Source organism: Roseovarius sp. SK2 (assembly GCF_028807495.1).
Lineage (GTDB): Bacteria > Pseudomonadota > Alphaproteobacteria > Rhodobacterales > Rhodobacteraceae > Roseovarius > Roseovarius confluentis.
Window position 1 is genome coordinate 42,501 of record NZ_JARAMK010000008.1, and the last position, 57,671, is coordinate 100,171.

The 57,671-nt window shown below is 62.4% G+C and carries 48 protein-coding genes, 1 tRNA gene, 2 rRNA genes and 2 pseudogenes (2 of these 53 cut by a window edge); 38 read left to right on the forward strand and 15 right to left on the reverse strand.

The window, feature by feature from the left end:
• The 16 genes and pseudogenes from PVV74_RS15095 to cysG all read left to right on the forward strand — a co-directional run.
• A 23S ribosomal RNA gene (locus PVV74_RS15095) occupies positions 1-1,934 on the forward strand; it begins 1,512 nt to the left of the window's first position.
• Between the two features lie 89 nt (positions 1,935-2,023).
• Positions 2,024-2,138: ribosomal RNA gene (gene rrf, locus PVV74_RS15100) — 5S ribosomal RNA — on the forward strand.
• A 162-nt stretch (positions 2,139-2,300) separates the two neighbouring features.
• Complete coding sequence (locus PVV74_RS15105; protein ID WP_274593777.1) at positions 2,301-3,728, forward strand: DUF2252 domain-containing protein; 1,428 nt, start codon at positions 2,301-2,303, stop codon at positions 3,726-3,728.
• 91 nt (positions 3,729-3,819) lie between these two features.
• Positions 3,820-3,896 (forward strand) — tRNA-Met (locus tag PVV74_RS15110).
• A 316-nt stretch (positions 3,897-4,212) separates the two neighbouring features.
• Positions 4,213-4,518 (forward strand): annotated as a pseudogene (locus tag PVV74_RS15115) (IS3 family transposase); the annotation flags it as partial.
• Between the two features lie 265 nt (positions 4,519-4,783).
• A complete protein-coding gene (locus tag PVV74_RS15120) occupies positions 4,784-5,368 on the forward strand; it encodes an ANTAR domain-containing response regulator (RefSeq protein ID WP_103763837.1) in 585 nt (194 codons plus the stop codon).
• Positions 5,365-6,534: an ABC transporter substrate-binding protein gene (locus tag PVV74_RS15125; protein ID WP_274593778.1), complete on the forward strand. Its 1,170-nt coding sequence runs from the start codon at positions 5,365-5,367 to the stop codon at positions 6,532-6,534. Before PVV74_RS15120 ends, PVV74_RS15125 begins: the two co-directional genes overlap by 4 nt.
• Before the next feature lie 266 nt (positions 6,535-6,800).
• Complete coding sequence (locus PVV74_RS15130; RefSeq protein WP_274593779.1) at positions 6,801-8,168, forward strand: CmpA/NrtA family ABC transporter substrate-binding protein; 1,368 nt, start codon at positions 6,801-6,803, stop codon at positions 8,166-8,168.
• A 108-nt stretch (positions 8,169-8,276) separates the two neighbouring features.
• Entirely contained in the window at positions 8,277-9,353 is a 1,077-nt protein-coding gene (locus PVV74_RS15135; protein ID WP_274593780.1) for an ABC transporter permease, read from the forward strand.
• Between the two features lie 43 nt (positions 9,354-9,396).
• Positions 9,397-11,073 carry an ABC transporter ATP-binding protein gene (locus PVV74_RS15140; protein WP_274593781.1) on the forward strand — a complete coding sequence of 559 codons (1,677 nt, stop codon included), beginning with the start codon at positions 9,397-9,399 and terminating at the stop codon, positions 11,071-11,073.
• 26 nt (positions 11,074-11,099) lie between these two features.
• On the forward strand, positions 11,100-12,044 hold the full coding sequence (locus tag PVV74_RS15145) for a GAF domain-containing protein (protein WP_274593782.1): 945 nt from the start codon (positions 11,100-11,102) through the stop codon (positions 12,042-12,044).
• 13 nt (positions 12,045-12,057) lie between these two features.
• Positions 12,058-14,496, forward strand: a complete 2,439-nt coding sequence (nirB, locus tag PVV74_RS15150; protein WP_274593783.1) for a nitrite reductase large subunit NirB — start codon at positions 12,058-12,060, stop codon at positions 14,494-14,496.
• On the forward strand, positions 14,493-14,822 hold the full coding sequence (gene nirD, locus PVV74_RS15155) for a nitrite reductase small subunit NirD (protein WP_274593784.1): 330 nt from the start codon (positions 14,493-14,495) through the stop codon (positions 14,820-14,822). The genes nirB and nirD overlap by 4 nt, the downstream gene beginning before the upstream one ends.
• Positions 14,822-17,452: a nitrate reductase gene (locus PVV74_RS15160; RefSeq protein WP_274593785.1), complete on the forward strand. Its 2,631-nt coding sequence runs from the start codon at positions 14,822-14,824 to the stop codon at positions 17,450-17,452. The genes nirD and PVV74_RS15160 overlap by 1 nt, the downstream gene beginning before the upstream one ends.
• Positions 17,449-18,399 (forward strand): glycosyl transferase family protein, encoded by a 951-nt coding sequence (locus PVV74_RS15165; RefSeq protein ID WP_274593786.1) that lies wholly within the window; start codon positions 17,449-17,451, stop codon positions 18,397-18,399. Before PVV74_RS15160 ends, PVV74_RS15165 begins: the two co-directional genes overlap by 4 nt.
• Positions 18,400-18,411: 12 nt before the next feature.
• The gene (gene cysG, locus PVV74_RS15170; protein ID WP_274593787.1) at positions 18,412-19,857 is read left to right on the forward strand and encodes a siroheme synthase CysG; all 1,446 of its coding nucleotides are present in this window, start codon (positions 18,412-18,414) and stop codon (positions 19,855-19,857) included.
• 171 nt (positions 19,858-20,028) lie between these two features.
• On the opposite strand, the gene PVV74_RS15175 is transcribed toward cysG, so the two are convergent.
• Entirely contained in the window at positions 20,029-20,862 is an 834-nt protein-coding gene (locus tag PVV74_RS15175; protein WP_274593788.1) for a helix-turn-helix domain-containing protein, read from the reverse strand.
• Between the two features lie 543 nt (positions 20,863-21,405).
• On the opposite strand from PVV74_RS15175, the gene PVV74_RS15180 reads away from it, so the two are divergent.
• The 9 genes from PVV74_RS15180 (at position 21,406) to PVV74_RS15220 (ending at position 29,969) form a co-directional block, all read left to right on the forward strand.
• Complete coding sequence (locus tag PVV74_RS15180) at positions 21,406-21,579, forward strand: Flp family type IVb pilin (protein WP_274593789.1); 174 nt, start codon at positions 21,406-21,408, stop codon at positions 21,577-21,579.
• A 129-nt stretch (positions 21,580-21,708) separates the two neighbouring features.
• A complete protein-coding gene (gene cpaB / locus PVV74_RS15185) occupies positions 21,709-22,689 on the forward strand; it encodes a Flp pilus assembly protein CpaB (RefSeq protein ID WP_274593790.1) in 981 nt (326 codons plus the stop codon).
• A 10-nt stretch (positions 22,690-22,699) separates the two neighbouring features.
• Positions 22,700-24,235 carry a pilus assembly protein TadG-related protein gene (locus PVV74_RS15190; protein WP_103763826.1) on the forward strand — a complete coding sequence of 512 codons (1,536 nt, stop codon included), beginning with the start codon at positions 22,700-22,702 and terminating at the stop codon, positions 24,233-24,235.
• Positions 24,236-24,249: 14 nt separating this feature from the next.
• The gene (locus PVV74_RS15195; protein WP_245890500.1) at positions 24,250-24,747 is read left to right on the forward strand and encodes a TadE/TadG family type IV pilus assembly protein; all 498 of its coding nucleotides are present in this window, start codon (positions 24,250-24,252) and stop codon (positions 24,745-24,747) included.
• Positions 24,744-25,391, forward strand: coding sequence for a TadE/TadG family type IV pilus assembly protein (locus PVV74_RS15200; RefSeq protein WP_274593791.1), 648 nt, complete (start codon positions 24,744-24,746; stop codon positions 25,389-25,391). Before PVV74_RS15195 ends, PVV74_RS15200 begins: the two co-directional genes overlap by 4 nt.
• Positions 25,388-26,605, forward strand: coding sequence for an AAA family ATPase (locus tag PVV74_RS15205; RefSeq protein WP_274593792.1), 1,218 nt, complete (start codon positions 25,388-25,390; stop codon positions 26,603-26,605). Before PVV74_RS15200 ends, PVV74_RS15205 begins: the two co-directional genes overlap by 4 nt.
• A gap of 11 nt (positions 26,606-26,616) precedes the next feature.
• Entirely contained in the window at positions 26,617-27,996 is a 1,380-nt protein-coding gene (locus PVV74_RS15210) for a CpaF family protein (protein ID WP_274593793.1), read from the forward strand.
• A gap of 2 nt (positions 27,997-27,998) precedes the next feature.
• Positions 27,999-28,967, forward strand: a complete 969-nt coding sequence (locus PVV74_RS15215; RefSeq protein ID WP_274593794.1) for a type II secretion system F family protein — start codon at positions 27,999-28,001, stop codon at positions 28,965-28,967.
• A gap of 15 nt (positions 28,968-28,982) precedes the next feature.
• Positions 28,983-29,969, forward strand: coding sequence for a type II secretion system F family protein (locus tag PVV74_RS15220; protein ID WP_103763822.1), 987 nt, complete (start codon positions 28,983-28,985; stop codon positions 29,967-29,969).
• 77 nt (positions 29,970-30,046) lie between these two features.
• On the opposite strand, the gene PVV74_RS15225 is transcribed toward PVV74_RS15220, so the two are convergent.
• From PVV74_RS15225 to PVV74_RS15235, 3 genes are all read right to left on the reverse strand, one after another.
• On the reverse strand, positions 30,047-31,108 hold the full coding sequence (locus PVV74_RS15225) for an extracellular solute-binding protein (RefSeq protein WP_274593795.1): 1,062 nt from the start codon (positions 31,106-31,108) through the stop codon (positions 30,047-30,049).
• Complete coding sequence (locus PVV74_RS15230) at positions 31,095-32,828, reverse strand: chloride channel protein (protein ID WP_274593796.1); 1,734 nt, start codon at positions 32,826-32,828, stop codon at positions 31,095-31,097. The genes PVV74_RS15225 and PVV74_RS15230 overlap by 14 nt, the downstream gene beginning before the upstream one ends.
• A gap of 199 nt (positions 32,829-33,027) precedes the next feature.
• On the reverse strand, positions 33,028-33,381 hold the full coding sequence (locus PVV74_RS15235; protein WP_274593797.1) for an NAD(P)H-dependent oxidoreductase: 354 nt from the start codon (positions 33,379-33,381) through the stop codon (positions 33,028-33,030).
• Positions 33,382-33,476: 95 nt separating this feature from the next.
• On the opposite strand from PVV74_RS15235, the gene PVV74_RS15240 reads away from it, so the two are divergent.
• On the forward strand, positions 33,477-34,373 hold the full coding sequence (locus tag PVV74_RS15240) for a LysR family transcriptional regulator (protein ID WP_274593798.1): 897 nt from the start codon (positions 33,477-33,479) through the stop codon (positions 34,371-34,373).
• Between the two features lie 26 nt (positions 34,374-34,399).
• On the opposite strand, the gene PVV74_RS15245 is transcribed toward PVV74_RS15240, so the two are convergent.
• A complete protein-coding gene (locus tag PVV74_RS15245) occupies positions 34,400-35,263 on the reverse strand; it encodes a flavin reductase family protein (RefSeq protein WP_425061940.1) in 864 nt (287 codons plus the stop codon).
• A gap of 45 nt (positions 35,264-35,308) precedes the next feature.
• A complete protein-coding gene (locus PVV74_RS15250) occupies positions 35,309-35,758 on the reverse strand; it encodes an aromatic ring-hydroxylating oxygenase subunit alpha (RefSeq protein WP_425061791.1) in 450 nt (149 codons plus the stop codon).
• Positions 35,759-35,894: 136 nt separating this feature from the next.
• Between PVV74_RS15250 and PVV74_RS15255 the strand changes: the two genes are divergently transcribed.
• Complete coding sequence (locus tag PVV74_RS15255; RefSeq protein WP_274593799.1) at positions 35,895-37,838, forward strand: TonB-dependent receptor domain-containing protein; 1,944 nt, start codon at positions 35,895-35,897, stop codon at positions 37,836-37,838.
• Between the two features lie 381 nt (positions 37,839-38,219).
• Here the strand turns inward: PVV74_RS15255 and PVV74_RS15260 are convergent, their stop codons facing one another.
• A complete protein-coding gene (locus PVV74_RS15260; protein ID WP_274593800.1) occupies positions 38,220-38,507 on the reverse strand; it encodes a DUF2218 domain-containing protein in 288 nt (95 codons plus the stop codon).
• A 125-nt stretch (positions 38,508-38,632) separates the two neighbouring features.
• Between PVV74_RS15260 and PVV74_RS15265 the strand changes: the two genes are divergently transcribed.
• The 5 genes from PVV74_RS15265 (at position 38,633) to PVV74_RS15285 (ending at position 44,279) form a co-directional block, all read left to right on the forward strand.
• Positions 38,633-39,520: a siderophore ABC transporter substrate-binding protein gene (locus tag PVV74_RS15265; RefSeq protein ID WP_274593801.1), complete on the forward strand. Its 888-nt coding sequence runs from the start codon at positions 38,633-38,635 to the stop codon at positions 39,518-39,520.
• Between the two features lie 24 nt (positions 39,521-39,544).
• On the forward strand, positions 39,545-40,477 hold the full coding sequence (locus tag PVV74_RS15270; RefSeq protein WP_274593904.1) for an ABC transporter permease: 933 nt from the start codon (positions 39,545-39,547) through the stop codon (positions 40,475-40,477).
• Complete coding sequence (locus PVV74_RS15275) at positions 40,467-41,411, forward strand: iron chelate uptake ABC transporter family permease subunit (protein WP_274593802.1); 945 nt, start codon at positions 40,467-40,469, stop codon at positions 41,409-41,411. The genes PVV74_RS15270 and PVV74_RS15275 overlap by 11 nt, the downstream gene beginning before the upstream one ends.
• Complete coding sequence (locus tag PVV74_RS15280) at positions 41,408-42,160, forward strand: iron ABC transporter ATP-binding protein (protein WP_274593803.1); 753 nt, start codon at positions 41,408-41,410, stop codon at positions 42,158-42,160. Before PVV74_RS15275 ends, PVV74_RS15280 begins: the two co-directional genes overlap by 4 nt.
• 163 nt (positions 42,161-42,323) lie before the next feature.
• Complete coding sequence (locus PVV74_RS15285; RefSeq protein WP_274593804.1) at positions 42,324-44,279, forward strand: TonB-dependent receptor domain-containing protein; 1,956 nt, start codon at positions 42,324-42,326, stop codon at positions 44,277-44,279.
• 215 nt (positions 44,280-44,494) lie between these two features.
• Here the strand turns inward: PVV74_RS15285 and PVV74_RS15290 are convergent, their stop codons facing one another.
• From PVV74_RS15290 to PVV74_RS15310, 5 genes are all read right to left on the reverse strand, one after another.
• Complete coding sequence (locus PVV74_RS15290) at positions 44,495-45,550, reverse strand: siderophore-interacting protein (protein WP_274593805.1); 1,056 nt, start codon at positions 45,548-45,550, stop codon at positions 44,495-44,497.
• Positions 45,547-46,767, reverse strand: a complete 1,221-nt coding sequence (locus PVV74_RS15295; protein ID WP_274593806.1) for an MFS transporter — start codon at positions 46,765-46,767, stop codon at positions 45,547-45,549. Before PVV74_RS15295 ends, PVV74_RS15290 begins: the two co-directional genes overlap by 4 nt.
• A gap of 3 nt (positions 46,768-46,770) precedes the next feature.
• The gene (locus tag PVV74_RS15300) at positions 46,771-48,864 is read right to left on the reverse strand and encodes a TonB-dependent siderophore receptor (protein ID WP_274593807.1); all 2,094 of its coding nucleotides are present in this window, start codon (positions 48,862-48,864) and stop codon (positions 46,771-46,773) included.
• A gap of 263 nt (positions 48,865-49,127) precedes the next feature.
• A complete protein-coding gene (locus PVV74_RS15305; protein WP_274593808.1) occupies positions 49,128-49,841 on the reverse strand; it encodes an anti-sigma factor family protein in 714 nt (237 codons plus the stop codon).
• Positions 49,838-50,362 (reverse strand): RNA polymerase sigma factor, encoded by a 525-nt coding sequence (locus PVV74_RS15310; RefSeq protein ID WP_103763807.1) that lies wholly within the window; start codon positions 50,360-50,362, stop codon positions 49,838-49,840. The genes PVV74_RS15305 and PVV74_RS15310 overlap by 4 nt, the downstream gene beginning before the upstream one ends.
• Before the next feature lie 181 nt (positions 50,363-50,543).
• On the opposite strand from PVV74_RS15310, the gene PVV74_RS15315 reads away from it, so the two are divergent.
• From PVV74_RS15315 to PVV74_RS15330, 4 genes and pseudogenes are all read left to right on the forward strand, one after another.
• Positions 50,544-51,884 carry a S8 family serine peptidase gene (locus PVV74_RS15315; protein WP_274593809.1) on the forward strand — a complete coding sequence of 447 codons (1,341 nt, stop codon included), beginning with the start codon at positions 50,544-50,546 and terminating at the stop codon, positions 51,882-51,884.
• 71 nt (positions 51,885-51,955) lie between these two features.
• Entirely contained in the window at positions 51,956-52,300 is a 345-nt protein-coding gene (locus tag PVV74_RS15320) for a hypothetical protein (RefSeq protein ID WP_274593810.1), read from the forward strand.
• A gap of 132 nt (positions 52,301-52,432) precedes the next feature.
• Entirely contained in the window at positions 52,433-53,575 is a 1,143-nt protein-coding gene (locus PVV74_RS15325; RefSeq protein ID WP_274593811.1) for a PqqD family protein, read from the forward strand.
• A gap of 14 nt (positions 53,576-53,589) precedes the next feature.
• Positions 53,590-53,703 (forward strand): annotated as a pseudogene (locus PVV74_RS15330) (IS3 family transposase); the annotation flags it as partial.
• Positions 53,704-53,799: 96 nt separating this feature from the next.
• On the opposite strand, the gene PVV74_RS15335 reads toward PVV74_RS15330, so the two are convergent.
• The 3 genes from PVV74_RS15335 to PVV74_RS15345 form a co-directional block, all read right to left on the reverse strand.
• Positions 53,800-54,936 (reverse strand): ABC transporter substrate-binding protein, encoded by a 1,137-nt coding sequence (locus PVV74_RS15335; RefSeq protein WP_274593812.1) that lies wholly within the window; start codon positions 54,934-54,936, stop codon positions 53,800-53,802.
• Between the two features lie 22 nt (positions 54,937-54,958).
• Positions 54,959-55,195: an Lrp/AsnC ligand binding domain-containing protein gene (locus tag PVV74_RS15340; protein ID WP_103763804.1), complete on the reverse strand. Its 237-nt coding sequence runs from the start codon at positions 55,193-55,195 to the stop codon at positions 54,959-54,961.
• A gap of 85 nt (positions 55,196-55,280) precedes the next feature.
• Positions 55,281-55,706 (reverse strand): tellurite resistance TerB family protein, encoded by a 426-nt coding sequence (locus tag PVV74_RS15345; protein WP_103763803.1) that lies wholly within the window; start codon positions 55,704-55,706, stop codon positions 55,281-55,283.
• A 113-nt stretch (positions 55,707-55,819) separates the two neighbouring features.
• Here PVV74_RS15345 and PVV74_RS15350 point away from each other — a divergent pair, with 113 nt between their 5' ends.
• The gene (locus tag PVV74_RS15350) at positions 55,820-57,394 is read left to right on the forward strand and encodes a lysine--tRNA ligase (protein WP_274593813.1); all 1,575 of its coding nucleotides are present in this window, start codon (positions 55,820-55,822) and stop codon (positions 57,392-57,394) included.
• 61 nt (positions 57,395-57,455) lie between these two features.
• A protein-coding gene (locus PVV74_RS15355; RefSeq protein ID WP_274593814.1) for a c-type cytochrome crosses the window boundary here: on the forward strand, positions 57,456-57,671 show its 5' portion. The gene runs 183 nt beyond the window's last position; 216 of the gene's 399 nt are visible here — the first part of the coding sequence; it begins with the start codon at positions 57,456-57,458; the stop codon falls past the right edge of the window.

Here is a 57,671-nt window from a genome sequence, read left to right on the forward strand (position 1 = left end):
GTAATGGGGCCCCACAGGCTTACTGATCCTAACCAAACTCCGAATACCGAGGAGTACTAGATGGCAGACACACTGCGGGTGCTAACGCCCGTAGTGGAGAGGGAAACAACCCTGACCTCCGGCTAAGGCCCCCAATTCATGGCTAAGTGGGAAAGCAGGTGAGACGACCAAAACAACCAGGAGGTTGGCTTAGAAGCAGCCATCCTTTAAAGATAGCGTAACAGCTCACTGGTCTAAATAAGTTGTCTTGCGGCGAAGATGTAACGGGGCTCAAGCCATGAGCCGAAGCCGAGGAGTGCGTATGCACTGGTAGCAGAGCGTAGTGTGACATAGTTCCACTCCTCTTCAGCACCTTCCGAGGTGCTTTGGAGGATAGGAGCTTTCGATGAAGCGGGCGCGTGAGCGATCCCGTGGAGAGATCACTAGTGAGAATGATGACATGAGTAGCGACAAAGAGTGTGAGAGACACTCTCGCCGAAAGTCCAAGGGTTCCTGCTTAAAGCTAATCTGAGCAGGGTAAGCCGACCCCTAAGGCGAGGCCGAAAGGCGTAGTCGATGGGAATCAGGTTAATATTCCTGAGCCAGATGGAAGTGACGGATTGCGAAGGTTGTTCATCCTTATCGGATTGAATGGGCAGCTTAGCAGTCCCTGGAAATAGCTCCATCATAAGATCGTACCCTAAACCAACACAGGTGGACTGGTAGAGAATACCAAGGCGCTTGAGAGAACGATGTTGAAGGAACTCGGCAAAATACCTCCGTAAGTTCGCGAGAAGGAGGCCCGGGTTTCAGGCAACTGAAGTCCGGGGGCACAAACCAGGGGGTGGCGACTGTTTACTAAAAACACAGGGCTCTGCGAAGTCGCAAGACGACGTATAGGGTCTGACGCCTGCCCGGTGCCTGAAGGTTAAAAGGAGATGTGAGAGCGTCGAATTGAAGCCCAGGTAAACGGCGGCCGTAACTATAACGGTCCTAAGGTAGCGAAATTCCTTGTCGGGTAAGTTCCGACCTGCACGAATGGCGTAACGACTTCCCCGCTGTCTCCAACATCGACTCAGCGAAATTGAATTGCCTGTCAAGATGCAGGCTTCCCGCGGTTAGACGGAAAGACCCCGTGCACCTTTACTACAGCTTCGCACTGGCATCAGGACTGCATTGTGCAGGATAGGTGGTAGGCTTTGAAACCATGACGCTAGTCGTGGTGGAGCCATCCTTGAGATACCACCCTATGCATTCTTGATGTCTAACCGCGGCCCGTTATCCGGGTCCGGGACCCTGCGTGGCGGGTAGTTTGACTGGGGCGGTCGCCTCCTAAAGCGTAACGGAGGCGCGCGAAGGTTGGCTCAGAGCGGTCGGAAATCGCTCGTTGAGTGCAATGGCATAAGCCAGCCTGACTGCGAGACTGACAAGTCGAGCAGAGTCGAAAGACGGCCATAGTGATCCGGTGGTCCCAAGTGGGAGGGCCATCGCTCAACGGATAAAAGGTACGCCGGGGATAACAGGCTGATACTGCCCAAGAGTCCATATCGACGGCAGTGTTTGGCACCTCGATGTCGGCTCATCTCATCCTGGGGCTGGAGCAGGTCCCAAGGGTACGGCTGTTCGCCGTTTAAAGAGGTACGTGAGCTGGGTTTAGAACGTCGTGAGACAGTTCGGTCCCTATCTGCCGTGGGTGTAGGATACTTGAGAGGAGTTGCCCCTAGTACGAGAGGACCGGGGTGAACGTTCCACTGGTGGACCAGTTGTCGTGCCAACGGCAGTGCTGGGTAGCTATGAACGGACAGGATAACCGCTGAAGGCATCTAAGCGGGAAGCCCCCCTCAAAACAAGGTATCCCTGAGGACCGTGGTAGACCACCACGTCGATAGGCCGGAGATGTAAGCGCAGCAATGCGTTCAGTTGACCGGTACTAATTGTCCGATAGGCTTGATTTGATCCAGTAAAAGCCAGATTGGCTTATGCGGATCCAGAAGCCGTACACTTAAACAAGTGTGCTGACTTGGAATTCAAGGATCTTTCTCGGTTTGGTGGTCATAGCACGAGCAAAACACCCGGTCCCATCCCGAACCCGGCCGTTAAGTGCCGTAGCGCCAATGGTACTGCGTCTCAAGACGTGGGAGAGTAGGTCACCGCCAAACCTAGTAAGATCCTTGGAGTTGTATCTCTCTTTCGATTTTCCCTAAAATTTTCCGATTGATCTGCAAGTTGCAGCGCCTGTTCTAGGCATGCGCGCGACCTTTCTGCCCCGGGGAACTTTCGTTCCAACCGTTCCGTTGGCTTTTGAAGGCGAAAGGAACGCGATGTCCAAGACGAACTCCGGAAAATCCAAGACCGTGAAGGCCCCCGATCCGCCCGAGAAGTCTATCGAGGACCGCTATGAGCGGCGGTCAAAGGCCTTTGCCCGGCTAAGCGCGGGCATTGCCGCGGGCAAGTATCTTGTCCCGCCCAAGTTTCTGGAAGGCCAGGCGCGTCGGCTGCACGTGCGGACGACAATCCGTGAGGATCATTCCGCGCGGATCTCGGAGAGCTCGAAGGAAGCGCAGGACAAGTTCGACAAGCTGTCGGACGGCCTGTTTCATTTTTTCCGCGGTACTGCGCTTCTGTTCTATCGCGATATGGCTGGCGAGGATGGCCACATGCCCACGGTGATGGCGCTGGGGGACGTGCATCCCGAAAATTTCGGTGTCATGCCCGACCGGAACGGGGCGCCGATTTTCGGTGTGAACGATTTTGACGAGACGACCTATGCGCCGTTCAGCTGGGACATAAAGCGAGGCGCCGTGGGGTTCTGGATCGCAGCGTTGGAGGAAGGCGATCTCAAGCCGAAAAAAGCGCGCAAGATCGTCCGCAAATTCGTCCAGGGCTACGCTCTGGCCATGCAGCGCTACGCCAACAGATCGACCGAAAGCAACGACGCCTACCGGATCGACAATTCGCCAAAGGTCATCCAGCGGCTGTTCGAGCAGGCGTGGGAACAGCGCAAGGATTGGTTGTGGGATGACTACCTGACGCCGAACGGCCGCGGCTTTCGGTCGGATGACGAGTTGCAGCCGCTGTCGACCGAGGTCGACAAGTTCCAGACGGCGATCAACGACCTGGCCAAGTCCAACGGCATCGACGCGCCGGACCGGGCCGGGGAGTTGAACGTCAAGGACGTCTGCGTGCGGCACGGTCAGGGCACGGCCTCGCTGGGTTTGCCACGGTACTACGTATTGATCGAAGGGCCGTCGCAGGATGCGACCGACGACCTTATCATCGAGTTCAAGGCCGCGCGCCGATCCGCACTGGACGGGTTGACGCCGCCGAACGCGTTTTATGCCGGAAAGCAGGCCGAGCGGATCAAGCATGGGCAGCGTGTGCAACTCGCGCATGGCGATATCTTTTACGGCGCTGTCGAGATTGACGGCAAAAGCTTCATGAGCCGCGAGCGGGCGCCGTTTCGCGATGACATCGACCTGGATGACCTGAGCTTCAAGTCGTGGAAGCGTTACGCGAAGGTCTGTGGCGCCGCGCTGGCGCAGGCGCATGCGTTGTCGGACGACTTGGGGCGAATCGATTACGACGTCGAGCCGTCGATCATGGAGGCTATCTCTCCCTTGGAATTGTTCGTCGATGACATCGTCCGATTCACCGAAGAAGCGGTCCAGCGGCTGGAGCGCGACCACGGGTTTTTCCGCGAGGACCACAAGCATGGGGCATTTGACAGTCTCGATGTCGTGTTCCGGTGAACCATTCCGTCGGTCTTGTTAAAAAAATGTAATAAATGCCGACGCGGCCCCTTGCGAAGGTCTTGGCGCAGGAGTAGATACCCGGCATTGGCGCGGGGTGGAGCAGCCCGGTAGCTCGTCAGGCTCATAACCTGAAGGTCGTAGGTTCAAATCCTACCCCCGCAACCATTGAAATCTGACTAAGAACAGAAAAAGCGCCCTTTGGGGCGCTTTTTCTGTTTGGGCTATCAGCAGTGACAATCTTGGCAAGGTCACCATGGATTGTCACCGCGAGCCCGTCTCGGGCGTTATCGTCCGGACGGACACGAATCTCGGAGAAAAGTTGGCGGAGCAATTCCTTCGCGATGACAACCTCCTTTGGCCCGACTAAGAGGTTATCCAGCTGGCCCACCACTGTTCCGTAGACCATGTCGAGGTCTACCGCCTCCAGCGAAGAAGGCGTCTTAGGGCACGAACCGCGCGCCGTGATCGCCGCTTCGATCTGTCGAGCCAGGGCTCCCAGTTCAACAGCCGGGAGTGGCAGACGTTTCTGCACCAGGATAACCTTGAACCCAGCATGAGTAGACGAGGCAACTGCCACGACAACGCAGTGGCCGAAAGCTTCTTCCAATTGCTAAAGCGAGAGCGGATCAGGCGTCGGACCTACCCGACCCGCGACGCCGCCAGGCAGGACGTGTTCGAATACATTGAGCTGTTCTACAACCCGAAGCGCAAACATACGAACAAGGGCATGCCGTCGCCCGTTGACTATGAGATCAGACAGCAGAAACTGAACAAGGCAGCTGTCTAGGAAACTAGCGGCACCTCAAAGGTCGGCAATCCGCCCAGACTGTCGGATCGTCGAAAGCGACCCAAATCTGACCGTATGTAGATTTAGTTTGCCGCAAAGCAGCTACTTCAGAGCGGACATTGATGCGCACGCAGCATTTGGACGAAACCCGCTGTTGCTCAAAATTTCAACGCAAGTACCTTAACGACACTTCAAAGCGAACCGGGTCGCCGGAAAAGGAACTTGTTCTCTTGAGTGCTGCGCTACGCAGTTGCAGTAAAGACCCATGCAGGCCCGTCTCACCATTGTGGTAGTGGAAGAAGATCGCGACCGGGCGACCGGGATCGTCGATGCGCTTGAGCAAACCGGCGATTGCGATGTCTACGTGATCGGAAACTACTCGAGCCTTGCACGCAAGATTGCCGAGCATTCGCCGGATATGGTCCTGATCGACATCGACAACCCGACTCGCGACATGATGGAAGAACTGACTTTGGCCTCGGGTCCGCTGGATCGGCCCGTGGCGATGTTCGTCTCGGGAGCGGCAGGTGGGTTGGCGCGGGAGGCGATCGAGGCTGGCGTGTCGGCCTATGTCGTCGACGGGTTGGCGCCTGAACGTATCAAGCCAGTGATCGACACCGCAATTGCCCGTTTCAGCATTGTGCGCCAGATGCGAAATGAGCTGGCGGAAACTCGACGGGCGCTGGAAGAGCGCAAGGTGATTGATCGCGCCAAGGGCCTTTTGATGAAGGCCAAGGGGATTGACGAGGACGCAGCCTATGCATTGCTGCGCAAAACCGCGATGGATCAGGGGCGCAAGGTGGCCGACGTCGCAGAGGCGCTTGTTACCGCTGCGGGATTGCTGGGATGAGGCGCGTTACCATTCCAGTCGCCTACATGCCGCTGGTGGACGCCGCGCCGCTGATCATCGCCCATGAGCTTGGCTTTGCAGAGGCCGAGGCGATCGGGCTGGACCTGGTGCCCGCGCCGTCGTGGTCGTCATTGCGCGACATGCTGGGGTTTGGCCGGGTCGACGCGGCGCACATGCTGTCTGCTGTGCCTGTGGCCATGAGCATGGGACTTGGTGGTATGGGGGCCGCGCTTTCGGCGGTTTGCGTCCTGTCGGTCAACGGCAACGTGATCGGCGTGGGGCGTCCGCTCGAAGCCAAGCTGCGCGCCACCGACTTCGCCTTCGACTTCACGGATGCACGCGCGGCGGCCTCGGCATTGAAAGCGGTACATGCCGACAAGTTGGTCTTCGGCGTGCCCTTTCCCTTTTCCATGCATGTGGAACTGCTGCGTTACTGGGCGGAACGGACAGAGTTGGGCCTCGACAATATCGAGATCCGCACCGTACCGCCGCCGCTGATGGCCGAGGCGTTGGAAGCGGGAGACATTGATGCTTTCTGCGTAGGGGAGCCCTGGGGATCGGTCGCTGTGGACAGGGGCGTGGGCGCGCTGTTGCTGCCTGGGCGCGCGATCTGGCAGGGGGCGCCGGAAAAGGTGCTGGCCACGCGCACCGACTGGGCCGAGACCGAGCCGGACCTGCTTGGCCGTCTGATACGCGCCGTGTGGCAGGCGAGCCGCTGGCTGGCCAAGCCGGACAGCCGGATCACCGCCGCCCAGATCCTGTCTCGGGAGGAATACCTCGACCTGCCGCTGGAGCTGATTGACCGAGCCCTGTCGGGCCGGATGATCCTGTCGCGCAGGGGCGAACAACGCGACTGCGACGGTTTCCTGCGCTTTCAGGGGGCCGCCGCGACGTTTCCCTGGCGCAGCCAGTCGAAATGGCTGGCCCATCGCCTTGCCGCCGCGCACGGAACGGAATCGGACCTGGAGACGGCGGCTATGGTCTTTCGCTCCGATCTCTATCGTCAGCACATGGCGCAGACCGATGCGGATCTGCCCGGCGCGTCGGCCAAGGTGGAGGGGGCGATTCTGCATCCGACGGCGGTGGCGTCCTCTCGCGGGCAGTTGAATCTGCTCCCGGACCGTTTTTTTGATGGCGCGGTTTTCGACCCGGACGATCCGTGGTGATCACTTTTTAATCAACCGTCCACGTGTTGCGCCCTTTTAAGTCGGATTACCGGGATTTTTCTGGCTTGCAGCTCTCGGACGCGCCAAAAAGAGGTCGTCGATCCGCAACGGGGTGGATCGGACAGAATTCTTCCCAATGACAGGGACAGTCTGAGCAAGGTCGCTCGCTTTTCACCGACGCATGTCGGGGGATGGTGAACGGCCTTTTTTGCGTTTCCAGCCCGGCCACATCTCAAGCCAGCCCGGGCGCATCGACAGGACGAATGATGAAAAAGCTTCTCTGCGGCCTCGCCGCCACGACCGCACTCGCCAGCCCGGCCATGGCCGAACTTCTGGACCTGGAAAAGGACGAACTGACCTTCGGCTTCATCAAGCTGACAGACATGGCCCCGCTGGCCGTGGCCTATGAACAGGGATATTTCCTGGACGAAGGGCTCTTTGTCACGCTCGAGGCGCAGGCGAACTGGAAGGTCCTGCTGGACGGCGTGATCGACGGGCAGCTTGACGGCGCGCACATGCTGGCCGGTCAGCCGCTGGCGGCCACGATCGGTTTCGGCACCGAGGCGCATATCATCACGCCGTTCTCGATGGATCTGAACGGCAACGCGATCACGGTTTCGAACGAGGTCTGGGACCAGATGCTGCCGCATATTCCGAAGATGGAGGACGGCCGCCCGCAGCATCCGATCTCGGCCGAGGCGCTGGCGCCGGTGGTCGAGGATTACAAGGCGCAGGGCAAGCCCTTCAACATGGGCATGGTCTTTCCGGTCTCGACCCACAATTACGAGCTGCGCTACTGGTTGGCCGCCGGCGGGCTGCATCCGGGCTATTACAGCCAGGAGAACATCTCCGGGCAGATCAACGCCGATGTCCTGTTGTCGGTGACCCCGCCGCCGCAGATGCCCGCCACGCTGGAGGCCGGTACGATCTATGGCTACTGCGTGGGCGAGCCGTGGAACCAGCAGGCGGTGTTCAAAGGCATCGGCGTACCGGTGATCACCGACTACCAGCTTTGGAAGAACAATCCCGAGAAGGTATTCGGTATCACCGCCGAGTTCGCAGAGGAAAACCCCAACACGACTTTGGCGGTGACCAAGGCGCTGATCCGCGCCGCGATATGGCTGGATGAAAACGACAACGCCAATCGCCCCGAAGCGGTCGAGATCCTGAGCCGTCCAGAGTACGTGGGCGCGGATGCCGAAGTGATTGCCAACTCGATGACCGGCTTTTTCGAGTTCGAGAAGGGCGACAAGCGCGACATCCCCGATTTCAACGTCTTCTTCCGGTATAACGCGACCTATCCGTTCTATTCGGATGCCATCTGGTACCTGACCCAGATGCGCCGCTGGGGCCAGATCGCCGAGCCCAAGCCCGACAGCTGGTACGACGAGGTCGCCAAGTCGGTCTACAAGCCCGAGATCTATCTCGAAGCCGCCCGCCTGCTGGTCGACGAGGGGCTGGCCGATGAGGCGGATTTTCCCTGGGACAGCGACGGCTACAAGGCCCTGACCCCGGCCGAGGACATCATCGACGGCATCACCTATGACGGCAAGTCGCCCAACGCCTACCTCGACAGCCTGCCCATCGGCCTGAAGGGCGAGCAGATCGTCGTTGGCACCGAGGTCGAAGGCTGACGCCGCGCGCCGGAGGCCCCGGATCCAGGTCCGAGGCAGGGCGCACCCAGACATCGCGCCCCGGACGAGGATCCGGGGCCTCCTCCCGACACGAAGGACGCGAGACAGATGACCACCGTCGATCCGAATTTCACCGAAAGCGCAGACCGCGAAGCGCGCCGAGCGCGGCTCTTCACCCGCATCAACACTGCGGACAAATGGTTTCAGGTCCTTGGCCTGAGCTGGGCCACGCCGATCCTCAAGGCCGCGGCGGGCGACAACCCGAGGGCGCAGGCCAAGGAAATCTGGCGGCTTCTTGCCGTGCCGCTGTTGGCCATCGCTGCGTTCCTGTTCCTTTGGGCCGCGCTTGCGCCGAAGGTCGAAACCTCGCTCGGTGCCGTGCCCGGCCCGGCTCAGGTTTGGGACGAGGCTGTCAACCTGCATGACGATGCGGTGGCCAAGGCCGAGAAGCGGGCCGAGTTCCAGGTCAAGGTCGATCAGCTCAACGAGCGTCTGATCGCCAGCGGGCGGGAACCCAAGGAACGTGCCTATACCGGTGCACCGAGCTACTACCAGCAGATCTGGACCTCGATCCAGACGGTATTCTTCGGCTTCCTTCTGGCGACGCTTGTGGCCGTGCCGCTGGGCATCCTTGCGGGGTTGTCACCGACCGCCAACGCGGGCCTAAACCCGTTGATACAGATCTTCAAGCCGGTCTCGCCACTGGCGTGGCTGCCTATCGTCACGATGATCGTTTCCGCGCTGGCGGCGACCGACGAGGGGCTTTTTCCCAAGAGCTTCATCATTTCCGCGGTCACCGTGACGCTCTGTTCGCTCTGGCCCACGCTGATCAACACGGCGCTTGGCGTGGCCTCGATCGACAAGGACCTGGTGAACGTCTCGAAAGTGCTGAAGATGAACACCTGGACCAAGATCACCAAACTGGTTCTGCCTTCGGCCTTGCCGCTGATCTTCACTGGTCTGCGTCTGTCGCTGGGCGTGGGCTGGATGGTTCTGATCGCCGCCGAGATGCTGGCGCAGAACCCCGGCCTGGGCAAATTCGTCTGGGACGAATTCCAGAATGGGTCTTCGTCGAGCCTCGCCCGGATCATGGTCGCTGTTCTGACCATCGGCATCATCGGCTTCCTGCTGGATCGTGTGATGTACGCGCTTCAATCCCTCTTCACCTTCACGAACAACCGGTGACCCGCGCTCGAGCAGCGAAGCGGTAGCGCAAAAGGAAAATGTCATGAGCATTCTCAAACTCGACCACGTCAGCCAAAGTTTCGGCACCGGTCTGCACGCTTCCCACGTGCTGAAGAATATCGACCTGGAGGTGCAGGAGGGCGAATTCCTCGTGCTGCTGGGCTTTTCCGGTACGGGCAAGACCACGCTGATCAACCTGATGGCGGGGCTGGAACACCCGACGAAGGGCAGCGTCAGCTTCAAGGGCGCGCCCGTCACCGGGCCCGGCCCCGAGCGGGGCGTGATCTTCCAGAGCTATTCGCTGATGCCGTGGTTGACCGTGAACGGCAATGTGGGCCTTGCGGTGGACACGGTGTTTCCCGGTTTGTCCCGCGCGGAGAAGGCGGAGAAGGTGGCGCATTACGTCGAGATGGTCGGCCTCGGCCATGCCGCGACGCGCCGCCCGGCGGAATTGTCGGGTGGGATGCGCCAGCGGGTCAACGTCGCCCGCGCGCTTGCGATGAACCCCGAGATGTTGCTGCTGGATGAGCCGCTTTCGGCGCTCGACGCGCTGACACGCGCCAATCTTGCCGACGAGATCGAGCGGATCTGGCAGACGGACCAAAAGACCTGCGTGCTGATCACGAATGACGTGGACGAGGCGATCATCCTCGCCGACCGGATCATCGCGCTCAATCCCGACGGCACGCTGGGCGAGGAGTTCACGGTGAACATCCCGCGCCCGCGCGACCGGATGGAGATGAACACGGACGACACGTTCAAGCGCCTGCGCGCCGAGGTGACCAAGTACCTGATGGATGTCGGGATCGAGGCCAAGGTCGAGGGCACGCGCAACCTGCCTGACGTGACCCCGATCCATGGCCTGCCCTCTGCCGTAAAGGACGCCCAGAAAGGTCTGATCGACGAGCGGTTCCTGGATTTCAGCCAGTTGCACAAGGTCTACCCCACGCCCAAGGGGCCGCTGACCGTGGTCGAGGATTTCGACCTGAAGATCGACCGGGGCGAGTTCATCTCTCTGATCGGACATTCGGGCTGTGGCAAGTCGACGGTTCTGACCATGGCGGCGGGTCTCAACGCCATCTCGAAGGGCGCAATCAAGCTTGACGGGCGCCACGTCGAGGGGGCCGATCCCGAGCGTGCGGTGGTCTTTCAGTCGCCGAACCTCTTCCCGTGGCTCTCGGCACGGGAGAACTGCGCCATCGGTGTCGACAAGGTATATCCCCGTGCCAGCCAGTCGGAACGTCAGGACGTTGTGGAATACTACCTCGAACGCGTCGGGCTGGCCGATGCGATGGACAAGCCCGCCTGCGACATGTCGAACGGGATGCAGCAGCGGGTCGGCATCGCCCGCGCCTTTGCACTGTCGCCCAAGCTCCTGCTGCTCGATGAACCCTTCGGGATGCTCGACAGCCTGACACGCTGGGAATTGCAGGAAGTGCTGATGGAGGTGTGGTCGCGCACCAAGGTCACGGCGATCTGCGTCACCCATGACGTGGACGAGGCGATCCTGCTGGCCGACCGCGTGGTGATGATGACCAACGGTCCGCAGGCCACCATCGGTCGGATCACATCGGTCGATCTGCCACGCCCGCGCAGCCGCAAGGCGCTGCTCGCGCACCCGGATTACTACCGCTACCGCCAGCAGGTGCTCGACTTCCTCGAGGAATACGAGCACGGCGCAAAACCCAAAACCGGCGCATCGCGCAAGGCTGCAGCATGACCGCGCCCGTCACGGAGACACCCGCCATGGATACCATAGCGCAAGCTGCCACCGATACTTTCATCCAGGTCTGCGAAGTCTGGGTGCCCGAGGGCGATCGTCTCGTGCTGGCAGGCGGCAATTACAACGGGCTCGCCGCGTTCGAGGAAACCTCGCGCAAGACCAGCTTCGCCAAGAGCGAGGGCCTGCCCGGCAAGGCCTGGAACGAGGCGCGGCCGGTTGTGCTCAAGGGATTCGACGGGTCATATTTCCAGCGTATCGAGGCGGCGAAGGAGGCCGGCCTGACCAGCGCAGTCGCCGTGCCCGTCTTCGCCGGCGCCACGCTGAAGGCCGTACTGGTCGTTCTGTGCGGTGACGACGAGGCGCGCGTCGGCGCCATCGAGGTCTGGACCGAGGACCGCAACGGGATGCTGATGCTCGATGATGGATATTTCGGAGCCGCTGAGGAGTTCGAGTTCGTCTCGCAGCACACGCATTTTCCCAAGGGGCAGGGCCTGCCGGGGGCGGTCTGGGCGGCACAGGCGCCGATCCTGATGCGCGACCTTGGTTCTGGCTACAAGTTCATCCGCGCCTCGGCCGCGGGAAAGGCGGGGCTGACCACGGGGCTTGGGCTTCCGGTGGCGACTCCGGGAAAGCATCCCTGCGTGCTGACGCTTCTTTCCGCGCGCGGCACGCCGATCGCGCGCCGTTTCGAGATCTGGAATGTGCGCGCCTCGCGGGATCCGCGCGCCTTCCTGGCTGACGGTATCTGCGAACGCGAAGGGCCGCTCTGGCGTGATGACGGCGACGGCACGCGAGACGAGGCGCCAACCGCCACCGCGTGGAAAGGCGTTGTGGGCCAAGTGCTCGGCTCGGGGCTGCCGGTCGTGGCGCAAGGCGGCTCCGGCCTCCCGGCGGATTACACCAGTTTCGTCGGCCTGCCGGTCTATCGCGGCGAGGCGCTCACCCACATCGTCGCCTGGTACAACTGAGAGGAACCAAGCCATGACACGCAAGAAACTCGTGGTGATCGGCGCAGGGATGGCCTCGGGCCGCGCGCTCGAACACCTCTTCGACGCCGATCCCGACGGCTGGGACGTGACGCTTTTCAACGCCGAGCCACGCGGCAACTACAACCGCATCATGCTGTCACCGGTCCTGTCGGGTGAGAAATCCTACGAGGAGATCGTTACCCACGATGAGACCTGGTACGCCGATCATGGCGTGACATACCGCTTCGGCGAAAAGGTGACCGAAGTCGACCGGATCGCCAGGACCGTGACCGGTGAGAACGGCACGGTGGACTATGACAAGCTGTTGATCGCCACCGGGTCGAACCCGTTCATGATCCCGCTGCCGGGGCATGACCTTGACGGGGTCATCGCCTATCGCGACCTCGAAGACACCAACCGGATGATCGATGCCTCCGCAACTCAGGGTGCCCGCGCGGTGGTGATCGGTGGCGGCCTTCTGGGGCTGGAGGCCGCGGCGGGGCTGCGGATGCGCGGGATGGAGGTCACGGTGGTGCACCTGATGGGCCACCTGATGGACCGCCAGCTGGACCCGGCGGCGGGCTACCTGCTGCGCAAGGATCTTGAGCGGCGCGGCATCGACGTGCGCGTCTCGTCCAATTCGAAGGAGATTGTAGGCGAAGATGGCAAGGTGAAGGCGCTTGTGCTTGAGGATGGCACAGAACTGCCCTGCGACCTGCTGGTCATGGCCGTCGGCATTCGCCCCAACACCGCGCTGGCCGCCGAGGCCGGGTTGGCCGTGGGGCGCGGCATCCACGTGGATGATCAGATGATCACGTCGGATGAAAACATCCTGTCGGTCGGCGAATGCATCGAACATGATGGCGCGGTCTTCGGCCTCGTCGCGCCGCTCTACGACCAGGCCAAGGTCGTCGCCGCGACGCTGACCGGTCGCGATGCCGCTTTCACGCCCAAGGAATTGTCGACCAAGCTCAAGGTCACGGGTTGCGACCTTTTCAGCGCCGGGGATTTTGCCGAGGGCGAGGGACGCGAGGACATCGTCTATCGCGACCCGGCGCGCGGTATCTACAAGCGGCTGGTCATCGAAAACGATCGGCTGATCGGTGCGGTGATGTACGGCGACACCGCCGACAGCAACTGGTTCTTCGGCCTCATCCAGTCGGGCGAGGACATTTCGGAGATGCGCGAGACGCTGATTTTCGGGCCCGCCTATCAGGGAGGTGCCGCATCGGACCCTCTCTCAGCCGTTGCAGCATTGCCGCGTGACGCGGAAATCTGTGGCTGCAACGGCATTTGCAAGGGCACCATCACCGACGCCATCGCGGGCGGCGCGACCGATCTGGGTGCGGTCCGCGCGCAGACCAAGGCCAGCGCCTCCTGCGGCACCTGCACCGGGCTGGTCGAACAGGTGTTGCAAGTCACGCTGGGCGACGACTTCCAAGTGCCCGCGGCGCAGCCCATCTGCGGCTGCTGCGATCTGACACACGAGGATGTGCGCCGGCTGATCAAGGGCCGGGAACTGAAAAGCCAGGACGCCGTCTGGCAGGAACTGGGTTGGAAGACGCGCAACGGCTGCCACGTCTGCCGTCCGGCGGTCAATTTCTACCTGCTGGCGGACTGGCCGCTGGAATACCGTGACGATCCGCAAAGCCGCTTCGTCAACGAGCGCAAGCACGCCAATATCCAGAAGGATGGCACCTTCAGCGTCGTGCCGCGCATGTGGGGCGGCATCACCAACGCCGCCGAATTGCGCGCCATCGCCGATGCCGCCGACAAGTACGATGTGCCCACCGTCAAGGTCACGGGGGGCCAGCGGATCGACCTTTTGGGCGTAAAGGGCGAGGATCTGCCCTTCATCTGGGCCGATCTCAACGAGGCGGGGCTGGTTTCGGGTCACGCCTATTCAAAGGGGCTGCGCACGGTGAAAACCTGTGTCGGCACCGATCACTGCCGGTTCGGCACGCAGGACAGCACCGGCCTTGGCATCAAGCTGGAACAAATCCTCTGGGGGGCGTGGACCCCGCACAAGGTCAAGCTGGCAGTGTCGGGCTGTCCGCGCAACTGCGCCGAGGCCACCTGCAAGGACGTGGGGATTATATGCGTCGACAGCGGCTACCAGGTTGGCGTCGGGGGCGCGGCCGGCATGGACGTGAAGGAAACCGAACGGCTGGTCGATGTCGCGTCCGAGGCCGAGGCGATCGAGTGGACCACCGCCTTCATCCAGCTCTACCGGGAGAACGCAAAGTACCTCGACCGGCCCTACAAGTGGGTCGCAAAAGTCGGGCTGAACTGGGTCAAAGAGACGCTGGCCAGCGCCGACGAGCGCGCCCGGCTGGTCGCGGCCTTCGAGCTTAGCCAGTCGATCTACCGCAAGGATCCTTGGGCGGACCATGCCAAGCAGGCCGAGTGCTTTCAGCCGCTGGCCGATCTCACGCTGGAGGCCGCGGAATGAGCTGGATCGACATTTGCGCCATCGACGAAATCCCTCTGCGCGGAGCGCGGAAGCTGAAGACGTCGCACGGCTGTATCGCCGTGTTCCGCACCGCGGACAACGAGGTGTTCGCCACGTCCAACACCTGTCCGCACAAGGGCGGGCCGCTGTCCGAGGGGATCGTCCACGGCCAGTCTGTCACCTGCCCGCTGCACAACTGGGTCTTCGATCTTGAGACCGGGCAAGCACGAGGAGAGACCGGAAAAATCGCCACCTATCCGCTCAAGGTCGAGGATGGCCGCGTTTTGCTCGACGGCGCCGGCCTGACCGCGCGGGACGCCGCGTGATGGATGGCGCCGACCAGCCCCGGACCCGGTCCACCTGCCCCTACTGCGGCGTTGGCTGCGGCGTTCTGCTCCGGCGTGACGGCGACGGCGGTCTGGAGGTCAAGGGCGATAGCGCGCACCCGGCCAACCTTGGGCGGCTGTGTTCGAAAGGCACGGCTCTGGGCGAGACAGTGGGGCTGGATCACCGGCTGCTGCGCCCCCGTGTGAATGGGCAGGACGCAGGCTGGGACGACGCGCTGCAACTGGTCGCGGATCGGTTCAGCGACACCATCGCGCGTCATGGGCCGGACAGCGTGGCCTTTTACGTCTCGGGACAGTTGCTGACCGAGGATTACTATGTCGCCAACAAGCTGATGAAGGGCTTTATAGGCTCGGCCAATATCGACACGAACTCCCGGCTTTGCATGGCCTCCTCGGTGGCCGGGCACAAGCGCGCCTTCGGCACCGATACCGTGCCCGGCACCTACGAGGATATAGACGAGGCTGACCTCGTGGTGCTGGTCGGCTCGAACCTCGCCTGGTGCCACCCCGTTCTCTATCAGCGCCTGCTGGCCGCCCGCAAATCCCGGGGCACGAAGATCGTCGTCATCGACCCCCGCCGCACGGCCAGTTGCGATGGTGCGGACATGCACCTGGCGCTTCAGCCCGGTTCTGACGTCGCTCTGTTCAACCAGCTATTCACGGCACTCTACGAGGGCGGCGCGCTCGACAAGGGTTTTCTTGCGAGGACCGAAGGTTTCGACGCGACGCTCGAAGCTGCGCGCACCTCCGATCTCTCGGTCACCGGGCTGGACGCAGAGCAGGTCGCGGCGTTCTGCGATCTGTGGATGCGTACCGAGCGCGTGGTCACGATCTATTCGCAGGGCGTGAACCAGTCGACGTCCGGTTCCGACAAGGTCAATGCGATCCTCAACTGCCACCTGGCCACCGGGCGGATCGGCAAGGCGGGCTGCGGTCCGTTCTCGGTCACAGGTCAACCCAACGCGATGGGCGGACGGGAGGTTGGCGGGTTGGCCAACATGCTGGCCTGTCACCTCGATATCGAGAACGCAGATCACCGCGGCGCCGTGCGCTGTTTCTGGGACGCGCCCCGGATGCCGGTGGCGCCGGGCCTCAAGGCCGTCGATATGTTCCGCGCGGTGGGCGAGGGACGGATCAAGGCGCTCTGGGTCATTCACACCAATCCTGTGGTCTCCATGCCAGAGGCCGATGCGGTGCGCGACGCCATCGCCGGCTGTGATTTTACCGTGGTCAGCGATATCACCGAGCAAACGGATACCGCGCGCCTGGCGCATGTGATCCTGCCTGCGTCCGCCTGGGCCGAGAAGGATGGCACCGTCACCAACTCGGACCGCACCATCAGCCGCCAGCGCCGTGTCCTGCCCGCGCCGGGCGAGGCCCGCCCGGACTGGCAGATCATCGCGCAGGTTGGCCAGCGGATGGGGTTCAGCCGCGCCTTCGACTACGCCAGCCCGGCAGAGATTTTCCGCGAATATGCCACGCTTTCGGGTATCGCCGGTCGGTTTGGCCGTGATTTCGACATCTCGGGCCTGTCCGACATGAGCGACCGTGCCTATGACCGGCTGGAGCCGCAGCGTTGGCCGATTGCGGCCACGCGGCAGGGTGGGAGGTTTTTCAGCGACGGCGCGTTCTATCACCCGAATGGCAAAGCCCGCCTTCTTCCCGTGTCGTGGCGCCCGCCAGCGGCCAAAACCGGACCGCGCTTTCCCTTTCGCCTCAATACGGGCCGTGTGCGGGACCAGTGGCACACCATGACCCGCACCGCGCTCAGCCCGCGTCTGTCGGCCCATCTTGCCGAGCCGTTCCTGGAAATTCACCCCTCCGATGCCGCGCGCCTTGGCATCTCGGCCGCTGATCTTGCTACGGTCACGAGTCCCACGGGGAATGCCATCCTGCGGGCGCGGATCACCGATGCCGTCTTACCGGGTCAGGTTTTCGCGCCGATGCACTGGACGGGCGAAACCGCACCTTGCGCCCGGATCGATGCCCTTGTCGCTGCCGCCACGGACCCTGTCTCCGGGCAACCGGAAAGCAAGGCGAGCGTCGTCGCCGTCTCGCGCCTCAACGCGGCTTGGTACGGGTTCGCCGTTTCCGCGGCGCCCATGGTGCTTCAGTGTGAGTACTGGGCACAAAGCCGCGCCCAAGCGGGATATCGCGCGGAACTGGCCGGGTCGCATCCCGTGCAAGACTGGGAGGCCGAGGCGCGCCGCCTCTTCGCGGCACGCGAGGCGGTCGCATCCACCATGACCGATGCGGCCCGCGGGATTGCCCGAGTCGTGCTGCACGAAGATTCCAGGATCATCGGAGCACTTTTTGTCGCGTCCACGCCTGTTGCGGTGATGCGCGATTATCTCGCGACGCTACCGGGGACCGAAGCGCATGAGGCCCTGACCGGTCGCCCGCCCGCCGATGTTCCCAATCCGGGGCCGGTGATCTGTTCGTGCTTCGGTGTCGGCGTCAACACGATCCTGGACGCGGTCGAAACCCAGGGCGCGCTCAGCGTCGAGGCTATCGGCGAAGTTCTTCGCGCCGGGACGAACTGTGGCTCCTGCCGCCCCGAGATCGCAGAGCTTTTGCAAGGTCTGACCGCAAGGGAGGCCGCCGAATGACGCTCAAGGATCATGTCCGCATACTGGGGCGCGGCCCGGGTCGAGCACGCAGCCTGACAAAGGACGAGGCGCGTGAGGCCATGACGCTCATGCTGTCTGGTGATGCTGCGCCGGAAGCAGTGGGTGCCCTGCTTATGCTCTTGCGCATGAAAGGGGAGACCGCGGAGGAAATCGCAGGCTTTGCCGAGGCGGCGGCCAGCTCGGCGCCTGCATTGCCGCCTGTCGATCTCGACTGGCCAAGCTATGCCGCCGGACGGACACGGGGCCAGCCCTGGTTCCTGCTGTCTGCGCGCCTTGTGGCGGATGCGGGGCATCGGATCTTGCTGCATGGCTGGAACGGGCCGGACGGAAAGGTACGTGACGGACTGGCAGAGGTGGGTATCGGTCTCGCCGAGGACCCGGAGGAGGCCGCCCGCCTGCTGGACCGTGATCGCATTGCCTACATGCCGCTGGACTCCCTTCATCCGGGCCTGTTTCGGCTTCTGAACCTCCGGGACGTCCTCGGTCTGCGCTCCTGCGTCAATACCGTTTGCCGGATGCTCAACCCCGCCCGCGCAGCGGCCAGTGTTCAGGGCGTTTTTCACCCGTCCTACCGCCAGCTTCAGGCGGACGCTGCGATGCATCTCGGCTGGCAGGCATTGAGCATCATCAAGGGGGCCGGTGGAGAGTTCGAGAGCAATCCGGCCAAGAACATTGCCGCTTTCGGGCTGCGTCAAGGGCGCCCCTGGCAGGAAACGCGGCCTGCGTTGCGCGATGAAACCCGCAAGCTCAATGCCGAAGGCAACCTTGCGTTGTCCGATCTCTGGCAGGGCCGCCGCCGCCCGCCTTTTGAGACCGACCTCGTTGTCACCACCACAGCCCTCGCCCTCGATACGCTTGGCCATGCCAATCCGGTGCGGCAGGCAGACTTGCTCTGGCAGAACCGCGTCCGACTTTGCGCCGCCTGAAAGGAGACCCCGATGAAGGCATTTCCCATGTTCATACGCACCACCGGGTGCCGGATCGTCGTCGTCGGTGGCGGCGAGCAGGCGGCGCAAAAGGCGCGTCTGATGCTCAAGACAGATGCCAGCCTGGTTCTCGTCGCTGACAGCCTGGAAGATGAACTGCGCATGCTGGTCGACGAAGGCCGCGCCACGCATGAGACGCAGCTCTCGGCCTCTGTCTTCGAGGGGGCGGCCATGGCGCTGATCGGTACCGGTTGCCCGGGGCTCGATGCCGCCGCCCATGCACTGGCGAAAGCCGTGCGCTGCCCGGTCAATGTGGTCGACCAGCCCGACCTCTGCGACTTGACCACGCCGGCGATCGTTGATCGTGATCCAATCGTCGTGGCCATCGGCAGCGAAGGCACGGCGCCGGTCCTGACCCGCGACATCAAGACCCGCCTGGAACAGATGCTGCCGCAAACGCTCGGCGGCTTGGCGGCGCTGGCAGGGCGCTTGCGCCCGGCGGTTGAACGGCAGGTGCCCCGTGCAAATAGACGTGCGCTCTGGGCCTGGGTTTTCAAAGGGGCGCCCCGCGGCGCCTGGACCCGTGGCGAGGAACGCGACGCCGCGCGTGTGATCAAAACCGCCATCGAGGCAGGCGGCGCGCCAGAGGGCGCCGGTTCCGGGCAGATCAGCCTCGTCGGGGCTGGCCCCGGGGCGCGCGACCTGCTTACGCTTCGCGCAGTAGAACGCCTCCAAGAGGCCGATATCATCTTTTATGACCGTCTCGTGGATGCGGAGGTGCTCGAACTGGCCCGCCGCGACGCGGAACGCGTCTTCGTTGGCAAACATGTGGGTGCCCATGCCTGGCCTCAGGAGCGGATCAACCAGGTGATCGTGGCGGCCGCGGCCAAGGGGCAACGCGTCGTCCGCCTGAAATCCGGTGATCCCGGCATATTCGGCCGCGCAACAGAGGAAATCGAGGCCGCTCGCGCCGCCGGGATCCCCGTTGAGCTTGTGCCGGGCGTGACGGCGGCCTCTGCGGCCGGCGCGATGTTGTGCCAGAGCCTGACGGAAAGAAACGTCGCCGACACCCTTGTCCTGACAACGGGGTCCGGCTGTGCCGACGATCCTGTGCCCGATAGCACGCGTCACTCAGGCCCGGGGACGACGACGGCTTTCTACATGGCGGTGCGTCATGCCGGACGCCTCGCCGACGACCTAATGAAGAAGGGTTTGCCAGCAGACGCTCCAGTCGACATCGCCTGCGACGTCTCCAAGCCGGATCAGCGACACATCACAACCACCATCGGGGCGATTGAAAGAACCTTGGACAGCAACAAAGTGCATGGTTGCGCCGTGCTGCTGGTAACCTGGCCAAAGCGATGTGCTGAACAGTCGGCCAACGGCCCGGTTCTGGCCAGACTTGCACCCATGGCGGAAAGGACTGTGATTTCCCTGCAGGACTGGAAGGTCGGATAGTCTTTTATAGACATTCGGAAAACCAAGGGATGCTGCTCGTGCAAGACAAATTGTCTGGTTATGAGGAAATACGCGAAACTCGGCGGACAAACCGATGGGGCAAATGATCCATATCGACGAGGCGCGCATTCGCGATCAATAATGATGTAAGAGCGAGCGTACGCGCTTTGCCTAGATAGAGCGCCGGTTCGCCACTTCGGCGAACATTGCTTTTTGTCTGTTAAGCTTGTGCAGCAGTTCAACCTGATTGGAGGTTCCCGTCTTGGAAAAGACAGAACTGAGATGCGTGCGGACCGTAGCTGGCGCAATCGACAAGGACTCAGCAATTGCGCAAACCGTCATTCCTTCTTTCAACAGGGTGCAGACACGGAATTCGGACCTACTCAAATGTGCCGGGTTCTCGCAGTCCAGCAAGGGAACATCGCTGTCGTATGGCGCCTCGACGCAACTCAGTTTCCGTCCCCGCACCAGCGTTTTTGCAATTACGCCGGAGACCCTGCTGCCCCAGCACGACGAGAGTGTTCCGATCAGAGTCACGACCAGATCAAGATCGTGCTGCGCCGGACTATGCAGGTACTGCAGCTCGAGAACATCGACACTGGCATGCCCCTTCCACAAGGGGATCGCGATGATTTCCGCGAACTTGCCCGCCTGCGGTTCCCGGTGGCCATGCAGGCTTGCGCCTTCGCGGCCTTCAGCCTCCGACAGCTTCCAGATCGATCCGGTCCTGGCCATACGCAAGCAGTCGCCCATAAGGTCGACGGTAAAAACGCGTGGTTGAGTCGGCCAGACCTCGCCCTTGCGAAGAGTGCAGCGTGCGATGTACCTGCTTTTCGAATCTTTCAGGCAAATGCGGGTGATCAGCGCGGCATCGGCCCGGACCAGCCGCATCAATTGCTCAAGACATTCGGCAAGATCGCCATTGCCGTTCAGGGCATTCGCCCACCCTGCCACCAGTCCGAAACTTTCAGACGAGCGATCACGACCATAAAAATTGGTCCCCATTACTCCAACCCCTTTCCAACCCCAAAATGCAGGCCGGAAAAAATATCCCCAAAACGTCGTTAATATTCTGGGGATAAGGTTCAAATGGCAAGAAATATGGCGGGATTACGGCAACTTCTGTTCCGAGATCGCCATCAAGACAAGCGCAACATACTGAATTGTATGCACTTTTATTGACTGGCGCAGTTCTTGAAAATTCGCTTCAGAATTTGTCTTGGTTTTTCCGGATGTGGATAAAACCTTAAAATCGCCGTGATTGGAGACAATTTATGTCCCAAAGCAAAATGGCCACGCACCCGATTTGAACGCCAACCGATTCGTGCTCAAGAATCCGCCAGGTCCCACGGCGTATAAACTTATCGCGCGGAACAAGAAGCTAGCCAAAAAATCACTACCTTAAGCGGAATTTACACGCCGTTTGATGGAAGCGTAGCCAATACTCATTCCTATACGCTGGATTTCGAGCTGAGGCAGAGCCTTGCCAAGCTTGCGCCCCGGCATGTCGCCAGGGGTTAATTTCAAAAAATCCTTATGGGGGATAACATGATCAAACTCTTCAAGAAATTCGCCAAAGACGAAAGCGGCGCAGCCATGGTGGAATACGGCGTCGCGCTTATGGTGATCGCGGCCATTGGCACCACGGCCATGACAGCTTTGGGTGACGGTGTCGAAGTCAACGTTTCAAAAGCCTGCACAGCAGTTGGCACGACGTGCTGAAGCTAGAAGCTTTCTAAGAAACAAAAAATCTGCGCCACGCTCAAATGCGTTGGCGCAGATATAACAGCCGCCGGAAAATCTGACGATGTCCCGGCCTTCGTTCAAAGAAACATATTTTTGGAGACGACCATGCGTGCCAAGCCGATACTAACGACGCTATTTGGAATTGCGATCGCGGGCGGGTCCGTTTTCGTGGCCAAGGATCAGCTTCTGAATGGAGCTCGTAACACGACCACATCACCGAACACCGAACTGGTCGAGATCTATGTCGCACGCTCGGAAATCGCGTTCGGCCAGGAAATCGAAAGCCATCTCGTCACCCTGCACAAATGGCCACGCGAAGCCCTGCCATCAGGGGCGTTCTTCGATCTTGTCAATCTTGTGCCCAACGACCGCGTGCAGCTGCGCCGCGCGAAGGGCCGGTTCTTTCCGGGCGAAGTGATGCTGGCCTCAAAGGTGTCTGCCTTCGGCGAAAGGGTGACACTGGTCCAGAAGCTGGGTGAAAACACCCGCGCAATGGCGATCAAGGTCGACGCGGTGACTGCCGTCGGCGGTTTCGTCACGCCCGGCGACTTTGTCGATATCGTTTTGACGCAAGGTGCCCAGATGGAATTGCGGGCCGTAACCATTCTGCAAAACATCCGTGTGATCGGCGTCGACCAGCAATCCGAGGAGCTCAATGACACGCCCGAGGTCGCGCGCACGATCACGGTCGAGGTCACGGCCGAGCAAGGCCAACGCCTCGCACTGGCCCAAAAGGCCGGAACGCTCAACCTGACGCTTCGAACCCTGGACGGGGTCGAGGACAAACCGATGGAAATGGTGCGCCTGCGCGACCTGCTGCAAGAGGAGGGTCCGGCGGAAAAGGTCGAGAAGCAACCGACGATACGGGTGCGTCGCGGCACTGTATCCGAGGTCGTCACCATTCCACGCAGCAGTCTGGAGTTGGTACCAGCGGCAGAACCTTCGGTGACGCTGGATCCGGTGCAGCCCATCGCACCGGCCGTGGAATCCGAGACCCCGACAACCCGCGATACCGATGATATCGAACGTTCGCCCGTGACGACCGAAAACGGCAACGTCGATGTCACGCAAGTGATCGGGCAATAGGATCCATCCCATGCGGCCCCATCGCATCATAGCAAGGTTTTCCCAAGACCAGGACGGCACGGTCGCCGTTTTATGGGGCACGTCGCTGATCGCCTTCCTGGGGTTTCTTGCGATCACGCTCGATATTGGCCGGCTGGGCTCCACCCAGGCAGAGATGCAGGCCTTCGCCGACCACGTCGCCTTGGCAGCGGCCGGCGAACTCGATGGCCGCAGCGATGCTATCACCCGCTCGACGAACGCGGCGGCGAATATGATCAGCGACAGCCAGACATTCACCACCGGGTCAGGCACGTTGTCCGGCGCTGCCGACTACACGCTGACCTTTCACTCTTCCCTCCCTGCATCGGACCTTACACCGCTTGGCGCGGATGCCACGACAGATCCCAACAAGGCCAAGTTCGTCCAGGTGGTCCTGACGCCGAAATCCCTCAGTATGACCCTCGCTTCAGCACTCGACAAACTGCTGGGCGGAAACGGTTTTGCCACGACGGACCTGTCGGCCGAGGCTGTGGCCGGCTTCACGCAGGCGGCCTGTGATATCTCACCCCTGATGTTCTGCCTGCCTTCCGACTGGGAGACGTCCCTCGATATCGGAGACCAGATCCTGCTGCGCAGCGGCGGAAACGGCTCGGCCTGGGGCCCCGGCAATTTCGGTTTCATCGACCTCGCCGCTTTCGAAGACAGCTCGGGGGTCTGTGCCGACGAAGGCGGCAACAAGCTGGCCTGTCTGATCGCCGCGCAAAAGCAGATCACCCAGTGCATTCTGACCAACGGCATAGATACCGAGCCCGGCCAGAAGGTCGGCATCACAAACGCGGCGTTCAACGTGCGGTTCGACATCTACCGCTCCGTACTGAATGGAGAAAAGAGCAACGAGGATTTTGCCCCGGCGCCGAACGTCATCAAGGGGATCAAGAAGAACGGCGGTGGTGCTTGCATCCAGGGCAATGAAGAGCCGACCGGCGACACGACGGCGTTGGGGCGCGACCTGTGCATGACCACGGGAAGCTGTGGCGGAAACAACCGGTTCGGGGACGGCACGTGGGACCGTGCCGGATATCTCAACAAGAACCACGACCTCGCCGACGGCATCGCGGACGGCATCGGTAGCGACACCCACCTGCCTGCCCTTACCGGGACGAACACGCAATATGCCGGCACACGCTTTGGCATGTACCTGCGCGAGATCGCGTATGGAAATGAGAATCCACACGGTCCCGGCTCGAACGCCATACTTGATCCTTCCCTGTCCGAAACCGGGCGCCCGATATGCTCGACCGCGTCGCCGGGCGGCCCCGAGCGGCGGGTCATCACGGCCGCCGGCGTCGATTGCGGTAAGACTGCCATCTCGGGCGCCACGAGCGGCGTGCCTGTGTCGAAATTCGTTAGCGTCTTCCTGACCGAACCGGTTGGGGATGACGGCGGTTCACCGCCCAGTTTCGACATTCACGGCGAGATTGTGAGTTTTCCCGATACCGTTGGCGCCGGTGCAGGCACCGATGGTTTCGGCGGCATCTTCCGCGACGTCGTTCAGTTGTATCGATAGCGAGGATTGGACCAGTGAACTTTCGGCCAACCCTTTGGATAAAGCGCTTCACTTCGGGCGAACACGGCGCCGTGCTCGTGGAATTCGCGATTGTCCTGCCAATCATGCTTCTGTTTTTTGCGCTGACCACTGAAGCGGCCCGCATGATGTGGTCCTACCAGACCGTAATCGCAGGCGTCAGGGATGCCGGGCGGTACATGGCCCGGGTGGTCCCCGCGGATATTTGCGACGCGGGTGGCAGCGTCACTGCCCTGTCTACAACACTCAAGGACATCGTCGAGAAGGATATCGGCGGCGCATCCCTCTTCCCGTCAAAGGTCACCGTCAACTCGGTGACCCCAAGCTTTTCGTGCGTCTCGGGAACCTACCGCGTCAGCCCGGCACCGGTCGGCCGTGTCACCGCCAACGTGACGATCCAGTTTCCGATGGGCGGGGTCCTCGATCTTTTCGGCAGCGCGCTCTCTTCCGTGACAACCGACGTCGCGGACAACGCCCGGATATTCGGCCAATGACGCGGCGGTGGCATACGGCCCGGGCCGCGGCCCGACGCGCGATCGGGTTCTCGCAGGACCAGTCGGGTGGCGTTCTTGTCGAGTTCGCAGTCGTGATTGCGCTCTTCCTGTTTATCTTCATGGGCCTGCTAGATTTCGGACGGCTTTCCTATAGCGGCGTGACCGCGCAAAGCGCGTCTCAGATCGCGGCACGGATCGCCATCGTTCGCCCTCCGGCCTGCGCGGGTGTTCCACAAGTCCACGTCCGCGGTAGCGCCTCGCCCCCACCCCGCTTCGGAACCTCGTGCAGCGCAGCCAGCGGGGTGTGCGCCTCCGTCGCGACGGTCACGTGCCAGGGCTCCGCTTCGAACGCGACCGCATCGGAAATCTGGGCGCGTATCAGTCCACTTCTGCCGCCGGGCACAAATATCGACGCGCTTCGGTTTTCCTACGCGTTTGATCCCAAACTGGGATTCCTCGGGGGCCCCTACACGCCCATGCTGACCGTCGAGTTGGCCCTCGACGATTTTCAATTCGTCTCGCCGCTGGCCAGCCTTGCCAACGCAGCGGGTTCAGGCGGCAGCGGCATCGAATCTTCTGTGACGTATTCCAGTTTCAGCGTCTCGCTGCCCGCAGAGGATCTTGCATCAGGAGAGTCAGGATGAAGACACAATCGCACTCCAGATCACTGTTGGTCGTGTCGGCCAGGGAAGCCTTTGTCGAGGTTATCAGCGAAGTGTTCCCCGCATCGGAGAACCACAAGGTCACGAGTTCCAGCGAAACATTCGCGGCCATGAACGGACGTGCCGTGAACCTGGTATTCAACCACGACGTGGTCATCATCGAGGCGGATCCCGATGATGAGACCGAAGTGAACGCCATCAAGGAACTGATGTCGGAACGTGAAGGCGACACCGTGTTCCTGGCGATAACGCACTCTGACGTGTCGATCTCCAAGGCGCGCAAGCTCCGCGATATCGGCATGGACGAGGTGCTGCCGATTTCGATCGACAGCGAAAGCCTGAAGGCCGTCGTCGACGAACAGTTGAGCCGGCGCCAGGTCCCCGCGCAATCCGTGCATGACGGGCCTGCAGCCCTCGGCAAAATAATCCCCGTTACCCAGGCCCACGGCGGCGCCGGTGCGACGACCGTTGCAGTCAATCTGGCCTGTGCGCTCGCGTCCGACCGGTCCACCTTCTTCAGAAAGGCCGAAAGCAACCGCGTCGTGCTGCTCGATTTCGATCTGCAATTCGGCAATGCCAACGTATTCGTCGACCTTGAGGATAACGGGGGCTTTCTCCAGTTAATCGGGTCGGCGGAGGAGCCCGACGACCACTTCCTGATGTCAACGCTGCAAAGGCATGCGCAAGGGTTCGATGTACTGTGCGCGCCGACACCCATCGTTCCGCTTCACTCGCTTCGCGCCGAAATTGTCGAGACCATGATCGCCCTGCTCAAAAGGCGCTATGATTACATCGTCATCGATCTACCCCGCGCGGTCGTCGAGTGGGTAGAACCGATATTGAAGCAGGCGACCCAACTCGTCCTTGTTGCCGATACAAGCGTGCCGAGCATCCGCCAGGCGCGTCGTCTGATCGACCTTTACCGCGAAGAAAATGTCGGGCTGCCGGTCGAGATCGTGATCAATCGCGACCAGAAACCGCTCATCAAGTCCGAACACATGCGAGAGGCCGAAAAGGTCCTCGAAACGCGGCTTCTGCACTGGTTGCCGTACAATCCAAAGGTGGCACGAAGCGCCGTGAATCTAGGGCGCCCTGTTGTCGAGATGAAACCGCGCTCCGACCTGGGCAAGGCCCTTGCAAGGGTGTCGGCCGAGATCTCAGCCAAAGAACAAGTCAAAAGAAAAATCAGCCGATAAGGGGAATTGCCGTGTTCAAGGAATATCGCTCGCGGCGTGCGGAGGCACAGCCAAACGTGCTCAAGCTCGAACGCAAAAACGAGGCTCCGAAAGATGCAGAAGCTCCCTCGGAGGATCTGGAGCTTAAAGCGCATCTCGATCTGAAGAACCGCCTGCATGGCGAACTGCTGGACCGGCTGAATCTGACCATGATCGACAAGGTCGAGCGGTCGGAACTCAAGCGCCAGATTGCATCGCTCGTCACCAGCCTGATCGAGGCCGAAGGCGTCTATATGCGTTCCGAAGCTTTTTCGTCGTTGGTCGAGGAACTGATCCACGAGGTAATGGGCCTCGGCCCTCTGGAACCTCTGCTCGAAGACCCCACCATCAACGACATTCTCGTGAACTCCTTCGACAAGGTCTATGTCGAACGCCACGGCCTTCTGGAAAAGTCGAAGGTTCGCTTCCGCGACGAACGGCACCTGCTGCGTGTCATTGACAAGATCGTCAGCAAGGTTGGACGTCGGATCGACGAGTCGCAGCCCTGGGTCGACGCCCGCCTCGAGGATGGCAGTCGCGTAAATGCGATCATCCGCCCCTGCTCGGTGGATGGCCCAGCGCTTTCGATCCGTAAGTTCTCACGCGTGCCCCTGACGCTGCAACGGCTAGTCGAACAGGGCGCGCTGAACCAGCAGGCGGCAGGCCTGCTCAAGGCGCTGGTCGACGCGCGCCTCAATATCCTTATCTCCGGCGGAACCGGCTCGGGCAAGACGACCCTGCTGAATGCCGTCTCGTCCTTCATTGATACCCGACATCGCATCGTCACGATCGAGGACGCGGCCGAGCTACAACTGCAACAGGAACACGTGGTCCGGCTGGAAACGCGCCCCCCCAACGCCGAAGGAGAAGGCACTATCTCTCAGCGCGACCTAGTGCGCAACGCTCTTCGCATGCGCCCCGACCGCATCATCGTTGGCGAGGTTCGTGGCGCCGAATGTTTCGACATGCTGCAATCGATGAACACAGGCCACGACGGTTCGATGACGACGGTGCACGCTAACTCCGCGCGAGATGCCCTGGGTCGGATCGAACAGATGGTAACGATGATGGGCGCCGAACTCCCGCTAAAGACGATCCGATCGCAGATCGCCTCGGCCATTCATATCGTCGTGCAACTCAGTCGGATGAGCGACGGAAGCCGCCGCATCCTCAGCATCTCGGAGATCACGGGGATGGAGAATGACACGATCACCATGCAGGACATCTTCGTCTACAAGCGCCGCGGCAGGGCCGAAACGGGCGCCGTCATGGGCGATTTCGTGCCGACCGGCATCCGTCCCCACTGCTTTGATCAACTCGTGGCAGCCGGCGTCGATGTGAATGCCGACTTGTTCAAGCGCCTGGAGGTGTAACGATGTTCGAGCTTCAACCCCATACCATCGATATCATACTCTATGTCTGCATCTTCCTCGGTGTTCTGGTGGCTTACGATGGCGTGCAACAACTCCTGTTCCGCCGCGAGACGCAATCGGAGGCGCGTAACCGGCGGATGCGTGTCATTCAGCAAGGTGGCTCGACAGAGGACACCCTGAAACTGCTGCGCGACTCGGCCCTGCTTGGCCCCGACAAGAAGGGCGGCGTGTACGTGCGATTACTCAGGTTGCTGGTCCAGGCCGGCGTTTCCGTCAGGCCCTTCTGGGTGTTCCTTTGCATGGCGCTGATCGGAATGGTCGCTTATGCCGCGACCACGCGCTTCGTGCCACCGGGTATGGCGGCCGGATCGAGTGCCGGCATTGCGATCGTCCTCCCTCTTCTGGTCCTGATGCAGATGAAACGCGACCGGGTCAAGAAGCTGAACGCGCAATTGCCGGATGCACTCGATCTCATGTCGCGGGGGCTGAAGGTTGGCCATCCTGTCGCCGCCACTGTCGGCAAAGTTGCGACCGACATGCCCGATCCGATCGGCTCGGAGTTCGGCATCATCGCAGACCAGATCAACTTCGGCGATGATCTGGGCACCGCTTTCCACGACTTTGCCAAGCGCGCGGCGACCGAGGACGCCAGGTATCTGGCCGTGGCCATAAGCATCCAGCACGGCACGGGCGGCAATCTCTCGCGGATCCTCAATGTTCTTTCCCAGGTCATCCGTGACCGGCACATGATGCAAAAGAAGATCAGGGCGGTTTCCGCCGAAGGACGCCTCAGTGCGGTCATCCTTACCTGCCTGCCGGTGCTCATTTATCTCTCGATCGAGTTTACGACGCCGACATTCTACGGTGACGTGCGCGGCGACCCGAGGTTTCAGTATTTCGCCATCGCCATCATTAGCCTTGTTGTATTGCAGGGTCTTATCCTGAACCGGCTTGTGAAGTTCAAATTTTGAACGGGAGTGATTTCCATGGACATCCTGAACAACATCCTGAGCGACCTGGCCACCTCGCCGGACTACCTTGTCCTTGCGGGGATCGGCCTCAGTGCCTTCGCGATCGTCTACGGCCTTATCGGGATGTTTGCCGCAGAGGCGCCCGAGACGCTGCGCATGCGCGCGGGCTCGCTAAGCCGTGCCCGTGGCGAGGATTTCGACCTGATTCAGGGCGACGACAGCGATCCGCACGGATTACTGCAAGCCTTCGTGCCCTCCTCCAAGGAGGAGCGGTCGAAAATCGGACGTCAACTGAAGCGCGCAGGTATCAAGCGGCCGAACGCGGTCAAAAGCTTTTATGCGTTCCGCGCGATCGTCGGGATAACACTGCCTGCCCTTTTTATCGCGATCATGGCGCTTTCGCCTGAAAATCAGGCGAGATTGCATGTCGACCGGATCATGATGAATCTGACTTGGCTGCATGCGGTGCAAATCGTGACCGCTCTTTTGGTCGTCGGGTTTTACGGCCCGATTCTGTGGCTGCGGGCCCGGATCAGGAAACGAACCAAGGCGATCGAACACAGCCTGCCAAATGCGCTGGACCTTTTGCAGGTCGCCATTGAAGCGGGCCTCGGGTTCGATGCCGCGATGGTGCGGGTCTCGCATGAACTTGCCTATGCCGCACCGGAAATTTCGCAGGAATTCATGATCCTTCAGCTGGAGCTTCAGGCGGGCAAGGAGCGGCAGGCGGCCCTTCTCGACATGGCCGAACGCGCAGGCGTGAGCGAACTTGCCTCATTTGCCAATGTCCTGCTTCAGTCGAACCAATTCGGGACAAGCGTATCGACCGCACTGGAGCGGTTTTCCAAGGACATGCGTGTAGACCGAGAGTTGCGTGCGCAGGAAAAAGCCAATCGACTTCCTGTACAAATGTCTGCAATCATGGCTCTTTTTATGATGCCGGTGCTCTTGATGATTTGTCTTTCACCAGTGCTTATCCGATGGATGGACATGTTCGGATAAGATTGGCTCCGCTATGAAAAGGCGGCCAATGGGCATCATATTGGCTCACGGCGAATCCGTCTCGGGCGTTACCCGGCTCAGTCGTCATCGCCAAGCCAGTCGCGAAAGCGGCGTTGGCGCAGGTCCTCGGTATTCGCGTGCCAGCCGCTGTCGCGCACAAGCGCCCGGCCCACGTGCTGCGGGGCGTTCGGCAGATGGGCGCGCATCGGCACGCCCAGGTCCCGGTTGATCCCGATCCTGTCGAAGGCCGAGCGACGGGTCGGGCCATATGGGATTTGCGTCGCAAGGCGTGCCATCGTGGCCGGGTCCGCCGCGTGCTGCACAAAGGCCCTTGCGGCGTCAGGCGCGTCGGTATCGGCGGCGATGGCCCAGACCTCGATCCCGATGACGCGGCCGTCCCAGACGATGTCGATCGGCGCGCGCTCACGCTGCGCCATGTCGAAGAACCGGCCGTTGAACCCCGCCGCCATCACGGCGCGGCCGTCTGCAAGCATCTCGGCCGGGGCCGCCGGGTCCTGCCACCAGACAATGTCGTCGCGGATGGTGCCGAGCTTTCTGAAGGCCAGGCGCAGGCCGCGGTCGGTGCTGAGCAGGCCATAGACCTGTTCCGGGGGGACGCCTTCGGCCAGCAAGGCCCATTCCAGGATCCCGTCCGGGCTGCGCTGAACGGCGCGAGGGCCGGGAAAGCGGTCGGTGTCGAAGAAATCCTCGATCCGGGTCGGTTTCACCCCCGAAAACGCGCGGTCGTCAAAGGCCATGACGCGGGCGTAGGCGTTTTGCGGCACAGCGCACCCATCCGGCGCGAAGGGTGTGAAATCCGCCAAGGCCTCGGGCGCAAACAGCGCGCCCGGGTCGGTCTTCAGCAGCAGGCCCTGCGCGCAAGCGACACGGGCCTGATCGGCCAGCATGTCGATCACGTCCCAGCCCTCGGGCACGCCGCGCTCGGCCAGGGCCGTCCAACTTCCATCGTAGACGACCACCTCGACATCGAGGCCGGTCTCAGCGGCGAAAGGCGCGATGACGGCCTGGTTTTGCGCGGTTTCGTAAGCACCACCCCAGGACACGATCGTCAGATCGTCGGCGCGGGCCGGGGCCGCGATCATCGCGACCATCAGAAGGACGAGATCAGATCGACGCATTTTCTTCCTTTCGCAGCCGCGCGCCTTCGTCCAGCCAGGCCGAGACCAGATCCGCTTCCGACACCGCTCCGAGGTAGCGCCCCGTTTCGCCGCAGACAACCGGCACCGCGTCGCCGACGAAACCGCGCAGCCGCTCCATCGCGTCGGCGAGGTCGGTCTCGTCGTCAAAGACCAGTCGGGCCGGGGCAAGGCCTTGCGCCAACCGGGGCGGATCCTCTTGGGCGCCGGGGCTGAACACACCCAGAAGCCGGCCCTCGGCGTCGAGCACGAACGCCTCGCGCCAGCCCTGCGCGCGCAGACGCTCGGCCACGTCCGCGGGCCTGTCATCGGCCGTGGCGGTCACCGCCTGCGGTTGCAGGAAATCGACGACCTTCAGCGCCGCGAAATGCGCCCGGTCCCGTCCGAGGGAAAAGTCGATGCCCCGGCGGGCGAGTTGCACGTCGAAGAGCGACCGGCCAAAGGTGCGATGGGACACGAGGTTGGAAAAGACCACGGCCACCATCGCGGCAATGGTGACGTCGTAATTGCGGGTCAGTTCAAACACGATCAGGATGCAGGTCAGCGGCGCGCCGATGACGGCGCTGGCAAAGGCCATCATACCCCCGATCGCGTAGATCGCCGCGCCCGAAGTCGGCACGCCCGCCAGGCCCGAAACGAGCGTCCAGAAGAGCACGCCGATCAGGCTCCCGATCAGGAGCGACGGGCTGAACGCGCCGCCCGAGAACCCTGCGCCGATGCACAGCGCGGTCAGGAATATCTTGGCGGCGATCAGCACGATCAGTTCGCCAAGCCCGAAGGCGCCGTCGATGGTGGCGAAGCGCAGGGTCGAGGTGCCGATCCCCAGCACGTCCGGCAGCACGAGCGCCGTCAGCCCGACCGCCAGGCCCGCCATTGCCGTGCGCGCCTCTGGCCACCGGATGCGCTGCGCGAGGGCCGGTCCGATGGCCAGCAGCAGGGGCATGAACACGATTGCCGCCAATGCTACGAAAAGGCCGAGAATGGCAACGAGGCCAAACTCGTAGCCATGGGCGACGCCCGGAAACTCGATCCTGAACAAGGCGGGCCGTTCAAAGATCACGTTGGCGATGACATAGCCCGCGACCGACGCGACCGTCACCGGCGCAAAGGCCCGGGTTGCGTAGTGGCGCAGGACGACCTCGTGCGCGAAGAGCACGCCGGCGATCGGCGCGTTGAACGCGGTCGAGATCGCGGCGGCCACGCCGCAGCTGACGGCGATGCTTGCCAGGTTCGGCACGCGCAGGCGCAGCCGATGCGCAAATCCGCCGAAGATCGCGCCGAGATAGACCATCGGCCCGTATTGGCCGACCGAGGCCCCGGTGCCCAGCGACAGCGCTGCGGTCAGGGTCGAGACCAGCCCGCTGCGCAGCTCGGGAAGCGGTTTGTGGAACTGCACCGCCTCGATCACGTCGGGCGGGCCAAGCGGCCGTCCGGCGGGCGACAGGTGCTGATGGATGAGCCCGACGATCAGACCGCCGAGCGTGGGCACGAGGATCGTCATCACGGCTACCAGGCCCGGAACGCTTTCCCATTGCACCCGCGCCCTGGGTTCGACCAGCAGAACCGTATTCAAAAGTGCAACAAGGTCGACAAGCGCAATCGCCGCCATCGACGCCGCCCCGCCGACAGTCAGGGCGATGCCGGTGAGAATGAGCATTCGCAAGGGCGCAGGCGCCGTGTCGCTTTGCGGTCCGAGGGTCATTTCCGTGGATCATCGACCGGATCAGCGCATGACGCAACAGCGAGGACAGGGGCAGCGACGCCCGTTCATGGCGCGGTCACGCAGTTTGGCGTCGGCATTGCAAGTAAGAAAGCCTGACGCGACATGCGCAAGGACTCGTCTGCCGCACGCACCATTTTTGCGGGTTCTGGTGAAAACGTCCGTTTGAACAGGTGCCGGGTCAGACCGCACCTATTACCGAATGGAAGCTTTGAATGTGCGCCGACCGATTCGGCGTTTGCAAACAATCCGCCCTGTCAGCCTTGATTTGATCGCATTTCTGGAGCTCGCTTTTTGTTTGTATCGAGCAGCCATGGCTTCGCTGCCGGGACAGAGGGGCAAAATCATGAAGTGGTCCGGCGTTGTCCATCGTCGATACGTGTGACCCATCCTCGGCCGGATCGAGGCCCGAGCGATAGTGATCGCGTGTCATGACGGTATGGCCTTTATATCTCAGCCGGGCCTCGGCAAGGCGCGTAAGGGCGCCGATAAATGATTGCGCCTCCGGATGCGCATGAACGATGTGGGTGTGCATCTGTAAAGCGTTCCTTGTTTCTACGTCGTGGGCCTAACGCCGAGTTTTCAAACCTGTTATTTCACGGGGCAATTCGGAAATCTGGAATTGCACGGATGAACAGCAAGCTTGACTGGAGCGACTACCAGACGGTCCTTCGGATCGCCGAGGCGGGCTCTCTTTCCGGGGCGGCGCATCGGGTCGGCGCGAGTCATCCGACCATGTTTCGCAGGATCAATGCCGTGGAGGAAAAGCTCGGTGTGCGGCTCTTCGAACGATTTCGCACCGGCTATCGGCTCACGGCCGCGGGGGAAGAGGTCGTGGCGACCGCGCGCGAGATGGAGGAACTCACGAACGAGACAGAAAGACGCGTGTCTGGGCGCGATCTGAAGCCTTCGGGTGTTGTGCGGGTCGCGACGACGGATACGCTGCTCTGTGGCCTGCTGGCCCCGGAGGTCGCCCGCTTCAGGCTCGCGGAACCCGGCATCACACTCGAGTTTGTCATTTCGAACGAGATATCTGACTTGGCCTTCCGCGAAGCGGACATCGCAATCCGCCCAGCGACGGCACCCGAAGAACACCTTGTCGGACGGCGGCTGGGCCGCATAGAGCAGGCTGCCTATGCGCTACGGGCACTCGATCTCGGCCGCGACGACCGACCGGAATGGGCGACGCTGCCGTGGATCGGCCCGAGCCCTTCGATGACCTATCCCCAGCTTCATGCGTGGTTGCGCGATGTCGGGTGCGAACGCGCCTGCGTCTGCACGATGAACAGTGTCCTGAGTATGCACTCCGCGGTTCTTGCCGGTATCGGCGTCGCAGTCCTGCCCTGCTACCTGGCCGAGTCCGATGGTGAATTGCAACGCCTTGGACCGGCAATCGAAGAGCTGGCCGTCGACCTATGGTTGCTCACGCATCCCGACCTGCGCCACACCGCCCGCGTGCGCGCAGTTCTGGAGTACTTTGGGAGCCAGCGGAAGATGTTGTTGCCGACAGCGAACGGCACCAAGTAGTCCGTTCCCGCTTGTTCCAATGGTCTTCAGACGTCTACTGAAACCTTGCCGATAGGGTGCGAACAGCAGGCAAGTATATAGCCTTCCGCGATGCCGTCCTCGGAAATGCCACCGTTATGCATCATGTGCACGTCGCCCGCGCTCTTGCGCACCTTGCAAGTGCCGCACACGCCGAAGGTGCAGCCCGACGGGATGTTCAGGCCGTTGGCCCGCGCTGCCGACAGGATGGTGTCGGTTTCCGTGACATTTGCGCTGACGCCGGAAAGGGCGAACTCGACCTCTGCCTGTGCGGCCTCATCGGGGACGACATCTTCGATCTCGGGGATCTCGGCCTCGGTGGCCGCCGGCGCGTGAAAGCTTTCCTGGTGGTAATGCGCCATGTCAAAGCCGAGACCTTGAAGCGCTTCGCGTACCGCCTGCATGAAGGGCTCGGGGCCACAGCAGAACACCTCGCGTTCTAGGTAATCCTGGGCCATCAGTCCCAGCATCAACTGGTTGAACGTGCCGCGGTAGCCGGTCCAGGGTGCATAGCGGTCAGGGGCTTCGACCACCCAGTGCAGGTCGATGCCCGGCACGCGGCTGGACATGTGTTCCAGCCGTTCGCGAAAGATGATCTCGCCGGGGCGACGGGCGCAGTTGATGAAGACGATATCGGGTTCCGTTCCGAGGTCGAACATCCATGTCGTCATCGACATCATCGGCGTGATGCCGGAGCCAGCCGAGATGAACAGGTACTTCTCGGCGGGGTGATCGAGATGGGTGAAGAGGCCCGAAGGCCCCAGGGCCTTGATCCGAACGCCGGGCACGAGGTTGTCGAGCATCCAGCGCGTGCCCGCCGTGTCGTCCCTGACCCGACCCAGCCATTTCGACACAGCCGGCTTGAGGTCCATGGTGAAGCTCTTGGCACCGGGCAGCAGCGGCATCCGCGCGAGGCGTTATTGCTTGTCGTCCGACATGCGGAACCGCGACGCGACGCCCTGTGCCTCCAGCCGGTCGAAATGCGCCTGAAGATGCGGCGGGGTGACGCCGTCCTCGATGCCGGTCACGGTGGGGTCGTCGGTGAACGACCAGCAGAGGCCGGGATGGTTGCCGCCGCAGTGATAGCACTTGCGGTTGTTCTCCGACACGAGTTTCCAGTTGCCGTTCTCGACGATGGAGGTCTCGAAGGCGACCTTGGCTTCGGTCAGGTCATGCACCTGCAGGTAGGGGGGCGCCAACTCGGCGAAGGCGTCGAATTCGGGGGCGTCATCGGCCAGGCAGATATAGACCAGCCCTCTGAGGATGCGGCAATGCACCGGCTTCAGCCCATGTTTGGTGGGGTCAAAGTCGGGGCCCATTTCGCGCGCCCACAGAAGCCGCCCGTCCAGTTCGTAGGAACGACACAAGGCATCTGTGCTTCCCCTGGTCTCGGTGCGCCGCGCGCCGTTCTGAATTGCAATTCTGACCGACATGTGAAATGGGTCAGAGATAGGCAGCCGATGATCCGCTACCCAGAAAAACCAAATCTACTGGGGAATGGATATGCGCACTGTCACGCCGTTTGCGTCGGCTATTTTCATTATCGGCACCGGAAGCGCGTTCGCGCAAGCTCCCGAGCCCTTCGTTCTGGGCACGATCTATATCGGGTCGGATGCCACCACCTCCATCGGGATCGACAACGAGGACCTGACGCGCACGACGCCGAAGGACCTGCAGGAAGTCTTCAAGTCCGAGCCGTCGGTGTCGGTGGGAAGCTCGCTGCCGATCTCGCAGAAGATATTTGTGAACGGCGTCGAGGAGAATAACCTGAACGTCACCATCGATGGCGCGCGGCAGAACAACCGGATCTTTCACCACAGCGCTACGACCTATATCGACCCCGAACTACTGAAGGCGGTACGGGTGGACCCCGGCGTGGCCCCGGCGGATGCGGGGCCGGGGGCGATGGCCGGTGCGATCGCGTTCGAGACGAAGGACGTGCAGGACCTCTTGGAGGAAGGACGCACGTTCGGCGGGCGCTTCATCACCGAGTACCAAAGCAATGGTGATGTCCTTACCAACAGCCTGGCGCTCTTCGGCGTGTCGGGGCGGTTCGAATACCTGGCCTTCGGGAAATACGCCGACGGGGGCCTCCGCGAGGACGGCTCCGGCATGGATATCACCGGATCAGGCACGGGGCTGACCAGTGGCCTGGCCAAGGTGGCATTCAACGCCGACAATGGCGGGCGGCTGGAATTGGGATACGAGATCGTGCGCGACGATGCGCAGCGGCCCCTGCGGGCGGATTTCGCGGGCTTGCGTGGTGTGTTGGCGACGCGGACCTATACGCTGGAGCGCCAGAACCTGGTACTGTCCTACGAGTTCGGAAATACCACCGCGATGTGGAACCCTTCTGTGCAGATCGCCTACAACTCGACCGATCTATATACCGGGCCAATGCCGGGCGCGACCGACGCCTATTCGGGCGAGACCACGAGTTTCACAGGCAAGATCCAGAACGAATTCCAGGTGGCGAACGGCACCGTCAACGCGGGTCTCGATTTCTACAGCGACGTGGCGGATATCAACGGCGAAGGCACGGCCGTGTTCTTTGCCGAGGAGAAGGCCACCAATATCGGCCTCTTCGTGCAGGCCGAGTTGGACCTGACGGAGCGGTTCCGCCTGTCCACGGGCGCGCGCTATGATTTCCAGGAGTTCGAGGGCGTCGACGGCACGACCTATGACAATGACGGGCTGTCGGCGAACATCGCCGGGGATTTCGACGTGACCGATGCGATCACGGTCAGCGCCGGGGCCTCGCGCGTGTGGGGCGGTATCGCGCTGGCGGAAAGCTTTCTGTTCGATCCGGCCTGGGCCTATCCGGCGTCGATCGAGCCGGTAACGTCCGAGAATTACTACCTCGGGGCCAATTACCGGGTCGGGAACTGGGATTTCAAAGCAAAGCTGTTCAAGACCGATATCGACAACGCGCGCACTTTGCTGGACCCGACCACGGGTCTTTTCAATGGCGGGCCGGGGCAGGTTTCGGATATCGACACTGAAGGGTACGAGATCGGCGCGGCCTACACGTGGTCGAGCGGGTTCGCCCGGATCGCCTATGCCGATATAGATACCAAGATCAACGGCGGCCCCGCCGACAGCTACACCGGGCGCTACCTGACCACGCCTTTGGGCGACAATCTTGTGTTCGAGGTGGCCAACACCTGGGATCGGCTGGGCCTGACGCTGGGTGCGGATGCGCAGATCGTGTTCGACAAGTCGGCGGCGGGCGCGCCGGGTGGCGAGATCGACGGCTTCGAGGTGGTCAACGCCTTTGCCGAGTATACGCCGCGCCGGATGGAGAACCTGACCGTGCGCGCCGAGATCGACAACATCTTCGACGAGACCTACACCGAGCGGGCGACCTATGGTCAGGAATTCGCGACGGTGACGCCGCTGCGGGAACCGGGCCGGTCTTTCAACCTGCGGGCCACGCTGCGGTTCTGAACGTGGTTCTGCCCTTGTGGGCGGTGTCCGTGAAAGGCGTGTTGATGATCGCGACCGTAAGGGTCGCGGTCACCCAGGGGCGAAGGTCTGGTTTGAGCCCTTTGCGGACAAGTATGATCTATAGCTTCGAGCGCCATTGACGGGCCGCGGCGCGGCGATCCGACGGTCGTTCGGACGCATTTTATCCAAGCCAAATTCGAAACAGAATCGAGCGATGCACCGAACTTCACCCAATCGACGGGCCGTGGGGGCGGTCCGTCCATGGCGCGGGGCCTGCGGCCTGATTCCGCGCCGGGGCTTTGGATCAAACGTCTTTGATGTCCAACCGAGCGGACAGGCGGGTGAAATGCTGCACCGCAAATTTCTGCGTCGGCATTGGGATCAGGTCGTGGCCCATTCCATGCCTTCGATCTTTTCGCGGTGGGCGAAGGTCACGAGGTGGTTGTCGATGACGCTCTTGGCCGCGGACACGTTTTCGTCCTTGTCCACGACAAAGCGGATCGTCAGTCCCTTCGGGTCGGCCTCCATCATCGCGGGGCCGAAGACAAAGTCGGCGCGGCCGTGGTTGCCCTCCCAGGTGGCGTCGATCTTGTGGGCGAAATGCTTGCAAAGCTGGGTAAGGTATTTCGCGCCGTGCTCGGTTTCGATGCGTCCGATGAGGGTGGGCATGGCTGCCTCCTTTTCGCGATATGTTGGGCGTAGACTCTTCTTTTCCCTGCGGTTAAGCACAGCGGAGCAGCGCCTGCAAAGCCAGACTTCCCAGCCATGCAGGTTTTTCAAGACAGAGGGAAGACATGCTCCGAAAATTCGCTTTTGCGCTTTGCCTTGCGGCAGGGCCGGTCAGTGCGCAGGATGTGACCGTCGAGACGTTTCGCGGTGCTGTGACCGTTGCGCAGTCTCCGGAAACCGTCGCCGTATACGACATGGCCGCGCTCGACACGCTGGAGGCGCTGGGCGTCGAGGTGGATGGTACGATTTCCAACGTCTACCTGGACTACCTGGAAGACGTGGCGGACGGTGCGGCGCGGATCGGAACGCTGTTCGAGCCGGACATGGAGGCGCTTTACGCGTTGCAGCCGGACCTGATTGTCGCAGGGGGGCGCAGCTATGACAAGGTCCCTGACCTTGCCAAGATTGCGCCGACGATCGACATGACGATCCATGTCGAGACGCTGGCGACGGGGCTGAAGCGGTTGGAGGCCTATGGCGCGATTTTCGGCAGGCAGGACGAGGCGGCAGCACTGGCCGACGCGTTGACGCGCAAGCAGGCCGAGGTGACAGAGGCCGCCGCAGGCGCGGGCCGGACACTGATCGTTATGACGAACGGGCCAAAGGTTTCGGCCTACGGCCCGTCAGGACGGTTTGGTTGGCTGCACACGGCCTTCGGGCTGGAGGTCGCTGCCGAAGAGGTAGCGGGCTCGGATCACGGCGAGGCGATCAGTTTCGAATTCATCCGGCAGGTCGATCCCGATGTGATCCTGGTGATCGACCGCAGCGCCGCGATCGGCGATGTCGAGACGGCGACATCGACGCTGGACAATGTGCTGGTGCGCGAGACGAAGGCGTGGCGCAACGGCAAGGTCATCACCCTCGACAGTGCGCCCATCTACATCGCGGCGGGCGGGGTTCAGGCCCTCAATGCCACCATGGACCAGTTGCTCGACGCGTTTTCCGGAAGCTGAACCGTGGGCAAGATTGTCCTCGGGATGGTGGCGCTGCTGGCGCTGTCGGGCGTGTCGCTGTTCATCGGCGTGATCGACCTGCGCCCGGCTGCGCTGGTGCAGGACCCCGCAGCACTGCAACTGATCGCGGTGAGCCGGGCACCACGCTTGTTCGCGGTGCTGATCACAGGGGCGTCGCTGGCGGTGGCGGGGACGGTCCTGCAAATGCTGGTGCGCAACCGTTTCGTCGAGCCGATGACGGTGGGCAGCGGTGAAGGCGCGGCGCTGGGCATCCTGCTGGTCACGCTTTACGCGCCGGCGGCATCGCTGCTTGCAAAGATCGCCATGGCGTCGGCGACGGCGTTCGCCTCGACCGCCGGTTTCCTGGCCATTGCCCGGCGGCTGCCGCCGACGCAGCCCTACATGGTCGCCCTCGTGGGGCTGGTCTATGGCGGGGTGATCGGGGCCGGCGTGACCTTCGTGGCCTACCAGAACGACCTGTTGCAGATGATCGGCGTCTGGGTGACCGGAGAGTTCTCTGGCGTGTTGCAGGGCCGGTACGAGACATTGTGGCTGGCCGCCCTGGCGGCGGTGCTGTGCTTCGTGGCCGCCGACCAGTTTTCGATCCTGGGGCTGGGACAGGCGGCCAGCATCAACCTTGGGCTCAATTACCGGCAGGTGATGCTGTTCGGGCTTCTGGCCGTGTCGCTGGTCAGCGCGCTGACTGTCGTGAGCGTGGGGATCATCCCCTTTGTCGGGCTGATCGTGCCCAACATCGTGTCGCGCATGATGGGCGACAACCTGCGCCGCACGCTGCCGGTGATCGCGATGATGGGCGCGGGGCTGGTGCTGGTGGCGGATATGGTCGCCCGTGTGCTGCGGTATCCGTTCGAGATGCCCTCGGCCACGGTGCTGGGGGTCGTGGGTGCGATAATGTTCATCTGGCTGCTCTACCGTCCGGCGCGTCATGCACCGTAGGCGGCTGATCGTTCTTGCGGTGCTGTTCGTGGCGTCGGTGGTGGCCTACATGACGATCGGCGCGCGCGGCAACTGGGGCTTCGTGCTGGAGTTTCGCGGCGCAAAGCTGGCGGCGCTGTGCCTTGTGGCGGTGGCGCTGTCGACTTCGACGGTTCTGTTTCAGACGATCACGCAGAACCGCATCCTGACGCCGTCGATCATGGGGTTCGACGAGCTTTTCGTGCTGATCGTGGCGATGGGCGTCTTCGTTTTCGGCATGGCGGATTATCTTGTCGTCACATCGTGGATCCAGTTCGGCGTGTCGCTGGTGCTGATGACCGGCGCGTCGCTGCTGCTGTTCGGGACGCTGTTGTTGCAGGAGCGCCCCGACCTGATGCGGATGATCCTGACCGGGCTGGTACTGACCGTGCTGTTCCGGTCGCTGCGCACCCTGCTGGTGCGGATGCTGGACCCGAACGAGTTCAGCGTGGTGCAGGTGTCGTCCTATGCCCGGTTCCACCAGATCGAGACCGGCCTGCTGGCCATTGCGGCGGTGACCATCGTCGCGGCGTTGGTCGGCGCATGGGTCATGCGGCACCGGCTGGACGTGCTGTCGCTGGGGCGCGAGGCGGCGATAAACCTGGGCGAGGACGTGCGGCGCGGCACGTTGCAGGTTTTGGTCCTGATCGGCGTTCTGGTGTCGGTGGCGACCGCGCTGGTCGGGCCGACGGCGTTCCTGGGGCTGCTGGTGGTCAGCATCGCCCATGCGGTGACACCAACCGGGCGGCACGCGGTATTGCTGGTCTCTGCCGCGTTGATTTCGGGCACGACGCTGGTCGGGGGGCAGGCCCTGCTGGAGCGCGTGTTCGGGCTGGTGACGCCACTGACCGTGGTGATCGACCTTGCGGGCGGCGTGCTGTTCCTGGTGCTTGTGATGAAAGGATTGAAGCGATGATTTCCGTGACGGGCGTGAGCCACGACCTTGGCGGCAGCACGGTGCTGCACGATATCGATCTGGAGATCCCGAAGGGCAAGGTCACTGCGTTGATCGGTCCGAATGGGGCGGGCAAGAGCACGCTGCTGTCGCTGATCGCGCGGCTGGCGCGGCACCGCACGGGGCGGATCATGGTGGACGAGCTGGAGGTGGGCGTCTGCGCGTCGAACACGCTGGCGCGGCGGCTGGCGATCCTGCCGCAAAGTTCCGAAATCGCGCCGCGGCTGACCATCGAAGAACTTGTGGCGTTCGGGCGCTACCCGCACCACCTGGGGCGGCCGGGCAAGCACGACCGAGAAAAGATCGCCGAGGCGCTGACCCTGTTCGACCTGGATCCGCTGGCGCAGCGCACGCTGGACACGGTTTCGGGCGGGCAGCGGCAGCGGGCACTGCTGGCGATGATCTTTGCGCAGGACACGGATTACATGCTGCTTGACGAGCCACTGAACAACCTCGACATTGCGGCGTCGCGGTCGCTGATGGCGCTTTTGCAAAGGCTGGCGCGGGAGCACGCGCGCACGGTGGTGATCGTGCTGCACGACATCAACTATGCCTGTGCCTATGCCGACCATATCGTGACCTTGCAAGGCGGAAAAATTGGCCCGCAGGGCGATGCCGAAACGCTGGTGGACGGCAAGCTGATGCACGAGGTTTTCGAAACCGACGCGGTGGTGCACAGGATCGGCGGGCGGACCTTCGTGGCGGTCTGAGCCTTCGGCACGGCGGCAATTATGCAAAAATGCCAGCCGGCCCGTACTTTGCACGGGATGGTGCTTGCACATTGCGCGCAGGGGCTTAAACGTCTCCGGACGACCGCCAGGGAAGCATGACCGCACGTACCCAGCTTCGACACGATTGAAATGGGACACAGCCATGAACCTCTCTCGGCTCGGAATTCTGCTGATCACGACCGCTTTCCTTCCCGTGCCTGCCGCCTTGGCGCAGGACGCCGAAGGCGCCACTTTCCTCGGGACGATCCGCATCGGCTCGCCGGAAGCGCAGGCGCTTTTGGGCAATGACGAGATCTCGGAAGAAGAGATCGAACAGCGCAATCCGCAATCCATCCGCGACGTGTTCGACGGGGAAACCTCGGTCACCACCAGCGGCGGGGCGGCGATTGCCAACAAGGTGTTCGTCAACGGTGTCGAGGAAAGCCTGCTGTCGGTCACCATCGACGGCGCGCGGCAGAACAAGTCGGCGTTTCACCATACCGGCAACGTGCTGATTGACCCTGCGCTGCTGAAATCTGTCGAGGTCAGCAAGGGGCTGGCGCCGGCGGATGCGGGACCGAACGCGTTGGCCGGGTCTCTGGCCTACGAGACCCAGGACGCCGCCGACCTGCTGCAGGACGGCGACAATTTCGGCGGCATGACCACGCTGACCTTCGGCACGAACGAGGACCGGATCCGCGCCGGGCTGACGGTGTTCGGGCGCAGCGGCGGGTTCGAATACCTGCTGAGCGGCACGCGGTCGGACAGTGGCAGCTACGAGGATGGCAGCGGCGTGACCGTTCCCGGCTCGGAGGCGGATCTGACCAGCTACCTTGGCAAATTCGCCTATACTTCACCCACGGGTCACCGGCTGGAATTCGCGGCGTCCCAGACCGAGGACACGGGCCTGCGGGCCGGGCAGGCGGGGCCGGGCGGCATCATCTTCATCCGGCCGGACTTTGCCGGCGTCACCGGACGACCCAGCGTGCTGGTGCCGGCCCTGTCAAAGCGCACGTCCTACACACTGACCTACACCAAGGACAGCGCCACGGACTGGTTCGATCCGTTCTTCCAGCTGAGCTATAACGAACAGGAGATCGACGCCTCGGGTGTCTTCGGCAAAAACGAAAGCTTCAGCGGGACGTTCAAGAACCGCTTTGCCATCGCCGGCGGGGACCTGTCGGTGGGTGTCGATTTCTTCGACGAGTCCGCCTCGGGATTCGGCCGTGGTCCGGGTCCGTTCGGCAGTTCCGGGCGCGAGGATCACTGGAACATCGGGATATTCGCGCAGGCGCGGCAGGATGTCGGCGAGCGCGTGTCGGTGTCGTATGGTGCGCGCTATGACTGGCAGGAGTTCAAGGCCGCCAGCGGCCAGACCTTCAAGGATGACGGGTTCAGCGCCAACGGGTCGGTCGATTACAAGATCACCGATTCGCTGACCCTGAACGCGGGCTACGCCCATAGCTGGGGCGGGTACGAGCTGGGCGAGGCGGCGCTGATCAATTTCGGGGCGCCGTGGACCTATGCCGGGTTCACCACCTCGCGCTCGGATGCGGGCCGGATCGGTCTGCGCTACGAGCGGGGTCCGTGGCAGCTGAGCGGTGCGTATTTCGAGACCTATGTGAACGACATCAACGCCGTGCTGCCCTCCGGCGGAGACCGGGGCGCGATTGCCGACCTGTCCTCGAAGGGGTGGGAAGCGTCGGTCGGGTACAGCCGGGCCAACGGGTTCATCCGGGTCAACTATACCGATGCGGATGTCGACCTGAACAGCACGACGATCGGCTCGACCGCCTATTACCTTGGCCGCCCGGTCGGCAAGGCGATCGCGCTGGAAGGCGCGGTCGATGTCACCGACGAGTGGACCTTCGGCGGCACGGCAGAGATTGCATTCAAGAACCGCGACACGCCGGTGCCGCTGTCGGGCTACGAGGTCGCCAACCTTTACGCGACCTACACGCCAAGCAAATTCGACCGGTTGCAGATGCGGCTGGACGTGCGCAATATCTTTGACGCGACCTACACGAGCCGCTCGTCCGACGGGGTCGGGCTGGGTAACGTGATCGCGTTGACGGAGCCGGGGCGCTCGGTCAGCCTGACGGCAAACCTGACCTTCTGAAGCGTCTCGAAAGGACCTGAATTTCCGTGTTTCGGAAAAGACGGTTTCGTGAGGCAGACAGCCCCGAGTTTCTGTAAAAGAAAGCCACCGCCGCGCGCGGTGGCTATCCCGGCGAGTATCAAGAACGCCAATTCTTCCCTAGGCACCGGCTTGAGTATTGCGCATCGGGCCGGCGTTATTGTCAGTCCGCCAAAGGTTCAGGTCGCCGATGCGCCTCACGAGGCCCAGAATGCGGCTATGTGGAGCTTGGTGCCCGGAACACCCATGGTCTTTGCGGCACTGCGCAGACGGCGTGCATCCTTCTTTTCACCGGCGAACCAGATCGCCGACGTCGGATGTCCCGGCAAGGCTTCGAGAGCAGCGTCAGCGATACCCTCACCCGTCCGGCGCGAGAGCCAGCGGACCGAAACGCCCTCATGCGCCGGGATCGGATAGGCGGTTTCGGCCCCGTCTGCGGTTTCAAGGATCATCTCGGCGGTGGCCCCTGCGTGCAGTCCTTCGATCAGTCGTGCAACGGCAGGAAACCCTGTCTCGTCCGAGGCAATCAGAAGGCTCTGCGCATCGACCAACCCGCCGCCGCCAGGGCCCACAATGCCGACACGGCTGCGCCGCATGTCTCCGGCGTGTAATTCCTCGCACCACTCTGTCACGCGCCCACCGTCATGACGGAACACGTCCATAAACAGAACATTCGACGCCCGATCCAGGCTGCGCACGGTGTAAACCGGAATATGTGGCGCGCCGGGACCTTTGGGCCATCGCGTCGAACCGTTGGGTGATACCGCGGGCCAGTCCGGTGTCATGCCCCTTGGCGGCAGAACCAGCCTGAAATGGATCGACTCGTCGCCGAATATGGAGACGTCTTCCACCTTCAAGGTTACGCGCAGAAAGGTGTCACCCAGCCGCGCGACCCGCGTGACCTGTCCGAATTGAAAGTTCGGGGGAAAGCCACCGATTTCGGCACTGTCGGACCAGCGCATGGCCTCGGCCAAATCGGGCAAGACTGTACGCAGATGTTCGACCATGGCGTTTTTCATCATGAAAAGGTTCCGGGAGTCGGACGCGGCGACCATGCCAGCCACCGGCGTGTCGACGCCTTCGCGCAGCCCAATCAGGCCATAGCCCGTTTCCACCGTCACCTGCCCCGGTTCGTCTTCCTGCAGGGTCAGCCCGTGCTCATCGACTTCGAGCAAAAGCATCTTGCGGATCGAGTCGAAGGCCACGCCCGGCAAATCTGCGCGGGCTTCCTCTCTGTAGTGTTTGCGCGTCATGTCTGAACCTCCGCAGCATCGACCCTTCGTCCGGATGCGGCCCACAGGATCAGCGGAACCGTCGATACGGACACCACGCTGGCGATGCAGAAAAAGATGCCGTAGCCCAACCATTCCGCGATCACGCCCGCAACCAGTCCGGCCAGCATGCTCATGGCGGCGTCCATGCACTGCAAAAGCGTGAAGTCGACGCCGCCTTGCCGGGGGTCGGACCACCTCATGAATTGCGCGTATAGCGCCACGAAGCCAAGCGCCATAACGGCGCTACTGGTGACCATGGCAAAGGGCGCCACCTGCGCCGGCGCTACCAGCCCGGTGCCAGCGGCGACCGAGACGAGCGCCAGCAGTGACGCCTGCGCCAGAACCGCCGACACCAAAACTCGGCGGCTGCCAAAGCGGCGGACCACGGCTCCCCCTGTCAGAGCGCCCAAAAGTCCCAGCGATACGCTGCCAAGCCCGGACAGAAGGCCCAGTTCCCCGAGGCTGTAGCCCGCGTCGATAAAGAAGGGACCGAAAAGCCCCATCGCTGTCTTCTGGGCAACCACGTATAGTGCTGCAATCACCAACCCACGGCGAAGGTCGGGCCGGATCAGCGCGGACCGCAGGCTAGGCACATGCGCCCGTGTCACCGGCTTCGCCGCGCGGCGTGCCAGGAATACGAAGGGCAGGCAGATCACCGCGATCACGCCCGCCATGCTCCAGGTTCCCACGGCCCAGCCGGCGCGATCCACCAGGATCAGGAAAGCCCCGCCGCCAATGGCCGAACCGATATACGCGCCGCCCACTTGCGCCGCGTTCCCCCAGCCGTAACGGGTCTGCGACAGGGCGGCCACGGCGTAGCCGTCCACCGCGATGTCGACCGTCGCCGTGGCGGTGGCGGCCACCAGCAGAACGCCCAGCACGGCCAGCACCGGCACCGGCCCGATCGCACCGACCAGCGCCAGCATGGCGACGACAACCGCGATACCGGCCACCACCAGCTCCGCCGAGCGGTCCCTGCCCACCGCGGGCAATCGCAGCCGCTCGAAGGCCGGCGCCCACAGGAACTTCAGCGCCCAGGGCAGCACGATCAGCGAGACGAGCCCGATATGGTCCAGCGGCAATCCCTGGTCCCGCAGCACGCCGGGCAGCCCGCTCCAGGTCAGCCCACCCAGCACGCTTTGCGCCACGTAGATCCCGCCGATCGCCCCGACGATCCTGCGTTGCCCTGCCGCCATTCCCTAGAACCGGCGCTGCACGGCGAAGGTCGCGGTCCGCCCCTGGTGACGATAGCAATTACCGGCGCTGCACGTCTGTCCGTCCTCGTCGAAGACGTTGCGAACATTGGCCTGCACTTCCAGGCCTTCATAGCCCTGCTTGGCGAAGTCATAGGTCATGGCCAGATCGACGAAGACCCGATCGCGGTTCTTGTAGGTGTTCTGGTCGTCGCCGTAGCTTTCGCCGACATAACGCAGGCCACCGCCAATACCGAAGCCTTCCATCATACCGTTTTGCGGCTCATAGAATGCCCAGAGCGCGGCCTGGTGCTTGGGAGTTCCCGACAACTGGTTGCCGACCGTGCCGGTGGTCCCGGCTTCGATCTCGACATCGAGATAGGTGTAGCTTCCGGTCATCCTCAGCCCGTTGCCCAGGTTGAACTTCCCTTCCAACTCGAGCCCCTGAGAACGCAGGTCATAGGGCACCTGGACCTGGTTCAACCCGCCGAAGACGGCGCTGTTGACCGGCTGAAAGACGACACCGTCCTCCTGCTGGATGTCGAAGATCGACGCGGTAACCAGGCTGTCGGTTCCGGGCAGTTCATACTTGAAGCCAAGCTCGGTCTGCACCGCCTCTGTCGGTGCGGCAGGCGCGTCGCTGGCAGGGTCGGTCGGGTCGGAATAGGTCACGCCCGTGTTGGGCACGAACGTGCTGGAGAAATTGGCAAAGGGCGTCATTCCGTTCGCCATGGCGTAAGAGATGCCGATGCGGCCGGTAAGGGCGTCATCCGTCGTTCTCGTGCCTGCCCGCGTGGCATCAAAGCTGGTCGTTTCGACAAAATCGTACCGGCCGCTGACGAAAACGTTGAGCGCGCCATTGGTGATCTGGTCGTGGACATAAATGCCTGTCTGCTCGATGTCCTGCCCTTGGCTGTAGGGAGCTGGAGTGGCTTCGACAGCGGCGGCCGACGCGAAACCGAATGTGGAGAACGCATCGAATTCGGACCTCGTGTAGTCCAGTCCTGCAACGAACTGATGCGTCAGGGCCCCGGTTTCCAACTCCGCCTCGATGGTGTTGTCGACGCTGAAATTCGACTGGTTCTCGAGGTACTTTCCCCAACCGCGCCCGATGGCGCCGCCACCGAAATCGTACAGCCCGCTATAGCGCAATTCGCTGTCCACCTCGGAATAGCGCATCTTCTGGCGCAGGGTCACTGTGTCGGTCAGTTCATGTGCGATTTCGTAACCGATGCGATACTGCTCGTTGTCGAACGTGTTGTAGGCCGGATCGCCGTTATAGGTCTCCGACGCCACACCCGGTGCCGGATTGAAATAGGCCGCGGTCGCCCCGACGGTCGAATCCGAGTATTCCGTCAAAAGCGTGATGCGCGTGCGCTCCGTCAGATCATAGGTCAGCGACGGCGCAATCAGAATCTTGTCGTCCTTGTACCCCGGCAGGGGCGTGTCGGCGTCCCGCACAAGACCGGTCAGCCGGTATAGGAGCCGCCCATCCTCGTCCACCGGACCGGTAAAGTCGAACGCCAGTTCCGCCCGGTTGTCGGTGCCCGTCGTGAAGCGCAACTCGTTGAACGGCTCCGCCTTCGGGCGCTTGGACACCACGTTCACCAGACCGCCCGGACCGCTGACACCATATAGCGAGGAGGACGGCCCCTTCAGGATGGCAATGCCTTCCAGCGTGTAGGGATCGTTGACGTACCATGCCGATGGCCCGTTGACCTGCCGCAGCCCGTCCCGGAAGAACCCGTTGTTGAACGCCGGGAAGCCGCGCAGGTAAAACGCGTCATACCGGCTGTCGAACCCGAAGGTGCTGGTGGTCGTCCCTGCCGAGAATTCCAGCGCCTCCAGAAGCTGGCGGGGCTTGCGGTCCTCTATCTCGTCCTGCGTGACCGTTCCGATCGACTGCGGAATATTCGCGATCCGGCTCTCCAGCTTGGTCGCCTGCCGCCCGGATTGCGCGACATATCCATTCTGCTGCAGCGTTTCGTCGCTCTCGGATTCCAGTTCGATCGTTCCGAGCTGATACGGGGACCCGCCCTGCGCATAGGCCGAAAGGCTCGTTGTCAGTAAGGCGATTGCGGTCAGGCTGAGATACTTCATACCGTCCTTGATTTGTCTGAGGTTTTCGTGGTCGCACGCCACGTAGAGAGGACGCGGGCCGAAGAGTCAAACTATTTTTGTCAGGTATTTGGCCCGCTGCTTGCAATAGCCGATCCACGGCCGAAAGCCGAGCCTTCAGCAGTTTGAAGCCCTCAGATCAGCGTGCAGAAAGCGTCTAAGTATTCGTTGAAGCGGCGCGGAGAAAACCGATTGCCGACCCCACGACATATCGTTGCGGAGCTCCGAGTTGTTTCCGTCCTTCGCTATTTCAACGCTTTCGCCTCGCTTGACGCGTCAAGGGCCGGGCCCGCGCCGATCGTATCCAGATACAGATCCAACATCTCGGTTGCCGCGTCGTTTGCCGGCGAGAAACCGTCGCGCGAACCGTCCGCGACACTCACCACAACAGCCCACTCGGACGCGTTTCGGCACGCCAGGAACCTTCGGGGCATGGTGCCTGCCGGTTGCACCGAAATGAGGCGGCAAAGTCCTTGTTGAGTCTCGTAGCTGCCAAGCGCCCGCGCCGGGCCAACGCCGCCAACATCCCGGGTCTGCCCTGTCGGCACGTCCGACAGTGCCGCGGCTACATCTTCAAGTGGTGCCGCACCGGACTGAGCAAACCGTTCCTGCAAGGTCCACCCGACTCCGACACCGATAACCAGCGAGGCCGCAAGTGCCAGAGGCCACGCGCGGCGGTGGCGCAAGGGGACGACTGCGGACACGGGCCGATCCTGCGTCTGACCGTCGTCGGTAGGAGTCTCACGAACAGTTTCGACAAGGTGCTCGGGAACGGCCCCTTGGGCGAAGGCCGCGCGCAGGCTCGTGGCGGTCTCGGCAAACAAGGCGTAGCGCGCCGCGAGATCTGGATCCTGTTCGATCCTTTGGCTCAGATCTTCGGCCGTTGCGCCATCAAGTTCGCCGTCGGCAAGGGCCATCAGCATCTCGTCACTTACCTCTACCTTATCTGGCGTGCTCATCGCGCTTCTCCTTTCTTGGGTGCGGTTTCGGGCTGCATGCCCAAGTCCGAAGCAAGCGTGGCGCGGGCGCGTGCCAGCCGGCTCATGACCGTCCCGACGGGAATATCCAGCGCGTCCGCGGCCTCGCGGTAGCGTAGCCCTTCCACGCAGACCAACATCAACACCTCTCGTTGTTCCTGAGGCAGGGCGTCCATCGCCCCACGCACGCGCGCCAATTCCAGCCGCGCCTCGGTGACCCGGCGACCGTCTGTGCCCACCAATTGCCGTGCCCCGTCCGCCTGGTCGATCTCGACCACATCGCGCGTGGCGCGATACTGGTCGATCCAGGCGTTGCGCATGATCCGGAAAAGCCAGCTGTCCAGCCGGGTGCCTTTGGTGAAGCCCGAAAGATTGCGCAAACCTTTCTCGACCGTCACCTGCACGAGATCGTCCGCCTGATCCCAACTCGGCGCGAGGGACCGCGCGAAAGCCCGCAGCCTGGGAAGCAGGTCGATGATTTGCTGTCTGACATCGTCAGTCATGCGGCGGGGTCCTGTGGGCGTGTGCGGTTGCAGGCCGTATTACATTGGTAAAACGGACCATGGCGGGATTTATTCCGTCCCGGCGACCAAAAAAGCTATAGTCACGCTGGAATAAACAGTCTGTGCTGTACGTTATCCCTTTTGTGCTGCCACCGAGCCGTTGAACAGGAGCTTTTAGCCGATGACTGACGACGACCGCCCCGACCTGGCCCGCCGCCGCCTGCTGAAACGCATCGGGCTTGCCGGCGCCACGGCCTATACCGCACCTGCGTTGACGCATCTTGGCATGGCGCATGCCTCCGGCGGATCGGGCGGCGGGAGCGGCGCAGGCAGTGGTGGAAGCGGCGGCAGGGAATCCTGGCGACCGGCCCGACGCCAGACACGGCCAAGGCCAAACCGGCCGCGTGCGGCTCAACCCCGGCAGGCTCCGCCCCCGCCGCCGGAAATCCTGCTGCTCTTGCCGGCAGGTACGAGCGTAGCCCCTGCGATCGACGCGGGCTACGAAGTGCGCGCCACGGCCTCGAATGATCTGCTCGATGGCAGGTTGTATCGGCTGGATCTACCGGCCGGACGTTCCATCGAAGACGGGCTGGCCGACCTGGCCGGCTTGCTTCCCGGGGCCCTGATGGACGAAAACCACTTCTACACGCCGGACGCCTTTTTGTGTGACTCCGAGGGGTGCGATGCGCATGAAATGATCGGCTGGTCCGGTTGGCCCAGCATCTATGCCCCCCGGCTGGGAATGATCGATACCGGCATCAACCAGGATCACCCGGCGCTCAGCGGCCAGAAGCTTACGATCCACCAAGCCGACCTGGGCCCACGGGCAGAGGCCGGGCGCAAGCATGGCACGGCGATTGCCGCCATGCTGATCGGCCGGTTGGACTATCGCGTGCCGGGGCTGCTGCCCAACGCCGAGCTGGTTGCGGTCGAAGCATTCCACCGCGGGCATCTCGGCGAACAGGCTGATGCATTTTCCCTCGCATCAGCGATGGATCTTCTGATGGCGGCCGATGTCGATGTTATCAACATGAGCTTCTCCGGCCCGTACAACCCGATCCTCGAGGAAATGATCATTCGGGCAACCGAACGCGAAACAGCGGTGGTTGCCGCCGCCGGCAACGGCGGTCCGGGCGCCGAGCCCGCTTACCCGGCTGCCTTTGATGCAGTCATCGCCGTGACGGCGATCGACCGAGAAGAGGGCATTTACCGTCAGGCCAACCAAGGTCCCTATATCAATTTCGCGGCGCCGGGCGTGCGGGTCTGGGCGGCCGCGTCAGTATCAGGCGGGCGGCTCAAGTCCGGGACCTCCTATGCCGCGCCTTTCGTCACCGCCTCGCTTGCGGTGCAACGCGTACGCGCACCATCGGTCCCGCTGGATCAGACGGTCGCGGAAATGGTGCGGTGCGCCAAGGATCTTGGTGCTCCGGGCCGTGACAGCGTGTTCGGCGATGGGTTGGTCGCAGCCCCCGGGCAATGTTTCGCCGGTGACACCGAGTTTTTGCCGGTCTCCGGGGAATAAAACCCGGTGCCTTCCGTTTTCCTTGTATGGCCGCAGCGAGTGGCCGACTGAAAACGCAAAGGAGAGAAACCATGGCAGATCAAGAGAACGCCAATATTTCGCGCCGGCGGATGCTCACACGCCTTGGGCTGGCCACGGGTGCAGCCTACGTCGCCCCCGTGATGATGCATCTCAGCGCCGCGCATGCCTCCGGCGGCGGCAGTGGTGGTGGTGCCGGTGGATCTGGTGGCGGCAGGGGCGGCTCCGGTGGGTCCGGTGGCGGCTTTGGCGGCGGATCTCGGGGCTCCGGTGGATTTGGTGGAAGCCGCGGCAGCCGGGGCAGCCGTGGATCGGGACCGTCCGGCGGGCGTCGTTCGGGCCGGGGCACAGGTTTCGGCCGGGCAGTACGCGGAGCTCTGCGCGATCTCGGTCTTTAGACCCCGATGGGCGGACGCTACGACAAGCAGGCAAGAACTGGGGCGCGCGGCGTGTGCGCCCCAGACTCATTCGTGTCACGCATAATGTTCCCCGCGGCGTCTCATGTCGTTGAGTTGCCGGAATGCCCATTCATGCGCGATGACATCTGCAGTGTCATGCCGGATTGGGAGGTCGTCTCTGCAGCCGATACAAAAACAGCCACCACGGTCCTGCGCCGCGACGAAGACGGCACGTTCCAGTTCCAGTCATGGTGGTCCGACACACCGTTGACAAAGCTTGGTCGTGCCGGCGCGACCTGCGGCGCCGTTGCCGATATACTGCAAGGTTATCTTGACTCGCGGCCGGGTGTTTTCGGCTTTCACTGCGGGGCCGTTCAGGTAAACGGTCATCTTTTGGCCTTCACCGGCCCCTACCGGGCCGGAAAGACAACTCTTGTCTCCAGGCTCGGGACCGAGCCGGATTGCGCGCTTTTCTGCGACGACATCCTGCCGATCGATGGCGACGGCGTTGCCACGGCGCTTGGTGTGCAGCCGCGGCTTCGCCTGCCGTTGCCGAACGGGCTGAGCGGCGCTTTCAAAAGCTATGTCGCCGCCAACCTGACTGTCAGCGACAATCGCTACGGGTTCCTTGATCTTTCGAACCAGGCGTCTCTTGGCACCCGCGCACCATTGGCCGCAATGATCGTGCTGTGTCGACAAGAGGGCGCGCGTGCCCGATTTCACGAACTTTCGACCGAGGATGCAGCCGGGTTTCTGATCCGTCAGAACATTGCCGACCCCGGAGATGCCGTATCGCACTACGATCGCGTCGCTGCGATGGCGGAGGACCTTGTCTGTCTCACACTCGTTTATTCCGACCTGGAGGATGCTGTATCCCTGATCAGAGAGGCGTTCGGAGCAGCCGACATCCCGCGTTTGAAAGCGCCGTTGGGGCCGGCTTTGCCGCTGAGAGATCCTGATGCCGATGCCCCTCCGGCAGACCTGTCGCTGCGCCTTGTACGAGCTTCTGATGTGGTGACCCGGCAGATCGGCGAGGATACGTTTCTGTGGCAGATGGCGGATCGAAACTTCTTCAGGCTCAATGCCATCGGGGGCGCGATCTGGATGCTTCTCGAACAGCAACAGACCGGCAATTGCATCGTGCGCGCGCTCCACGATGCCTTTCCGGCAACATCGGAGCAAAAGATACGACGGGATGTCGCCATGCTGCTTGGCCAATTGATCCAGAGGGGTTTGGCGGCGATGTGCCCAGGCGCTTCTCCTGATGAGATGTGATTGCGGATGGAGAAGCAGCATGGCGCGACGACTGCAATCACCACCGGCCGCATTCGAGCCTCGGCGGGCGCACAAAGCGGGAGTATCACCAACGGCCGGAAGAGGACCAAACCCTGATCAAAGCCAACTTTTGGACTCGGACACCAAGGGGGTGTGGTCACACCCGCTGCACAAAAAAAGCCGCCCAGAGGGGCGGCTTTCGCGTTTCAACTCGGTGGCCGACCTTACATCTCGCACTCTTCGACGTAGACGTTGGAGTGATCCTCCAGCGCAGTGCCGATGATCTTGTTGGTGTAGATGTCGCCTTCCTTGATCACCTCGCGGACATAGATGTCCTGTACGGGGTGGTTGTTGGACGAAAACTCGAAATCGCCCCGGGTCGAGGCGAAATCGGCCTCTTTCAGCGCGGCGCGGAAGGCGTCGGCGTCGGTCACGTCAGCTTTCGACATCGCGGACAAAAGCAGGTTCGCGGTGTCATAGCCTTGCGATGCGTAGAGCGAGGGCAGGCGGCCGTATTCTTCCCGGAAGGCGGCGACGAACTCTTGGTTCGCCTCGTTGTCGAGGTCCTTGTTCCACTGGCTGGTGTTCTTGACGCCCATCGCCGCGTCGCCCACGGCCTGCAGGATGCCCTGATCAAAGCTGAAGGCAGGACCAACCACGGGCAGGTCCACGCCGCTGTCGGCATATTGCTTGAGGAACGAGATACCCATCCCGCCCGGCAGGAAGAAGAACACGCTGTCGGCGCCCGAGGCGCGGATCTGGGCGATCTCGGCGGCATAGTCGGTCTGGCCCAGCTGGGTAAAGACCTCGCCGGCCAGCTCGCCCTCGTAGATGCGCTTGTATCCGGTCAGCGCGTCCTGACCCGCGGGATAGTTGGGCGCGAGGATGAAGCTGTTCTGGAACCCGGCAGAGTTGGCATAGCCGCCCGCGGCCTCGTGCAGGTTGTCGTTCTGCCACGCGACGTTGAAATAGTTGGGGTTGCAGCCCTTGCCGGCCAGCGCCGAGGGGCCAGCGTTCGGCGACAGGTAGAACTTGCCTTGCGCCACCGCGGCGGGCACCACGGCCATGGCGAGGTTCGACCAGATGATGCCGGTCAGAACGTCGACCTTTTCGGACTGGATCATCTTGTCGGCCAGTTGCACGGCGATATCGGGCTTGCGCTGGTCATCCTCGACCACGACCTCGATATCGGAATTGCCGGACATCTTGACCGCCAGCAGAAAGCCGTCGCGCACGTCGATGCCAAGGCCCGCACCGCCGCCCGAAAGCGTGGTGATCATGCCCACCTTCACGCCCTCGGCATGGGCCATCGCGCCAAGCGCGGTCATGGCCGTCGCGGCCAGGATGGATTTCAGTTTCATGGTTTCCTCTCCCTTGGAAGTGTCAGAACGCCTTGAACGTCAGCGTCGTCTCGGTGCGTTCGATATTGTCGATTGTCGCGAGGTTCTCGTTGATGAATTTGCCCACGTCTTCGCCGTCGGGGACATACAGCTTCAAGAGCAGGTCAAACGGCCCGGAGGTGGAATAAAGCTCGGAATGGATTTCGCGCAGGGCGATGTCCTCGGCCACCTGGTAGGAGGTGCCGGGGCGGCAGCGGATATTCACGAAAAGTGGGCGCATGTGATGGGTCTCCCGATCGGCTGGGGCCTATTTAGAGCGGTTTTCGGTGCGGATGAAAATGGCGAATTTCGTGCGCCGTTTCGGATCACTCCGGCACATGTCGCGCGCGCGCGCCGCGCTCGATGGCCGCCGCGTGCAGACGGTCAATGTTCAGCTGGTACCGGATCTCGCCCAGAAAGCGCAGTTCCGTCTCGTCCAGCAGGCCATCGGAGGCGGCCACGTCACAGGCAAGCGCATAGGCGGTCTCGAAGAGGCGCTCGGGCAGGTTGTCGGTGACGAGGCCGAAAAGCGCGTCCAGCCCGTCCTCTTCGGCAAAGAGGTCGAACACCATCTGCGACACGGTCTTCATCCGGTCGGCATCGTAGGTGGCAAAGATCGGCAGGTTGTCGATGGCGCTTTCGATCTTGACCAGTTCGGCGGTGCGGATCTCTTCATCCGAGGCCGACACGGCGATCATGACCGCCACGAGGCAGTCCTGCGGGGTGAGCGGGTGAGAATCCTGGTCGGTCATGCGCTGTCCTTAAAGGGGTTTGTTGCGGCGCAGATTATTGACTGTCCGGGGGCGGAGCAATAGGAACCGAGGCGGCCCGCCATTCGTGCGGGCCTTAACCTCTGGAGACCGACATGTCCGAACTGCGCGACGCCGCGATGAGTGCGAAAGCCTGGCCCTTTGAAGAAGCGCGCCGGCTGCTCAAACGGTATGAAAAGGCGCCGCCCGAGAAGGGATATGTTCTGTTCGAGACCGGCTATGGCCCCAGCGGCCTGCCGCATATCGGGACCTTCGGCGAGGTTCTGCGCACGACGATGATCCGCCATGCGTTTCAGCAGATCAGCGATATCCCGACACGGCTGTTCTGCTTTTCCGACGACCTCGACGGTATGCGCAAGGTGCCGGGCAACGTGCCCAACCAGGAGATGCTGCAAGAGCACCTGCAAAAGCCGCTGACCAGCGTGCCGGACCCGTTTGGCGAGTTCGAGAGCTTCGGGCACCACAACAACGCCATGCTGCGCCGGTTCCTCGATACCTTCGGGTTCGAGTACGAGTTCTATTCCGCCACCGATTTCTACAAGTCCGGCCAGTTCGACACGACGCTGCTGCGCGCGGCCGAGCGGTATGACGACATCATGAAGGTCATGCTGAAATCCCTGCGCGAGGAGCGGCAGCAGACCTATTCGATCTTCCTGCCGCTGCACCCCGAGACGGGGCGTGTCCTGTACGTGCCGATGAAGAACGTGGATGCCGCCAAGGGCGAAATCACGTTCGATGATGAGGATGGCCGCGAGTGGACCCTGCCGGTGACCGGCGGCAACGTGAAGCTGCAATGGAAGCCTGATTTCGGCGCGCGCTGGGCCGCGCTGGGCGTGGATTTCGAGATGTACGGCAAGGACCATTCCACCAACACGCCGATCTACGACAAGATCTGCGAGATCCTGGGCACGCCCGCGCCGGAGCATTTCACCTATGAGCTGTTCCTCGACGACAAGGGGCAGAAGATCTCCAAGTCGTCGGGCAACGGGATCAGCATCGACGAATGGCTGAGCTATGCCAGCAGCGAGAGCCTGTCCTATTTCATGTACCAGAAACCGAAGACCGCCAAGCGGCTGTTCTTTGACGTGATCCCGCGCGCGGTGGACGAGTATCACCAGCAATTGCGCGCCTATCCGGGGCAGGATGCGGCGGGCAAGCTGAACAATCCGGTGCATCACATCCACAATGGCGACGTGCCGGAAAGCCGGATGGTGGTGTCGTTTGCCATGCTTCTGAACCTCGCTTCGGTCGCTTCGGCGCAGGACAAGGAAACGCTCTGGGGCTTCATCAACCGCTATGCACCCGATGCCAGCCCCGCCACGCATCCCGACCTCGATGCCGCGGCAGGCTCGGCGGTGAAGTACTACGAGGATTTCGTCGCACCGACAAAGACCTATCGCGCACCCACGAACCTGGAGCGCGAGGCGCTGACCGACCTGCGCGACCAGCTGGCCGCCTATGACGGCCCGGTCGAGGACGAGGCCCTGCAATCCATCGTCTATGCCGTGGGGCGTGACCGGTTCGATCCGCTGCGCGACTGGTTCAAGGCGATCTACGAGACGCTGCTGGGCGCAAGCCAGGGGCCGCGGTTCGGCGGGTTCATCGCACTCTACGGTGTTGACGAAACCGTGGCGTTGATCGACCGTGCGTTGGCGGGCGAGCTGGCTTGATCCACGTCAAGGCTGGCCGTTCGCGGCCCGCTAGACTGGGCAAAAGACAGGGAGCAGGACCATGATCAGATCAATCACCCTCGTTGCGTGCCTCTTGGCCGGGGCGGCGACCGCGCAGGACTCGATGCCCGAACCGGACGAGGGCCGCGAGATTTTCGAGGAGAACTGCGCCGTCTGTCACGGTAGCCGTGGCATGGGCAACGGGCCGTGGGCCGGTTCTTACAACCCGGCCCCTGCCGATCTGACGGCGCTGAGGGAGGACGGCGTGTTTTCCCGC

Coding starts and splice junctions, on each gene's coding strand:
- PVV74_RS15160 (WP_274593785.1), top strand. CDS start 14,822: ATGGATGGCGCCGACCAGCCCCGGACCCGGTCCACCTGCCCCTACTGC.
- PVV74_RS15120 (WP_103763837.1), top strand. CDS start 4,784: ATGCAGGCCCGTCTCACCATTGTGGTAGTGGAAGAAGATCGCGACCGG.
- PVV74_RS15295 (WP_274593806.1), bottom strand. CDS start 46,767: ATGGCGGCAGGGCAACGCAGGATCGTCGGGGCGATCGGCGGGATCTAC.
- PVV74_RS15230 (WP_274593796.1), bottom strand. CDS start 32,828: ATGACCCTCGGACCGCAAAGCGACACGGCGCCTGCGCCCTTGCGAATG.
- nirB (WP_274593783.1), top strand. CDS start 12,058: ATGACACGCAAGAAACTCGTGGTGATCGGCGCAGGGATGGCCTCGGGC.
- PVV74_RS15200 (WP_274593791.1), top strand. CDS start 24,744: ATGACGCGGCGGTGGCATACGGCCCGGGCCGCGGCCCGACGCGCGATC.
- PVV74_RS15335 (WP_274593812.1), bottom strand. CDS start 54,936: ATGAAACTGAAATCCATCCTGGCCGCGACGGCCATGACCGCGCTTGGC.
- PVV74_RS15165 (WP_274593786.1), top strand. CDS start 17,449: ATGACGCTCAAGGATCATGTCCGCATACTGGGGCGCGGCCCGGGTCGA.
- PVV74_RS15340 (WP_103763804.1), bottom strand. CDS start 55,195: ATGCGCCCACTTTTCGTGAATATCCGCTGCCGCCCCGGCACCTCCTAC.
- PVV74_RS15125 (WP_274593778.1), top strand. CDS start 5,365: ATGAGGCGCGTTACCATTCCAGTCGCCTACATGCCGCTGGTGGACGCC.
- PVV74_RS15135 (WP_274593780.1), top strand. CDS start 8,277: ATGACCACCGTCGATCCGAATTTCACCGAAAGCGCAGACCGCGAAGCG.
- cpaB (WP_274593790.1), top strand. CDS start 21,709: ATGCGTGCCAAGCCGATACTAACGACGCTATTTGGAATTGCGATCGCG.
- nirD (WP_274593784.1), top strand. CDS start 14,493: ATGAGCTGGATCGACATTTGCGCCATCGACGAAATCCCTCTGCGCGGA.
- PVV74_RS15285 (WP_274593804.1), top strand. CDS start 42,324: ATGAACCTCTCTCGGCTCGGAATTCTGCTGATCACGACCGCTTTCCTT.
- PVV74_RS15245 (WP_425061940.1), bottom strand. CDS start 35,263: ATGGACCTCAAGCCGGCTGTGTCGAAATGGCTGGGTCGGGTCAGGGAC.
- PVV74_RS15130 (WP_274593779.1), top strand. CDS start 6,801: ATGAAAAAGCTTCTCTGCGGCCTCGCCGCCACGACCGCACTCGCCAGC.
- PVV74_RS15225 (WP_274593795.1), bottom strand. CDS start 31,108: ATGCGTCGATCTGATCTCGTCCTTCTGATGGTCGCGATGATCGCGGCC.
- PVV74_RS15350 (WP_274593813.1), top strand. CDS start 55,820: ATGTCCGAACTGCGCGACGCCGCGATGAGTGCGAAAGCCTGGCCCTTT.
- PVV74_RS15175 (WP_274593788.1), bottom strand. CDS start 20,862: ATGGGGACCAATTTTTATGGTCGTGATCGCTCGTCTGAAAGTTTCGGA.
- PVV74_RS15280 (WP_274593803.1), top strand. CDS start 41,408: ATGATTTCCGTGACGGGCGTGAGCCACGACCTTGGCGGCAGCACGGTG.
- PVV74_RS15260 (WP_274593800.1), bottom strand. CDS start 38,507: ATGCCCACCCTCATCGGACGCATCGAAACCGAGCACGGCGCGAAATAC.
- PVV74_RS15310 (WP_103763807.1), bottom strand. CDS start 50,362: ATGACTGACGATGTCAGACAGCAAATCATCGACCTGCTTCCCAGGCTG.
- PVV74_RS15180 (WP_274593789.1), top strand. CDS start 21,406: ATGATCAAACTCTTCAAGAAATTCGCCAAAGACGAAAGCGGCGCAGCC.
- PVV74_RS15235 (WP_274593797.1), bottom strand. CDS start 33,381: ATGCACACCCACATCGTTCATGCGCATCCGGAGGCGCAATCATTTATC.
- PVV74_RS15345 (WP_103763803.1), bottom strand. CDS start 55,706: ATGACCGACCAGGATTCTCACCCGCTCACCCCGCAGGACTGCCTCGTG.
- cysG (WP_274593787.1), top strand. CDS start 18,412: ATGAAGGCATTTCCCATGTTCATACGCACCACCGGGTGCCGGATCGTC.
- PVV74_RS15190 (WP_103763826.1), top strand. CDS start 22,700: ATGCGGCCCCATCGCATCATAGCAAGGTTTTCCCAAGACCAGGACGGC.
- PVV74_RS15275 (WP_274593802.1), top strand. CDS start 40,467: ATGCACCGTAGGCGGCTGATCGTTCTTGCGGTGCTGTTCGTGGCGTCG.
- PVV74_RS15325 (WP_274593811.1), top strand. CDS start 52,433: ATGCGCGATGACATCTGCAGTGTCATGCCGGATTGGGAGGTCGTCTCT.
- PVV74_RS15220 (WP_103763822.1), top strand. CDS start 28,983: ATGGACATCCTGAACAACATCCTGAGCGACCTGGCCACCTCGCCGGAC.
- PVV74_RS15145 (WP_274593782.1), top strand. CDS start 11,100: ATGGATACCATAGCGCAAGCTGCCACCGATACTTTCATCCAGGTCTGC.
- PVV74_RS15240 (WP_274593798.1), top strand. CDS start 33,477: ATGAACAGCAAGCTTGACTGGAGCGACTACCAGACGGTCCTTCGGATC.
- PVV74_RS15215 (WP_274593794.1), top strand. CDS start 27,999: ATGTTCGAGCTTCAACCCCATACCATCGATATCATACTCTATGTCTGC.
- PVV74_RS15305 (WP_274593808.1), bottom strand. CDS start 49,841: ATGAGCACGCCAGATAAGGTAGAGGTAAGTGACGAGATGCTGATGGCC.
- PVV74_RS15300 (WP_274593807.1), bottom strand. CDS start 48,864: ATGAAGTATCTCAGCCTGACCGCAATCGCCTTACTGACAACGAGCCTT.
- PVV74_RS15205 (WP_274593792.1), top strand. CDS start 25,388: ATGAAGACACAATCGCACTCCAGATCACTGTTGGTCGTGTCGGCCAGG.
- PVV74_RS15140 (WP_274593781.1), top strand. CDS start 9,397: ATGAGCATTCTCAAACTCGACCACGTCAGCCAAAGTTTCGGCACCGGT.
- PVV74_RS15265 (WP_274593801.1), top strand. CDS start 38,633: ATGCTCCGAAAATTCGCTTTTGCGCTTTGCCTTGCGGCAGGGCCGGTC.
- PVV74_RS15290 (WP_274593805.1), bottom strand. CDS start 45,550: ATGACGCGCAAACACTACAGAGAGGAAGCCCGCGCAGATTTGCCGGGC.
- PVV74_RS15270 (WP_274593904.1), top strand. CDS start 39,545: ATGGTGGCGCTGCTGGCGCTGTCGGGCGTGTCGCTGTTCATCGGCGTG.
- PVV74_RS15255 (WP_274593799.1), top strand. CDS start 35,895: ATGCGCACTGTCACGCCGTTTGCGTCGGCTATTTTCATTATCGGCACC.
- PVV74_RS15315 (WP_274593809.1), top strand. CDS start 50,544: ATGACTGACGACGACCGCCCCGACCTGGCCCGCCGCCGCCTGCTGAAA.
- PVV74_RS15320 (WP_274593810.1), top strand. CDS start 51,956: ATGGCAGATCAAGAGAACGCCAATATTTCGCGCCGGCGGATGCTCACA.
- PVV74_RS15105 (WP_274593777.1), top strand. CDS start 2,301: ATGTCCAAGACGAACTCCGGAAAATCCAAGACCGTGAAGGCCCCCGAT.